General features: G+C 65.2%; 56 protein-coding genes and 1 tRNA gene (1 of these 57 cut by a window edge). 38 read left to right on the forward strand and 19 right to left on the reverse strand.

Annotated features, from left to right (window positions below; genetic code table 11):
- Positions 1-45: 45 nt before the first annotated feature.
- On the reverse strand, positions 46-405 hold the full coding sequence (locus tag A5733_RS28155) for a helix-turn-helix domain-containing protein (protein WP_369830891.1): 360 nt from the start codon (positions 403-405) through the stop codon (positions 46-48).
- Here A5733_RS28155 and A5733_RS00835 point away from each other — a divergent pair.
- Positions 406-490: transfer RNA gene (locus A5733_RS00835), tRNA-Leu, on the forward strand.
- Positions 491-540: 50 nt separating this feature from the next.
- On the opposite strand, the gene A5733_RS00840 is transcribed toward A5733_RS00835, so the two are convergent.
- Both A5733_RS00840 and A5733_RS00845 read right to left on the reverse strand, forming a co-directional pair.
- A complete protein-coding gene (locus A5733_RS00840; RefSeq protein WP_076238827.1) occupies positions 541-1,296 on the reverse strand; it encodes a potassium channel family protein in 756 nt (251 codons plus the stop codon).
- A gap of 51 nt (positions 1,297-1,347) precedes the next feature.
- Positions 1,348-4,761, reverse strand: a complete 3,414-nt coding sequence (locus A5733_RS00845; protein WP_076238716.1) for a DEAD/DEAH box helicase family protein — start codon at positions 4,759-4,761, stop codon at positions 1,348-1,350.
- Positions 4,762-5,086: 325 nt separating this feature from the next.
- On the opposite strand from A5733_RS00845, the gene A5733_RS00850 reads away from it, so the two are divergent.
- Positions 5,087-5,455 carry an STAS/SEC14 domain-containing protein gene (locus A5733_RS00850; RefSeq protein ID WP_076238717.1) on the forward strand — a complete coding sequence of 123 codons (369 nt, stop codon included), beginning with the start codon at positions 5,087-5,089 and terminating at the stop codon, positions 5,453-5,455.
- Positions 5,456-5,468: 13 nt separating this feature from the next.
- Here the strand turns inward: A5733_RS00850 and A5733_RS00855 are convergent, their stop codons facing one another.
- Positions 5,469-5,816 carry a type II toxin-antitoxin system PemK/MazF family toxin gene (locus tag A5733_RS00855; RefSeq protein WP_076238718.1) on the reverse strand — a complete coding sequence of 116 codons (348 nt, stop codon included), beginning with the start codon at positions 5,814-5,816 and terminating at the stop codon, positions 5,469-5,471.
- Entirely contained in the window at positions 5,800-6,030 is a 231-nt protein-coding gene (locus tag A5733_RS00860) for a ribbon-helix-helix domain-containing protein (protein WP_067770724.1), read from the reverse strand. Before A5733_RS00860 ends, A5733_RS00855 begins: the two co-directional genes overlap by 17 nt.
- A gap of 42 nt (positions 6,031-6,072) precedes the next feature.
- Here A5733_RS00860 and A5733_RS00865 point away from each other — a divergent pair, with 42 nt between their 5' ends.
- From A5733_RS00865 to A5733_RS26895, 4 genes are all read left to right on the forward strand, one after another.
- Entirely contained in the window at positions 6,073-7,659 is a 1,587-nt protein-coding gene (locus tag A5733_RS00865; protein WP_076238719.1) for a hypothetical protein, read from the forward strand.
- Complete coding sequence (locus A5733_RS00870) at positions 7,656-8,558, forward strand: hypothetical protein (RefSeq protein WP_076238720.1); 903 nt, start codon at positions 7,656-7,658, stop codon at positions 8,556-8,558. Before A5733_RS00865 ends, A5733_RS00870 begins: the two co-directional genes overlap by 4 nt.
- The gene (locus tag A5733_RS00875) at positions 8,555-9,067 is read left to right on the forward strand and encodes a hypothetical protein (RefSeq protein WP_076238721.1); all 513 of its coding nucleotides are present in this window, start codon (positions 8,555-8,557) and stop codon (positions 9,065-9,067) included. Before A5733_RS00870 ends, A5733_RS00875 begins: the two co-directional genes overlap by 4 nt.
- A 198-nt stretch (positions 9,068-9,265) precedes the next feature.
- Positions 9,266-10,255, forward strand: a complete 990-nt coding sequence (locus tag A5733_RS26895; RefSeq protein WP_142253739.1) for a hypothetical protein — start codon at positions 9,266-9,268, stop codon at positions 10,253-10,255.
- Positions 10,256-10,460: 205 nt separating this feature from the next.
- Here the strand turns inward: A5733_RS26895 and A5733_RS00885 are convergent, their stop codons facing one another.
- Both A5733_RS00885 and A5733_RS00890 read right to left on the reverse strand, forming a co-directional pair.
- Positions 10,461-11,555: a restriction endonuclease subunit S gene (locus tag A5733_RS00885; protein ID WP_158070578.1), complete on the reverse strand. Its 1,095-nt coding sequence runs from the start codon at positions 11,553-11,555 to the stop codon at positions 10,461-10,463.
- 101 nt (positions 11,556-11,656) lie between these two features.
- A complete protein-coding gene (locus tag A5733_RS00890) occupies positions 11,657-13,114 on the reverse strand; it encodes a class I SAM-dependent DNA methyltransferase (protein WP_076238724.1) in 1,458 nt (485 codons plus the stop codon).
- 432 nt (positions 13,115-13,546) lie between these two features.
- On the opposite strand from A5733_RS00890, the gene A5733_RS27390 reads away from it, so the two are divergent.
- Complete coding sequence (locus tag A5733_RS27390; RefSeq protein ID WP_158070579.1) at positions 13,547-13,720, forward strand: hypothetical protein; 174 nt, start codon at positions 13,547-13,549, stop codon at positions 13,718-13,720.
- Between the two features lie 42 nt (positions 13,721-13,762).
- Here the strand turns inward: A5733_RS27390 and A5733_RS00895 are convergent, their stop codons facing one another.
- From A5733_RS00895 to A5733_RS00910, 4 genes are all read right to left on the reverse strand, one after another.
- The gene (locus A5733_RS00895; protein WP_076238725.1) at positions 13,763-14,143 is read right to left on the reverse strand and encodes a hypothetical protein; all 381 of its coding nucleotides are present in this window, start codon (positions 14,141-14,143) and stop codon (positions 13,763-13,765) included.
- Positions 14,144-14,339: 196 nt separating this feature from the next.
- On the reverse strand, positions 14,340-16,163 hold the full coding sequence (locus tag A5733_RS00900; protein WP_076238726.1) for a fatty acyl-AMP ligase: 1,824 nt from the start codon (positions 16,161-16,163) through the stop codon (positions 14,340-14,342).
- Positions 16,164-16,266: 103 nt separating this feature from the next.
- Positions 16,267-16,785, reverse strand: coding sequence for a DUF4333 domain-containing protein (locus A5733_RS27795; RefSeq protein ID WP_233152586.1), 519 nt, complete (start codon positions 16,783-16,785; stop codon positions 16,267-16,269).
- A 26-nt stretch (positions 16,786-16,811) separates the two neighbouring features.
- The gene (locus A5733_RS00910) at positions 16,812-18,245 is read right to left on the reverse strand and encodes a peptidase (RefSeq protein ID WP_076238728.1); all 1,434 of its coding nucleotides are present in this window, start codon (positions 18,243-18,245) and stop codon (positions 16,812-16,814) included.
- Positions 18,246-18,356: 111 nt separating this feature from the next.
- On the opposite strand from A5733_RS00910, the gene A5733_RS00915 reads away from it, so the two are divergent.
- From A5733_RS00915 to A5733_RS00940, 6 genes are all read left to right on the forward strand, one after another.
- On the forward strand, positions 18,357-18,992 hold the full coding sequence (locus A5733_RS00915) for a nucleoside/nucleotide kinase family protein (RefSeq protein WP_076238729.1): 636 nt from the start codon (positions 18,357-18,359) through the stop codon (positions 18,990-18,992).
- Between the two features lie 85 nt (positions 18,993-19,077).
- Entirely contained in the window at positions 19,078-20,412 is a 1,335-nt protein-coding gene (locus A5733_RS00920; protein WP_076238730.1) for an MFS transporter, read from the forward strand.
- Positions 20,409-21,422 carry a LacI family DNA-binding transcriptional regulator gene (locus tag A5733_RS00925; RefSeq protein ID WP_076238731.1) on the forward strand — a complete coding sequence of 338 codons (1,014 nt, stop codon included), beginning with the start codon at positions 20,409-20,411 and terminating at the stop codon, positions 21,420-21,422. The genes A5733_RS00920 and A5733_RS00925 overlap by 4 nt, the downstream gene beginning before the upstream one ends.
- A gap of 114 nt (positions 21,423-21,536) precedes the next feature.
- A complete protein-coding gene (locus A5733_RS00930; RefSeq protein ID WP_067765025.1) occupies positions 21,537-22,739 on the forward strand; it encodes a cytochrome P450 in 1,203 nt (400 codons plus the stop codon).
- Positions 22,736-23,812: a phosphotransferase gene (locus tag A5733_RS00935; protein ID WP_076238732.1), complete on the forward strand. Its 1,077-nt coding sequence runs from the start codon at positions 22,736-22,738 to the stop codon at positions 23,810-23,812. The genes A5733_RS00930 and A5733_RS00935 overlap by 4 nt, the downstream gene beginning before the upstream one ends.
- 53 nt (positions 23,813-23,865) lie before the next feature.
- Positions 23,866-24,603, forward strand: a complete 738-nt coding sequence (locus A5733_RS00940; protein ID WP_076238733.1) for an SDR family NAD(P)-dependent oxidoreductase — start codon at positions 23,866-23,868, stop codon at positions 24,601-24,603.
- Between the two features lie 215 nt (positions 24,604-24,818).
- Here A5733_RS00940 and A5733_RS00945 read toward each other — a convergent pair whose 3' ends face one another.
- From A5733_RS00945 to A5733_RS00955, 3 genes are read right to left on the reverse strand one after another with little or no spacing between them, the layout of a single operon-like run.
- Positions 24,819-25,121: a hypothetical protein gene (locus A5733_RS00945; RefSeq protein WP_076238734.1), complete on the reverse strand. Its 303-nt coding sequence runs from the start codon at positions 25,119-25,121 to the stop codon at positions 24,819-24,821.
- On the reverse strand, positions 25,118-26,614 hold the full coding sequence (locus A5733_RS00950; protein WP_076238735.1) for a class I adenylate-forming enzyme family protein: 1,497 nt from the start codon (positions 26,612-26,614) through the stop codon (positions 25,118-25,120). The genes A5733_RS00945 and A5733_RS00950 overlap by 4 nt, the downstream gene beginning before the upstream one ends.
- Positions 26,611-27,459, reverse strand: coding sequence for an NAD(P)-dependent oxidoreductase (locus A5733_RS00955; RefSeq protein ID WP_076238736.1), 849 nt, complete (start codon positions 27,457-27,459; stop codon positions 26,611-26,613). Before A5733_RS00955 ends, A5733_RS00950 begins: the two co-directional genes overlap by 4 nt.
- Before the next feature lie 269 nt (positions 27,460-27,728).
- Here A5733_RS00955 and A5733_RS00960 point away from each other — a divergent pair, with 269 nt between their 5' ends.
- The 4 genes from A5733_RS00960 to A5733_RS00975 all read left to right on the forward strand — a co-directional run bounded on the left by A5733_RS00960 (position 27,729) and on the right by A5733_RS00975 (position 31,834).
- Positions 27,729-29,318, forward strand: a complete 1,590-nt coding sequence (locus A5733_RS00960; protein ID WP_067765005.1) for a methylmalonyl-CoA mutase family protein — start codon at positions 27,729-27,731, stop codon at positions 29,316-29,318.
- Positions 29,319-29,741, forward strand: coding sequence for a cobalamin B12-binding domain-containing protein (locus A5733_RS00965; protein WP_067765002.1), 423 nt, complete (start codon positions 29,319-29,321; stop codon positions 29,739-29,741).
- Between the two features lies 1 nt (position 29,742).
- Positions 29,743-30,699, forward strand: coding sequence for an LLM class F420-dependent oxidoreductase (locus A5733_RS00970; protein WP_067764999.1), 957 nt, complete (start codon positions 29,743-29,745; stop codon positions 30,697-30,699).
- A gap of 73 nt (positions 30,700-30,772) precedes the next feature.
- On the forward strand, positions 30,773-31,834 hold the full coding sequence (locus A5733_RS00975) for a CaiB/BaiF CoA-transferase family protein (protein ID WP_076238737.1): 1,062 nt from the start codon (positions 30,773-30,775) through the stop codon (positions 31,832-31,834).
- A gap of 55 nt (positions 31,835-31,889) precedes the next feature.
- Here the strand turns inward: A5733_RS00975 and A5733_RS00980 are convergent, their stop codons facing one another.
- Positions 31,890-32,201 (reverse strand): 2Fe-2S iron-sulfur cluster-binding protein, encoded by a 312-nt coding sequence (locus tag A5733_RS00980; RefSeq protein ID WP_076238738.1) that lies wholly within the window; start codon positions 32,199-32,201, stop codon positions 31,890-31,892.
- 152 nt (positions 32,202-32,353) lie between these two features.
- Between A5733_RS00980 and A5733_RS00985 the strand changes: the two genes are divergently transcribed.
- Genes A5733_RS00985 through A5733_RS01000 form a run of 4 tightly spaced genes read left to right on the forward strand, consistent with a single transcriptional unit; the run spans position 32,354 to position 36,388 of the window.
- On the forward strand, positions 32,354-33,733 hold the full coding sequence (locus A5733_RS00985; RefSeq protein ID WP_083665928.1) for a class I adenylate-forming enzyme family protein: 1,380 nt from the start codon (positions 32,354-32,356) through the stop codon (positions 33,731-33,733).
- Positions 33,711-34,541, forward strand: a complete 831-nt coding sequence (locus A5733_RS00990; RefSeq protein ID WP_076238740.1) for an acyl-CoA dehydrogenase family protein — start codon at positions 33,711-33,713, stop codon at positions 34,539-34,541. Before A5733_RS00985 ends, A5733_RS00990 begins: the two co-directional genes overlap by 23 nt.
- Entirely contained in the window at positions 34,528-35,619 is a 1,092-nt protein-coding gene (locus A5733_RS00995; protein ID WP_076238828.1) for an acyl-CoA dehydrogenase family protein, read from the forward strand. The genes A5733_RS00990 and A5733_RS00995 overlap by 14 nt, the downstream gene beginning before the upstream one ends.
- 4 nt (positions 35,620-35,623) lie before the next feature.
- Positions 35,624-36,388 (forward strand): enoyl-CoA hydratase/isomerase family protein, encoded by a 765-nt coding sequence (locus tag A5733_RS01000; protein ID WP_076238741.1) that lies wholly within the window; start codon positions 35,624-35,626, stop codon positions 36,386-36,388.
- Positions 36,389-36,463: 75 nt separating this feature from the next.
- Here the strand turns inward: A5733_RS01000 and A5733_RS01005 are convergent, their stop codons facing one another.
- The gene (locus tag A5733_RS01005) at positions 36,464-37,249 is read right to left on the reverse strand and encodes an SDR family NAD(P)-dependent oxidoreductase (RefSeq protein WP_076238742.1); all 786 of its coding nucleotides are present in this window, start codon (positions 37,247-37,249) and stop codon (positions 36,464-36,466) included.
- A 91-nt stretch (positions 37,250-37,340) separates the two neighbouring features.
- Entirely contained in the window at positions 37,341-38,105 is a 765-nt protein-coding gene (locus A5733_RS01010) for an SDR family NAD(P)-dependent oxidoreductase (protein WP_067764978.1), read from the reverse strand.
- A gap of 79 nt (positions 38,106-38,184) precedes the next feature.
- On the opposite strand from A5733_RS01010, the gene A5733_RS01015 reads away from it, so the two are divergent.
- On the forward strand, positions 38,185-39,345 hold the full coding sequence (locus A5733_RS01015; RefSeq protein WP_076238743.1) for a thiolase family protein: 1,161 nt from the start codon (positions 38,185-38,187) through the stop codon (positions 39,343-39,345).
- An 11-nt stretch (positions 39,346-39,356) separates the two neighbouring features.
- Entirely contained in the window at positions 39,357-40,226 is an 870-nt protein-coding gene (gene meaB, locus A5733_RS01020) for a methylmalonyl Co-A mutase-associated GTPase MeaB (protein ID WP_076238744.1), read from the forward strand.
- An 8-nt stretch (positions 40,227-40,234) separates the two neighbouring features.
- On the opposite strand, the gene A5733_RS01025 is transcribed toward meaB, so the two are convergent.
- Positions 40,235-41,848, reverse strand: coding sequence for an FAD-dependent oxidoreductase (locus A5733_RS01025; RefSeq protein WP_076238745.1), 1,614 nt, complete (start codon positions 41,846-41,848; stop codon positions 40,235-40,237).
- Positions 41,849-41,862: 14 nt separating this feature from the next.
- Positions 41,863-42,588, reverse strand: coding sequence for an IclR family transcriptional regulator (locus A5733_RS01030; RefSeq protein ID WP_067764966.1), 726 nt, complete (start codon positions 42,586-42,588; stop codon positions 41,863-41,865).
- Between the two features lie 130 nt (positions 42,589-42,718).
- On the opposite strand from A5733_RS01030, the gene A5733_RS01035 reads away from it, so the two are divergent.
- The 15 genes from A5733_RS01035 to A5733_RS01105 form a co-directional block, all read left to right on the forward strand.
- On the forward strand, positions 42,719-43,630 hold the full coding sequence (locus A5733_RS01035) for an alpha/beta fold hydrolase (RefSeq protein ID WP_076238746.1): 912 nt from the start codon (positions 42,719-42,721) through the stop codon (positions 43,628-43,630).
- Positions 43,627-45,300, forward strand: coding sequence for a bifunctional 3-(3-hydroxy-phenyl)propionate/3-hydroxycinnamic acid hydroxylase (locus A5733_RS01040; RefSeq protein ID WP_076238747.1), 1,674 nt, complete (start codon positions 43,627-43,629; stop codon positions 45,298-45,300). The genes A5733_RS01035 and A5733_RS01040 overlap by 4 nt, the downstream gene beginning before the upstream one ends.
- The gene (locus A5733_RS01045; RefSeq protein WP_233152587.1) at positions 45,257-46,180 is read left to right on the forward strand and encodes a 3-carboxyethylcatechol 2,3-dioxygenase; all 924 of its coding nucleotides are present in this window, start codon (positions 45,257-45,259) and stop codon (positions 46,178-46,180) included. Before A5733_RS01040 ends, A5733_RS01045 begins: the two co-directional genes overlap by 44 nt.
- Before the next feature lie 11 nt (positions 46,181-46,191).
- Positions 46,192-47,940, forward strand: a complete 1,749-nt coding sequence (locus tag A5733_RS01050) for an FAD-binding protein (RefSeq protein WP_076238829.1) — start codon at positions 46,192-46,194, stop codon at positions 47,938-47,940.
- Positions 47,937-49,244, forward strand: a complete 1,308-nt coding sequence (locus tag A5733_RS01055; protein ID WP_067764954.1) for an LLM class flavin-dependent oxidoreductase — start codon at positions 47,937-47,939, stop codon at positions 49,242-49,244. Before A5733_RS01050 ends, A5733_RS01055 begins: the two co-directional genes overlap by 4 nt.
- Positions 49,245-49,246: 2 nt before the next feature.
- Positions 49,247-50,074, forward strand: a complete 828-nt coding sequence (locus A5733_RS01060; protein ID WP_067764952.1) for a coniferyl-alcohol dehydrogenase — start codon at positions 49,247-49,249, stop codon at positions 50,072-50,074.
- Positions 50,075-50,088: 14 nt separating this feature from the next.
- Positions 50,089-51,075: a cyclase family protein gene (locus tag A5733_RS01065; protein ID WP_142253741.1), complete on the forward strand. Its 987-nt coding sequence runs from the start codon at positions 50,089-50,091 to the stop codon at positions 51,073-51,075.
- A gap of 6 nt (positions 51,076-51,081) precedes the next feature.
- Positions 51,082-51,663 (forward strand): NADPH-dependent FMN reductase, encoded by a 582-nt coding sequence (locus A5733_RS01070; RefSeq protein ID WP_067764946.1) that lies wholly within the window; start codon positions 51,082-51,084, stop codon positions 51,661-51,663.
- An 84-nt stretch (positions 51,664-51,747) separates the two neighbouring features.
- The gene (locus tag A5733_RS01075) at positions 51,748-53,217 is read left to right on the forward strand and encodes a DUF4185 domain-containing protein (RefSeq protein ID WP_076238748.1); all 1,470 of its coding nucleotides are present in this window, start codon (positions 51,748-51,750) and stop codon (positions 53,215-53,217) included.
- A 52-nt stretch (positions 53,218-53,269) separates the two neighbouring features.
- Positions 53,270-53,758, forward strand: a complete 489-nt coding sequence (locus A5733_RS01080; protein WP_142253742.1) for a hypothetical protein — start codon at positions 53,270-53,272, stop codon at positions 53,756-53,758.
- A 680-nt stretch (positions 53,759-54,438) separates the two neighbouring features.
- A complete protein-coding gene (locus A5733_RS01085; RefSeq protein ID WP_082957541.1) occupies positions 54,439-55,263 on the forward strand; it encodes an alpha/beta fold hydrolase in 825 nt (274 codons plus the stop codon).
- Positions 55,260-56,066 (forward strand): SDR family NAD(P)-dependent oxidoreductase, encoded by an 807-nt coding sequence (locus A5733_RS01090; RefSeq protein ID WP_067764934.1) that lies wholly within the window; start codon positions 55,260-55,262, stop codon positions 56,064-56,066. The genes A5733_RS01085 and A5733_RS01090 overlap by 4 nt, the downstream gene beginning before the upstream one ends.
- Before the next feature lie 170 nt (positions 56,067-56,236).
- The gene (locus A5733_RS01095; RefSeq protein ID WP_231965543.1) at positions 56,237-56,902 is read left to right on the forward strand and encodes a TetR family transcriptional regulator; all 666 of its coding nucleotides are present in this window, start codon (positions 56,237-56,239) and stop codon (positions 56,900-56,902) included.
- Positions 56,899-57,093, forward strand: coding sequence for a ferredoxin (locus A5733_RS01100; RefSeq protein WP_067764928.1), 195 nt, complete (start codon positions 56,899-56,901; stop codon positions 57,091-57,093). Before A5733_RS01095 ends, A5733_RS01100 begins: the two co-directional genes overlap by 4 nt.
- Before the next feature lie 9 nt (positions 57,094-57,102).
- Positions 57,103-57,274 carry the start of a cytochrome P450 gene (locus tag A5733_RS01105; protein WP_067764925.1) on the forward strand. The gene runs 1,061 nt beyond the window's last position, so 172 of the gene's 1,233 nt are visible here — the first part of the coding sequence; its start codon is at positions 57,103-57,105; its stop codon lies beyond the right edge, outside the window.

A 57,274-nucleotide genomic window follows, 5' to 3' on the forward strand; every position in this document is an offset into this window, starting at 1 on the left:
CAGTGATCACTCTCCAATCGAAGGGTGCTCACTTTTCAACCGGAACTACCTGCTCACTTTTCGACCGGAGCCGACACCGTCACCTAGATAGAGGCCGAGTAGGTACGAGTATTCGCGTGGCGGCAGCTCTGAAAAGTTGTGATCCGCGCCGCATGGCGAGTCCGCGCAGCGCAGTCTGTGCCGCTTCGGTGACCGCGCTCGCCACTCTCGTACCGTGGGACGTGGGATGCCTGTTTCCCGCGCAATCTCGCAGTCGTTCATCCCGGCCGCAATCAGTTTCTGGACACTGTTGAACTCGTCTGCCGACCGCACATTGCGCCCCTCTCGACCTCCGATGAGTCCAAGGTATTCTCGGCCTCCGACAGATCCGATCAAGGTGCTGGCTGTACGATCGGAACGCGCCATGCGGGCGTGGCGGAATTTGGCAGACGCCCGGGCTTTAGGTGCCCGTGTTCGAAAGAACGTGTGGGTTCGAGTCCCACCGCCCGCACTCAAGTCACACACGATCTCCAAAGCTGATATCGCATGCGATATCAGGTTTCATGGTCGGTGGTCGGTTCCAGAGCCGTCGACACCGTCCGTGACCGGCACCCGCCGCAATTCCCCCCGTAGCGACGCAATCTCCGCGCGCAGATCGTTGATATGCGCCGCGGTCACGGCCGCGGTGGCAGCGTCGTCGACGGCCACGCTCTGCACGATCCACGAGGCAATCGTCGCGGTGATCGAACCGACCAGGCTGATCCCGCCGATCATCAACAGTGCGGCGATCACCCGGCCGGTTGTGGTGACGGGATACATGTCGCCGTAGCCGACGGTGGTGATGGTGGTGATCGCCCACCAGATGGCATCGCCGAAGTCGGTGATGTGGGCGTCGGGTTGGCCACGCTCGGCCTGCAGCACGGCCAGTGAGGCGACGTACACCAGCAGGACCGCGCCCGAGATCGTGTACAGCACGACCTTGCCGCGGATGGCATGCCCGACGGCTTTCTGGATGACGCCGATCAATACGATCAGACGCAGCAGACGCAAGGGTCGCAGCAGCGGCAAGACCACGATCGCCAGATCCACGAGGTGGGTGCGGAACCAGTGCATGCGGTTGTCGGCCAGATAGAGCCTGGCCACATAATCCGCGGTGAAAACAGCCCAGGTGAGCAGGGTCGCGAGCTCGACGACTCGGGCCGCCAGGCCGTGCGGCTGGACCAGTACCTCTATCGAGTAGGCGGCCAGGAACACCGCTGCCACCGAGGCCAGCGGCCACTCGGCGCGGGCTTCCCATCTGTCGAGACGCTGCTGCATGGTCACCGCAAAAGTGTGCGGCACCACTGCGCGATATGTCAGGCCACCCCGTCAGGCCACTCCGTCAACGGGGACGGCATTGCCCTTCACGGTGTTGAGGATCTGGACGATGTTGTCCACGTCTGTCTCAGGGAACACATCGTCGGGGCCGGTTGGTGCATGGTCGATGTAGGGAGACTCGTACAGGCGGGCCGGTTCGACCACGCCGGTGGCGGTGAGCTCCGTGATGATCAGGTTGATGAACCGGAGTTGGTCGGCGCTGAACTTCGCGCCGTCCAGGTATGCCGAGAACGCGTCGACAGCGGCCTCACGGTCGAGGCCCACCAAACCGCGAATGAACAAACCCAGCCCGTGCGCCTGTTCCTTGGCCAGCGCGATGTCTGCGGCACTGCCGGTGCCGCTGTCGACGAGCATCTGCTCCAGGGCGGCAAGGTCGGCGGTGGTGAGTGCCTTGTTGCGGCGCAGGCGTTGCAGAGCGACGTGGTCTTGATGCTGTCTGAGGTAGGCCTTCGCCTTGAGTTCGAAACGCTCCCAATTGGTTCCGGGGGTGATGCCCGGCAGGTCGACGAGTGTGGACTCACCGAGCTCGTCGGCGAAGTCGGTGTAGACGACGACCTTCTTCGCCTTCTCCAGAAATCGAAGCAGCCCGCGCAGTTTGCGTCGAGCATGCTCGAGCATCGGCAACGTGACATCGACCCACCACTGGTCGCCCGCAACCTCATCGAGTAGCTCCTGCTGAGCGGCAACCGTCGGAATGGCGGTTTGGTTCAGCAGTCCGGACGCAATGTCCTGGATCTTTTCGCGCAGCCGCTCGGCGGCCAAGGCGTCACCTTCGAGTTGGGCGAGTTGGCGACGCAGGATCAGCATGTCGAACCGTTTGGCGTCTTCGTCCTCGTCTTTGTGCGTCGACGGTAGGCCGGCCAGGGACTCGGCGACGTCGGCTGCGGTCTCGGTGCTCAGCGTGCCCGCCCACGGTTCCCACCGCGCGTACTGCTCCACCAGTCGGCGATGTGGACGCACCAGGAAGTTGTCCAGCGTCATGCCGGCCACGATGCGGTGCAGCGACCATGCCACGTCGACACGTAGGCCACGGTCGCTCTCGGTGCCCTGCCCCTCGTCCGGATCGGGGTCTTTCGGCGGTTGAAGCTTGTCGAGCGCGGTGATCAACCCCAGACGGGTTTCGAACAGCCTCTGGTTCAACGATTTCTGCAGCGAACCCGGTGAGCCGGGCAGATCTTGACTGAAGTATTCGAGGTTGCCGCAGTAGTCGAAGACGTAGAAGTTCTGCTTGTGCTGTCCCGGACCGAACAAATCTGGGCACAGTCGGGTGCCGCGGCCGATCATCTGCCAGAACTTGGTTTTCGAGCGGACCAGCTTGAAGAACACCAGGTTGACGACCTCGGGCACGTCTATTCCGGTGTCGAGCATGTCGACCGAGATCGCGATGTGGGGTGCTTTGTCGGCGATGGAGAAGTCGTCGATCAACGATTGCGCGTGCGACGTGCCGTGGGTGATGACGCGGGCGAAATGACCGGCCAAATGCGGATATTGGATGTCGAAGCGGTGTGCAATGAACTCTGCATGGTCACGGTTCTTGGCAAAGATGATGGTCTTGCCCAGCCGATCGCCGGTCGCGACGCGATGTCCCTTGGCCATGAGATCGGCCAGCACCATGTCGACGGTGCTCTCGTTGAACAGGACCTTGTTCACCTCTTCGGAGGTCACCTCGTCGGGGGTGTCATCGCCCCAATCCAGGGATTCCCATTCGTCCTTCTCCTCCTCGGACAGGTCGGCATAGCGGATACCCCGGTCGAGAAACTTTGTGCCGCCCGAGATTCCGACGGCCGGCACCAGAAACCCTTCCTTGACCGCATCGTCGAGACCGTAGGCATCGGTCGGGACGCCGTCCTCAAGGTGGAACAGTCGATAGGTGTTGTGGTCGACCTCGTCCTTCGGCGTGGCGGTCAACCCGACCAGCAAGGAATCGAACCACTCGAAGATGGCCCGGTACTTCTGGTAGACCGAACGGTGGGCCTCGTCGATAACCACCAGGTCGAAATATCCGGGTCCGAATTTTCTTGTCCCCGAGCTGGTGTCGTTGATGAGATTCATCATCGTCGGGTAGGTGCTGACGTAGACGCGCCCATCGGTGGTCTTCTCGGTCAACAGGTTCACCGTGGTGGCGTCGGGCAGATGCGTCTTGAAGGCGTTCGCGGCCTGGGTGACCAGTGCCGTGCGGTCGGCCAGGAACAGCACCCGTTTGGCCCAATTGGCTTCCATCAGCTGCTTCACCAGGGCGATGACGGTCCGGGTCTTGCCCGAGCCGGTGGCCATCACCAACAGAGCTTCGCGGCGCTTACCGGTAAATGCCTCGTCGATGGCACGGATGGCGCGGTGCTGGTAGTGCCGTTCGACGATCGCCGAGTCGATGGCCGCGTCGGTGAGCGATTGGCGGGTCTGGCGACGCTGGATCATCAGTTCCAGCTCGTCGTGGGTGTAGAAGCCCTGAATCGGACGCGGCGGGTAGCCGCCGGCGTCGTCCCAGATCCAGTGTTCATACCCGTTGGTGTAGAAGATGACCGGGCGCTGACCGGTCATCGTCTCCAGGCAATCGGCATAGAGCTTGGCCTGCTGCTGGCCGATGTGTGGGCTCTCCCGAGTGCGCTTGGCTTCCACCACCGCGAGCGGCAGCCCGTTGGCACCCCACAACACGTAGTCGACGAAACCGCGTCCATCGCCGGTCGGCATACCGGTGACCTCGTACTCGCGGTCTTTGACTTCCGTGAGCGGCCAGCCGGCTTCGTTGAGCAGTAGGTCGATGAAGGTGTCGCGAGTCTGTGCCTCGTTGTAGTCGCGATCGTCCGGTTGTTTGTTGGCGGCCTGGGCCTGTTTGATTTCCTCACGCAGGCGGGCGATCTCGGCCTCATGCGCGGCGGCCACCTCGTCTTTCTCGGCCAGCGCCTTGGCGTACGCCTCGTCCTGAGCTTTGAATTTCGCCGCGAGCTGGGCGGCTTCCTGGCGGGTGAGGGGCGCGGCCTTGGCTGCCAGTTTGGGGTCGAACGGCAGCTTGAGCGGCGCGGCCTTCGGGTAGGCCGAGTAGTGGAACACCGCCCACACCATGACGTGGTGCAGTTCGCGCAGGACGGCCAAGGCGATGTTCGGGGCGATCGCCTTTTGTTCGTGCGCGGCGGCGTTCCCGGCTTTGCGGATCAGGTTGAGCTTCTGCACGATTGCCTGCGGAACCTTCGCGCGAAAGGGCGGTTCGTTGATCCGGGCGGACAGGTCGTTTTTGTACGGCAGCGGAAGGTCGAGGATGTCGTAGATCAGGCCGACGAGTTGCTCGATCGCGCGTCGGCTGTAGATGCAGGCCGAGCGCGGATCAGTGCCAAGGTAGCTTTCGGCGCGGGCGCAGTCCTCGTGGATCTGGGGCCAGTCGGCGGCGCCGACGAAAGCGAAGTTGGTCACGACGTGCCTCCTGCGGTCAGTACGTCCAGCACTCGCGGTGCGAAGAAACGGCGCTTGTAGGCGTCCGCGTCCACGACGGCGAGAACCCGAGATCCATGAGCTGCCCGATGAGTTTATTGGCTCGGCCGTAATTCAACGGATGTCCACCATCCTTTGGTGGGACCTCAGCTGCAGGTCTCCTTGCTCGAATTGAACCGGCTTGTATACCGCGCGAGCCCGACATGTCCGTGCGCATCCTGCGAAGTGGCTGGTATCGCGTTCGAACCGCCTCCCCGCCCGGCCGTCTGAGGCAGGCTTGGGTGAGGAGTCGACGGGAGGAGAACCGATGATCGATGTCTTACCAGACATGCCCGAGGGTGTGTTCGGAATCCAGGTATCGGGGCGGGTGCGCGGTGATGACCTGAAAGAGTTCCGCCCGAGAATGGATGAACTCCTGGACTCCGGCGAGATTCGCATAGTCGAGGTCGTCTCACCGGACTACGAGGGATTCGGGCCCGGCGGGCTCGTCGAGGATTTGAAGCTCGGCTTCGGCGCGCTGTTTCGCCATCACTCCGCGTTCAAGCGGATCGCGGTCGTATCCGATATGGATTGGGTCGCCCACGCCATGCACGCATTCGCCTGGATGATTCCGGGTGAGCTCAAGGTCTTTGGGCTCGGTGAGCTCGATGCGGCGAAGGAGTGGGCCGCGGGCTGAGGTGACCTGAACGTCAGAGTGCGAGATGCAGCCTCAAAGCCTCATCGAGATCATGGAGCTCGCGCACCGAGAGCTGCCCGAGCCGGTACCGGAGCCGCTCTGCAGCAACAGATCTGACTTGCTCGGCCTGCGCTTTGGAATCGGCGCCGAGGCCGCTGTGGGCAGCGAGGAACACCTGGAACGGATAGATCCTGTCGACGTTGCTGGTCACCGGTACGACCGTCACGACTCCGCGTCCTAGTCGCTCGGCTGTCGCATTTGCTCGATCGTTGCTGACGATGACCGCCGGGCGTGACGTGTTTGCCTCGCTGCCGCGGGCAGGGTCTAGGTCTACCTGCCAGATCTCACCGCGCCGCATCACCGATACCGTCAGCCGTGGTGTTGCGCCAGGGGTCGGCGTCGCTGCTGGACGCCCATTCGGCCCAGGCCTGGTCGTAGTCGTCCTCAAGGTTGGGATACCGCAGCATCTGGACTGCGCGTTGGATGGCGGCCGACCGCGAGGGGAGGCCGGATTGCTCAACGTACGCATCGAGTACCGCGACGTCGTCTTCAGACAAACTCACGCTCAGCTTCATGCGTTGATGCTACTCGGGTAGCAATGGGGTAGCAACGCGCACGTGAGCTCGCCGGACTCCCCCGCCGACGAGTTCATGCTCACCGATGCCGGCATCGGTGTCAGCCCAGAACAGGTCGAGCAGTTCCTGGCGACGGTCGGCGCAAGCTCCAAAGGCGACGAGCTGCAGCGGAGCCGTCGCACATACATCGGTCAGTTCGGCATCGGCCTGCTGAGCTGCTTTCTCATCGCTGACGAGATCACCGTCGTTTCCCGCAGCGCCACCGGCGGCGAGCCGATCGAATGGATAGGCAGGAGCGACGGTACCTACACCATCCGAACCGTCACCGAAGCTGTCGAGGTCGGCACGACGGTGCGGCTGCGCCCCCGCCCCGACATGATCGGATGGGCCCGCGCCGAGCAGGTGCGCCCCCTGGTGCAGAAGTACGCCGAATTCCTTCCGGTGGAGATCAACCTGCTGACAAGCCAAGGCCCGAAGGGTCTTTCGCGGGATTACCCATGGGCCCACGATTTCGGCGCCCACCGGTCCACCGTGTTGCAAGGTGTTTCACCGGTCTATGGCGGTATGGGTGTGGGCCCCCAGTTCGACGCCGTCGAGATCGCCGACGATGGCCTGGGCCTGCATGGGGTGGTGTACATCGGTGCCGCGTCGGCGAGGTCGAAAACCGCACGCAACCGCGTCTACGTCAACGACATGCTCGTCGACGACGACGCCACTGCACTGATGCCCGCGTGGGCCTTCTTCGCCTCGGCGGTAGTCAACTCGACCACGCTGGAACCGACCGCCAGCCGCGAGGCCGTGATGGACAACTCGACGCTGACTGCGACACGGCGCAAGCTCGGGCAGGCCGCGCTGAGATGGCTGCGGGCCCTTGCCGACACGGACCCGGAGCGGTTTGGCGAGTTCGTCGCCGACAACGCACTGGCACTGCGATCCGCAGCGACGCAAGGTGCCGATGCCGAGAATCTGGAGTTGGCCGAAGTCGTGCTCCCGATGCTCACCATGCAGACGACCGAGGGGCACATGCGGCTGGCCGACGTGGTCACCCGAAACCCCAATGTTCTTTTTGCGTCGTCGGTCAAGGAGTTTCGCACCATCGCGAGTTTCAATCCGGGTGGGCGGATAGTGGTGAACGCCGGCCACGCCCTCGACCAAGAGGTCCTGCTCATGCTGCCGCAGGTGATGGCCGGTGTGACCGTCACGCGTGCGTACGCGGCCTCCGAAATCGCTGGGTTGGCGGCACCGTCGGTCGACAGCGAAACTGACGTCCTGGCGTTGGAACAGCGTGGGAGTCAGGTGCTTTCGAAGTTGGATTGCCGGGTTGTGGTGCGCCAGTTCCCGTCGACCGACCTGCCGGGCGTGTACATCGGTCGCGGGCAGATCGACGTGGCATCACCGGGGTGCGGGGACATACAGCACCTCGTGCTGAACTGGGACAACCGGGCGATACGCGCACTGACCCGCACGACCGACGATCTTGTGTTCAGTCGGCTCATGCAGTTGCTGTTCGTCCAGGCCCGGATAGCCGGCCAGTGTGACGGGCCGGAGGATCGGGCGCTGCTGTCGGAAGCACTCGACGACATCATCCTGCTCGCCGCGGGAGTCGACGGTACCGAGGTCGCCCGATGAGCGAGCAACGGCAGGCTTCAGCAGAAGAGCTCGAACAGCTTGGCGACGCGGCGCTGTCCGCGGAGCAGCTGGAGCAGGCACTGGGGCACTACCAGAATGCACGCAAAATCCTTTGCGAAGCACTCGATCTCGTCGCGGAAGCTGAAGCCGACTTCGAAGTGGTGTCGATGATCGCGGACGATCTGATGCGCGTCACCGAAAAGGCCTTCGACGCCCGCAGCCGACTTCATCCGCCACCGGAGTCTCAGCTACCGCCGCCGAAGTCTGGTCGTGAGAAGGCAGTTGAACTACGGGCCGCAGTCGACGAGTCAATGGCAGAAGGCGAGCTCGCTCATGCGTCGCATATGAGTTTCCGGCTCGGCGAGACGCTTGAGGATCTCGGTGATCGCGAGGACGCCGAGTCCGCCTACCGACAAGCCGTGGTGCTCGCGCGGGAAGTCGACGCGGACGATCCCGAGTTGGTCTTGGCTGCGTTCGTGTCCTTGATCCACTTCCTCTCTCCCTCAGAAGAATCGGTGACTCTCGCTCAGGAAATGGCCGGCTACCTGATCGATCGCCGTGACATGTACCACCCGATGCGAGCGGCCGACGCCGCCTACCACTGCGCGATAGCGGAGTTGAACTTTGCCGAGGTGGCACCGCACCGGATGGACCACGCAATCGACGAGATCGCGGGCACCGCGATCAAGATGCTCGACGAGGTCTGCTTTCACGGCAGAAGTCAGGCACTGCAGCGACTCGTGGCCGATGTCCTACGTAGTGCCGGCCGCGACAGCGAGGCCGAGTCGTGGCAAGCCGACGCGGACAAGTACGAGGACTGGGGATCGTTCATGGAGCAGCAGATCCCCGGCCACGTGCATCTCTGGGACATCCGGTTCGATTTACCTGAGGACAAATGATCGAGCTCATCCCACGGCCCACTCCTCGCCGCATCGAGCACACGGAGGCCAAAGACCTTGAGGTCGACGCCGTACGGCGAGATCGAGATGATGCGCGGGGCGGGAGCACCGCCGAGGGCGTCACGAGCGACGATGGCATCCATCGCGTTCTGAATCAGTTCCCGCACATAGACGCCGGGACTCGAATACAGGTTCTTGCTGAGCAACGCGATCACGCCGCCGAGGTTCACTCGGAAGTTCTGCTGCTGAAGCCCGGTCATCTCCGGCTCCTCCTCTGTCGGTTCATTCGAGAGCCGCACAGCGTCGCATGGGGGACCGACAAGTTTGGAAAACCACGAGGGACTCACCTACGCGCTCAACGCCTGCGATTTCGCAAGCGAACGCACGCGCTGTGGCTCACCTCGGCGACCGGTTGGCTGGATGGCCGCCGGCCGGTCGACCTACTCGTAGGGGCGGCCGACCATGTCGTCGCGGCCGCTGGCCAAATCTTCGACGCGGTCGGACTGTAGTGCCGGTGCGCGTGCCGGATGCCGCGGCGCTTACCGATGCCGCGGGGCCATCTGCCCAGCAGGTCCTCAGTAGTACTGAAGTACTGCAGCGGGCGGTTCCGCGGATGGAGTCACAGTGTTGAACTTTCGCCGTGGCAGGGGTCTCTCGCGCTAAGTTGGCGTTTCAGGACTGACGTCACCTGGAAAGAGGTCTCAGACGTGGAGCGTCTGCCGTTCGCACAGCTTGGTGCGGAGCGATCAGCGATGATGGAGCGACTCCGTCAGCTGCCGATCGCTGACGAAGTTGTCCGTCAACGAGCGGTGGCTGACCTTGGACGCGCAGTCGAGAATTGGTGGGGCGGCGCGTTACCCCCGATAACGCGTTTCGCAGATACGCCTGTCCAGGGCCGTCCGGTCGTCCTTGCGGCCCACCCGGCCGAGCTCTGGATTGTGCGCGCGATCTCTCCAGCGCGGCCAGCGATGTTCCGTGTCGAGGCAAACGGGGCGGTCTGCACCGTCGATGCCACCGGTCGATTTCACATCTTCGTTACCGGGTTGTCGCGCCTACTCGATGAAGCTGCGGATATCTGCCGACACGTTAATGGTGGAGGCAAGTTTCTGCTCGTCGAGCGGGGTCGTCGTTTCTTCATCGGACTCGACGCGGATGACACCCCGGCACTGGTGCATGTGGACGTAAGCAACGGGCATCCACGCCAGGAGGATCGATCTTCGGCGACGCCCAAGAGCTTCTGGCAACAGTTGGTCTCGTTTCTACCCTGGGTGCACGACAAGCCCGAGAAAGTCATGTCCCCTCCCAGTTCTGAACGTACGGACGATCCCGCGGTGGACGATGACATCAACGCCAGACCGGTTCATCAACTCGTTGTCGACTTCGACACGGGCGCATGGCCGGCCTCAGGCGTTCTGAAGGAACTGGGTTACAAGGTGGGAAAGAACGGACTCGGCCCGCTTGTGAGGCGGCAGATCCTCCACAATGCGTTGACGGTCGAACTGATTGCAACCTCGGCCGATGCTGAGTCGTACCTACGACAATGGGGTGCGCCGAGCACTCGACAACGTGCAGCGAAGATCGAGCGCTGCTTGGCCGGATTCGCCGAAAACGCCCGGCGTCGAGACGCTGATATGGCAGAGGCGATCGCCGACTGGGAAAGCGACCTGGCGTGGTTCGCGCGGGAACGCAGTCACTGACGCCAAACCGGGTCCATCCAAAACGTCACCGCCCGGAGGGCCGGAATGTGGGTGTTCTCGACATCGCAGCGAGGATTGAGCAGAGTGGTCTACTCGTGCTCGATTCGGCCGCCATCGTCGGTGAGCGCGACGCGAACCCCGAAAACCCGGTCGGTGCTTTCTGGAGCCAAACCGGTTGTCTCAAAGACAATCGTGGCGAACGGCATCACAGTTCTCCTCGAAAGGCGCGGGATTGAAGTGATGTGAACAGGGATTCATCGAGAGTTGACCGCAACTTCTGGTTGCCGTCGAAACGACTTACTTCTGCGAGTCTCTGGGTGAACTCTCTCTGTAGTTTGATGGGAGGCAACAAAATTGCGAATCTTTCGGCGACTCTTTGGTAAATGGTCTTGTGGATGGAGCCATCACTGCTGCCAAGGAGATGAAGCCGGCTTGCTCTAAGCGCTGCCATGAGGTAGTCCGAGTCGAGGTCGGCGCCAGGTATCCAGTTATGGAAATCTTGAGAGGTTGCCATCGGTTGGCCGAGTTTCGTAACGAAGCCCACGGAGGCGGTTCGCGAAAAGCAGACAGTACCTGCGGGCAAGAGAACGGCGGATGAATTTGCTAAGCCGGCGGAGGTGATCCGCAGCTCGGTCGACCAGGCAGTCTTCCCGTCCAACTGCCGTATCTCGGGAAGTGAGATCCACGGTATGTCGCCATTCCAATAATCTTCACGCTTTCGATCGGGCGTATGGCCTGTCGCCATCTCAGCAACCTCGTCCAATCGGACCCATTGCCAACCGCTGGAATGCTTTAGACGCGGCTGCGGAGTCACAGCGCGTCTAGCCTCCACCCCAAACATTTCGATGAATATGGATTGGGCCAGGCGGTCAACGGCTCCGAGTATTTGTCGTCGCTTAGCGCAGATTTTGTCGGCGTGGTCGAGGATCGCGGCGATGCGGCGCTGCTCGTCGAGTGATGGTAGTTGGATCTCCATCGCCAACAGGGATTCGCGGCTAACGGTTGCTTGATTAACCCATTGCCTGCACATCGCTGAAAAGGTGCCGCGTAGGAATTTCCATTGAAGCCATCGCCAAAGAAAGTTTGGGTCGAGATCGTTTTGATCAGAACGCAGCCGAAGAAAGTGGTTGCTGAAGACTGCTGGTTCATCGAGGTCGGGCACCAGAACTGACTTTCCGACGTTGTCTGGGCTGTTCGTCGCATTGAATAAGACGTCACCCTGTTGCACGAGAAATTTGTCAAGATTTTTCTGCGCTGACCGAGGCACCCGGCGGCGGTTGCCTAAATCGATGCTGCTCATTTTGGATATGTTGTGCATCCGGAACTGGAAGATGCCGCTCTCGTCCTGCCTTCCACACGCGAATCCGGGCTGTGCGTCTACCAAGACATCGCCAAGTCTCGTCACGACAGCATCGCCTTCAATGCGGCGAGCCCAGAAGCAATTTCACTCTCGAGCTTCTCGATTTCAGCGATGATCTCCAACGGAGGCCGATGTTCGACCTCGTCGTGCACGATCTCCTTGTACCTGTTCAGCGACAGGTCATAGCCCTGGGCGACGATGTCGTCTTTTAGCACACAGAACGACTGCTCGGTGCGGGCGCGTTCAAGCTCCGAGGACCCGCGTAAGGCCCACCGCGCCAACGCATCCGGAAGATCATTCGCCTCAACGGGGTTTCGCTTGTCATCCAAGGAAAATCCGTCGGCAGTGACGTCGTAGAACCACACGTTCTCGGTGCCGCCGGAGTTGGTCTTGGTGAAGAGCAAGATCGCCGTCGACACCCCGGCGTAAGGCTTGAAGACGCCCGACGGGAGTTTTACGATGCCATCGAGCTTCTGATCCTCGACCAGGACACGACGAAGTTCCTTGTGCGCCTTGGACGATCCGAACAACACACCATCCGGCACGATCACCGCCGCACGCCCACCAGGCTTGAGCAGCTTCAAGAACAGCGCAACAAACAGCAGCTCGGTCTTTTTGGTCTTCACCACCCGCTGCAGGTCCTTGGAGGTGGCCTCGTAGTCGAGTGACCCGGCGAACGGGGGATTGGCGAGGATCAGGGTGTATTTCTCGGTGTCCTCGCTGGCGCCCTCGGACAGGGAGTCTCGGTAACGGATGTCGGGGGACTCGATGCCGTGCATCAGCATGTTCATCGAACCGATGCGCAGCATGGTCGAGTCGAAGTCGTAACCGTGAAACATGCTGTTGTGGAAGTGTTTCCGCTGCGCGGCATCCGTCAGCACTGATTCGTGCGTATCGCGCACGTACTCCGATGCGGCCACCAGGAAGCCGGCCGTTCCGCACGCCGGATCGCAGATCTCGTCGGTCGGCTGCGGCGCGGTCATCTTCACCATCAGTTCGATGATGTGGCGCGGGGTGCGGAACTGTCCGTTCACCCCGGCGCTGGCGATCTTGGACAGCAGGTACTCGTAGAGGTCGCCGTTGGTGTCGCGATCGGCCATCGGGATGTCATCGAGCATGTCGACGACCTTCGATAGCAGCGCAGGCGTCGGGATGGTGAACCGAGCGTCGCGCATGTGCTCGGAGTACGTCGACCCGTCGCCACCGAGCTCCCGCAGGAACGGGAACACCTTGTCACCGACCGTCGTGAACATCACCGCCGGCTCGGAGTTCTTGAACTGCGACCACCGCAAGCCTTGCTGGTCCGGGCCGAACCGCAGCCCCTCGGGCTTGCCGGTCACCCGGGCCTTCTTCTCGGCGAGGATCTCCAGGTCATCGAGGCGGCGGATGAACAGCAGGTAGGTGATCTGCTCGATCACCTCCAAGGGATTGGAGATGCCGCCGGACCAGAACGCATCCCAGACCCGATCCACCTTGCTCTTCAACTCACCCGTGATCACTGCACTGTCCCTCGCTGCCGTCAAGAACTGAACAGGACTGTATATACGACCCGGGCGACAAATGGTGGGAAGGGGCAAGGTGCGCGTCGTGCCTGCCAACGTTTCTGCGGTCATCCGTCGGCGATGTCATGGTGTGTCAACGATGATGGGTGAGCAGGCGACCGATTCCGAGGAGTTCCGATTACATCCCAAACGATCGGCGCGCGCCTCCGGCAGGCTCGGTGGTGGTTCAGCGCCTTCGCGATCCTCGTCATCGGCGCCACCTTCGCGCTGTACATCGCCGCGCAACAGATTGCGGCATGGGTACGTGAGGTTGAGGCTGACTGCTATGGCCGGTGGCCAGCCGCACCGATCCTGTCCGTGACCGGGTGGACGGCGGTGGGATTAGCGGGGCTGGCCGTGTTGTGTGTCATTGTCGGTGTAGGCCGAGTGATGACTGGACCATCCCGGGGTGGTGTCAAAGTCGCCGTGGCGGTGGTCGGCCTTGCCGGCGGCGTGGCGGCACTGTGCATCATGCTGGTTGGCTTCACCGATGCCACCGTCAAAGCCGATCGCTATACCGTCTCGGGCAGCGACGGCGGACCACTGTGTCCGATGCGCGGCTGAAGCGAGCGCGAGGGTCTATTGCGCTGCTGCCGCTAATTCGGTCTACCTTGTGCAGGCGCCGTCGAGTGCCATCAGATTGTCGTGGAATTCATGTGCAATACGCGAGTATTCGCGGGCTGACGGTGGCGGCGCCGTGGCCGCCTGCGGCATGGACGATAGATCCGCGCGTGCCCGAGGTACGAGCTCGGCTGTTTGGTCGGCGAGTTCGGCCATCTTGGTGGCGCGTTCACCGAGGGCCGGGTCATCCTGAATCTGGTCGGCGAACTCTTGAAGCTGCGCCGCCCACTGTCGGTAGTCAGAGTCGGTAGTCTCGATTCCCGCCTCAGTGTTCGTCTTAACATTGTGGTCGAACTGCTTGTTGTACTCGATCATCGACTGCACGACGGCACACTTCGACGCCGCGCGGTTCGACAGTTCGAACACAGCCGCAGCTAACCCGGCTGTCACCACGACGCTTATTGCGCCGAGAATCCACCATCTACGCCGAGTCATCAACGAAGTGTCCCATCGAGATCGACGCTATGGCTGTCAGACCTCGCGCAGAACAACCATGGCGTCACGCTCGGCGCAAAAGCCGTGCGAAACCGGGCCAAAACCGACCCCACCCGCGAACCAACCCCTACTTGTCGAACTTCCCACTCAAATATTCAGCACGGCACGCATTCCGCGCCAGTTTGCCGCTCGTCGTGCGGGGGATGACGCCGGCGGCGACCATGCGCACGTCGGCGACGCGCACCTGATGGTGGCGTGACACCGCCGAGCGGATGGCGTCGACGATCGGCCCGGGCTCGGCGCGGCCGGCGCCGGCCGCCCGTTCGGCCACGACCACCAGTTCCTCACCGCGGTCACCGGGCACCGAGAACGCGGCAACGTAGCCGGAGCGCACCGCGCGGGACGACAGGCTGACGGTCGCCTCGATGTCGGTGGGGTAGTGGTTGCGGCCGTCGATGATGATCATGTCTTTGATCCGGCCGGTCACATACAGATGGCCGTTGACGTAGACGCCGAGATCGCCGGTGGCCAACCACAATCCGTCGTCTCCCACCCCGTCGGCGTGGCTGCCCGATTCGAGGCGGGTCTGCAGTTTGTTGCCGAAGACCCGTTGGGATTCGTCAGGACGGCCGAAGTAGCCACGGCCGACGTTGTTGCCGTGCAGCCAGATTTCCCCGACCATGCTGTCGGCTAACTCGTCGCCGTCGGCGCCGGCGATCACGACCCATTGATTCGGGATCGCGCGGCCGCAGGACACGTGCGCCACCGCACCGTCGGCGTTCGTTTCGACGATCACGGCCTGGCCGGCATTGAGCTTCTCGCGATCCAGATAGATGACGCTGGCGGTCTCGTTCGGCGCGATGCTGGCCACCGACAGCGTTGCCTCGGCCATGCCATAGGACGGTTTGACGGTTGTGGCAGGCAATCCATAGGGGGCGAACGCCGTGGTGAATTCCTCGATCGAGGACATGGTCACCGGTTCGGATCCGTTGAGCAGCGTGACGACGTTGCTCAAGTCGATCGATTCGCCCTTCGGCGGCAGACCGCGTTGCGCGCACAACTCGAAGGCGAAGTTGGGTGCGGCCGCCAGCGTCGGCCCGGTCGCGGACTCCTCGGCGAGGCGCTTGATCCAGCGGTAGGGCCGGCGCACGAACGCCATCGGGTCCATCAGGGTGATGTGGTTGCCGCACAGAGCCGGGAACATGATCATGATCAGGCCCATGTCGTGATACAGCGGCAGCCAACTCACGCCCCGGATCCCCATTTCGAGATCGCCGGCCAAAATCATCTGCATCACGTTGGTGCACACGTTGCGATGGGTGATTTCCACCCCGGCCGGGATGCGTGTCGATCCCGACGTGTACTGCAGGTAGGCAATGTCGTCGGTGCCGCGTGGCACCTCCGTGAACATCGGAGCGAGAGAATCGGGAACGGCGTCGACGGCGATCATGCGTGGGCGATCGGCGGCGGGCAACGTCCGCAGGAAACTGCGCACCGACTCCGATGCCGCGGTGGTCGTCAGCACCACCGTGGGCTTGGCGTCACCCAGCACGGCGGCCAGCCGTTCGGCGTGGCCGGCAAGGCTCGGCGCGAACAACGGCACCGCGATGTTGCCCGCGTGGACGGCGGCGAAGAATGCCGAGACGTAGTCGACGCCCTGTGGGGCGAGGATCGCCACCCGGTCGCCGGGGGAGGTCACCTGCTGTAGTCGGGCGCCTACCGAGCACACCTGTGACCACAGGCCGTTCCAGCTGAGTTCGATCATGCGCCCGTCGGGATCCGACGAGTAGTCCACGAAGCGGTAGGACGGTGCATCGCCAAACCGCGCCCGGTTGCGATCGAGGAATGACGTCAGTGTGACACCGTCAGGCACCACGATGGTGCCGTCGGCGTTGACGTAGTCCTCAATGCTGGACTCAACGACAGTGTTACGCAAGGCATCCCGACCCATAGCACAGACTCTAATAGTGGTGCTAAGTAACCATGGAACCGGAGTGGCATGACAGTTCTCACTGCCGTGGGTCAATGTGATCTTGATCGCACCGGGCGGACTGCTATCGCGGACCGTCCACGGCGTACGTGCCTTTGTCGTCGGTGAACTCGACGATCACCCTACGCAGCGTGTCGTTGATCTCCACCGCGCACTCGAACGTCGCACCCGTCCGCACCACCGGATTGTCGCCGTTGTTGCACGCGACGGCCGCGACGTGGTTCGCGCCGTAGCCGTTGATCGGATCGGACAGGATCTCGGCCACGCCGGCCTCGGCCTGGCGGACATCGAGCCGGGTGCCGTTGCCTTCGGAGCCATTCCATGCCCACAGCCCGACCCCGATCACCGCGATGGCCACCACAGCGACCGCGCCGGCGAGCACACGCCGGTCGACCGTGCGCGGTTGCGGTGGCGCCGGCGGACGGGCAGGTGGCTGCGGGACGCGGCGAGGCGGTGGTACCTGGGTGCGCCGGACCGGCTGCGGCGGAGACCCCGGCGGCGTCCATGCCGGACGGGCCGGACCTGCGCCCGGCGGCGGCGCGCCACCCGGGCGCACCCACCACGGCTGCTCAGGACCGCTCATCGGCTCTCCTCAACTGGGCTCATGGCTCACGGAAACCGTTGGTAGCACTGCGCGTCATCGCCCTGAAGGCCAGAGCGGTAGGCCAGGATCCGGGTGAATCCGGCGGGCAACACCCTGCCGTTGACGTCGCTGGCCGCCAGCCCGTTGGTCAGCAGGCCACTGATCGCCTCGTCGGTGTCCCCGGCCGACAGGGTGATCGGCTGGTTGGGTTCGGCCATTCTGGCCTGGCCGACGCCGGTCAGGCAGCCGGTGCGCATGGCTGCCACCGGGGTGTCGAGGGTCAGGCCTTTCTCGTGTTGCACCGCCAGCGCATACCGCGACGTCAGCACGGAGATCGCAGAGTTGTCACCTTGTAGAAGCTCGCGCTCGTCGTTCTCGGTCCTGCTCTCGCCCAAGGCCTTCATTCCGTCCAGATCCACGACGATCGTGTTGGTCGCCGGGCAGTACGACGCCGGCGGGGATGGTCCGGCATCGGGGCACGCGGCGGGTTCGGTGCTCAGGCTCGGCGGATCGGCCGGGGCGTAGATGCGCCGCAGGGATTGCATCGTCGTCTCCAGCAGGTCGGCGGTGATGGTGCTGTCGCCACTGTGTGTACCGCTGAAGAGGTCGAGGAACTTGGGCAGGTCGCCGCGGCGCTTCGTGATCTCGTCGGAGTCCATGGCTGCGCACTGGTCGACATTGCCGCTGAAGCCGATCTGGAATGCGCTGACCCGGTCGAGCGCCGAACCGTGCTCATTGCCGGTCAGGGTCGCATCCAGTCGCGTCATCAGGGGATCGCGGATGTAGATGAGCCCGGCCAGAACGTGGTTGAGCCCGTCGGATGTGCTCAACTCGAACCGCGGTGATTTACCCGCGGCCACCCAGCGTAGGTACACCCCGGCCAGGCAGTCGGCCTGTTGCTCGGCCACCAGAACCGGTGTGCCGTCGGTGACCAGGCGGGCTTGTTGTTGGACGGCGTGGCCGTATTCGTGGGCCATCACCCCGACCACGCCCATCTGGCCGAAATATTGTGCGGCAACCGGGATCGCCACGCCGCGATCCCAGGCCAAGACGTCGCTCTTGAAGCAGTAGAAGGCGTTGGTCAACCCGACCGTGCTCTCTCCGCAGAGCTCAAGGCCGGGAGACACGTCCGAGTTGAACGACACCACCCGGGAGACGGGCGTGAACTCGCCGGGTAGGGAACCGCCGCGGTAGTTCTGTGACCAGAAATCTTCGATGTCATCGATCGCGAGCAGCGCCAGATCGTCGATCTGGCCGCCATCGGTGTTCTCGGCCTGTCGCCGCGGTGCGGGCGCATCGGGACGGGTGCCGCTGTGGCCGTCGGTCACCGGTAGGCCGCCCACCCGGTCGGGTAGGAACAACATCGAGGTGGCCCGGCCACCGATCACCGTGGCATCCGCGCACCCGGCCAGCAGTACCGCACAACAGGCCAGGCCGATCCACCAGCGAATTCTCGCCAATTGCTCCGCCTTCCGTGCGATACACCTCTGCCAGTTCTACCTCGTCCCCCCGACGTTGGGCACCGGCCGCCGGAGAACTGGCCCGCCGAACTGAGCGACAATGGCACCGCTATGCCCACCTTCGACGAACTCCTGACCCGGGTGTTGGCCCGCGCGGCCGAGCCGGGAACTGCCGTCGTCGGGATCACCGGAGCGCCTGGCGCCGGTAAGTCCACTCTGGCCGAGGCGCTGACTGTCGCCGCCCGCGCCCGGCTCGGCGACGTCGCGGTGGCCCACGTTCCGATGGACGGATTCCACCTGGCCGACGACGAGCTGCGCCGGTTGGGGCGGCTGGACCGCAAGGGGGCGCCCGACACTTTCGACGTTGCCGGCTACGCGGCGCTGCTGCGTCGAATCCGGGCTCGGACGGAGGTGGTCTACGCGCCGGGATTCGAGCGCGACATCGAGCAACCGATCGCCGGCGCGATCCCGGTGTCCCCGGAAGCCGCAGTTGTGCTCACCGAGGGCAATTACTTACTGCTCGATGACCCGGCGTGGTCGACGGTTGCCGCCGAGATCGACGAGACCTGGTTCTGCGCAATCGAAGACGACGAGCGGATCGCCCGACTGGTGGCCCGTCACGTCGCCTACGGAAAGTCGGAGGTGGCGGCCCGACGATGGGTGACCGAGGTCGACGAAGCCAACGCGCGGTTGGTGGCGCCGACGGCGGCGCGGGCCGATCTGGTGGTCACGCCGACGTCGCGGTGACCGGCCGGCCTCCAGAAAGAGGCTTACGCGCATAACCGAGGAGATAAACTCGCCTCTCGCGATCCGAGAGGCGAGTTTTCAGTTGATGTCACCGAAGAGCAACGCGCGCATCGATCCCACCGTGCGCAAGGCCATCACCGGCGCGTCCATCGGCAACGCGGTGGAGTGGTTCGACTTCGCCATCTACGGCTTCCTGGCCACCTACATCGCCACCAACTTCTTCCCGGCCGGTAACGAAACAGCTGCGCTGCTCAACACTTTCGCCATCTTCGCCGCCGCATTCTTCATGCGTCCGCTCGGCGGATTCGTGTTCGGTCCGCTGGGGGACCGGCTCGGGCGTCAGCGCGTTCTCGCCGTGGTGATCCTGCTGATGTCGGCCGCCACACTCGGTATCGGGATACTGCCCACCTACGCCACCATCGGTGTGGCCGCCCCGTTGCTGCTGCTCGTGCTGCGCTGCCTGCAGGGGTTCTCCGCCGGCGGCGAATATGGTGGCGGCGCAGTCTATCTCGCGGAGTACGCGACCGACCGCCGGCGCGGGTTGACGGTCACTTTCATCGCGTGGTCGGGAGTGCTGGGATTCTTGCTCGGCTCGGTGACCGTCACGCTGCTGCAGGCATTACTGCCGCCCGACGCGATGGAGAGCTACGGCTGGCGGATCCCGTTTCTGATCGCCGCGCCGCTGGGCCTGGTCGGGCTCTACATCAGGCTGCGACTCGACGACACCCCGGAATTCGCCAAACTCGACGACGCCGATCGGGTGGCCACCTCACCGCTGCGGGAAGCGGTGGGCACCGCACGCCGCGCGATCTTGCAGGTGATCGGCCTGTTCATCGTCTTCAATGTCGGCTACTACGTCGTCTTCACCTTCCTGCCGACGTACTTCATCAAGACGTTGCACTTCAGCAAGACCGAGGCGTTCGTCTCGATCACGCTGGCCAGCCTGGTGGCGTTGATCCTGATCCTGCCGCTGGCCGCACTGTCCGACCGGATCGGGCGCAAACCGCTGCTGCTGGCCGGGTCGGCCGGATTCGTGGCGTTGGCGTATCCACTGTTCCTGCTGATGAATACGGGATCGGTGGTCGCTGCCATTACCGGACACTGCCTGTTGGCCGCCATCGAGTCTGTGTACGTGGCCACGGCGGTCACCGCCGGTGTCGAGTTGTTCGCCACCCGCGTGCGTTACAGCGGATTTTCGATCGGCTACAACATCGCGGTGGCCGTGTTCGGCGGGACCACACCGTATGTCGTCACCTGGCTCACCGCGGCGACCGGCAACGCCCTGGCCCCGGCGTTGTATCTGGTCGCCGCCGGCATCGTCTCGGTGCTCACCGTCTTGACCTTGCGCGAGAGTGCGGGCCGGTCGTTGTCGAGCGTGGATGGCCCAACCGGGCAGCAACGTGTCACGATGACACCGTGAGTGCGACGAAAGGCCGCGCGCCCAGGGGTAGTGTCGGGCTCCGCCCGACGAAAGCCGACGTGGCCAGGCTGGCCAACGTCTCCACGGCGACCGTCAGTTATGTGCTCAACAATGTCGAGGGACAACGGATCTCGGAGCAGACCCAGGCAGCGGTGCGCAAGGCCGCGGCCGATCTCGGCTATCGCCCCAACCTCGCGGCACGCAATCTCGCGGTCGGCGGCAGCGGTGTGGTGCTCTACATCGTGCCGCGGACGGACCTCGGCGAGTTGCCACTCGAGGTCGGCAGTCGCCTGACCACGGCGCTCGGCCGGCACGGCATCGTGCTGTCGATGCAGCTCGAGACGGACGACGGGCAGAACATCGTCGACGCGGTGGCCAACCTCAACCCCGTCGCTGTGGCCGGCGTGTTTCCGTTGACCGGCGCCGCAGCGGCGGCGGTCGAGGCCGCGAAGATCCCGCAGATCTACCTGGGCAGCGAAAAGCTGCGTGCGCTCGGGTCGTTGCATCTGACCGTCGGAGCGATGCGGGTGGAGCACCTCATGTCGCGCGGCCACACCCGGTTGGCCTTCGCCTACTCCGGCGCCGAGGTCCTGCGACCACTCGGTGACTACTGGTTGTCCGGTCTGCGGGTGGCCGCAGGCGAGCACGGTTTGCCCGAGATCGAGGTCGGAAGCGTGGCCACCGATGGATCCGATGCGGCCGGGGTGGTGTCGACGTGGGTGTCGGCGGGTGTGACGGCCGTGTGCGCGCAGAGCGACGAGACCGCGTTCGTGGTGCTACATGGGATGCGCGAGGCCGGCTTCCGGTGTCCGGACGACCTCGCAGTCATGGGGGTGGACGCGATACCGCTGGGCGCGGTGAGCTCTCCGCCACTGACGTCGGTTGTGTTCGACGCCAAGACGATCGTCGATGCCGCGGTGCCGGCCATGATGGCCGAACTCGGGTATCCCACGGTCGCTGACGCCGAGGGCAGCGACCCGGCCGCCCTCATCGTGCGCGACAGCACCTGAGCATTACACCTGAACGAAAGGCCGTAACCGTATTGGGCCTTGTCCCGTGGTCGACTCGACGTGTAACTTACGCGGGTAAGTAACTCTCCGCAGCCCTCAGAGAGGTGGACCGCCGTGAGTGTGAGCACCACCAGTGACGTGTACTTCGACCCCTACGACGTCGAGATCAACGCCAACCCGTATCCGACGTTCGCTCGGCTCCGCGAGGAGTCCCCGCTCTACTACAACGAGCAACATGACTTCTACGCATTGAGCCGGTTCGCCGATGTCAACAAGGGGCTGGTCGACCATGAGACCTTCAGCTCGGCTCGCGGAGCGATCATCGAACTGATCAAGGCCAACATCGACATCCCTTCAGGCGCTTTGATTTTCGAGGATCCGCCGATCCACACCGTGCACCGCAAACTGCTGTCGCGGATGTTCACCCCACGCAAGATCAATGCGCTGGAACCCAAGATCCGGGAATTCTGCGCGCAGTCGCTGGACCCGCTGGTCGGTACCGGAAAGATCGACTTCATCAAGGATTTCGGAGCGATCATGCCAATGCGGGTCATCAGTGCCCTGCTGGGCATTCCCGAAGACGACCAGGAAATGATCCGCGACCACGGCAACGAACAACTGCGCACCGAGGCCGGCAAGCCGATGAAAGCCGCGCAGGAGGGTCTGGTCGACGGCTCGATCTTCGAGACCTACATCGACTGGCGCAAGGACAATCCGTCCGACGACATCATGACGGATCTGCTCAACGTCGACTTCACCGATGAGCACGGCGTCACCCGTAAGCTCACCCGCGAGGAACTGCTCATCTACATCAACGTGGTGGCCGGAGCGGGTAACGAGACCACCACCCGGCTGATCGGTTGGGCGGCAAAGGTACTCGCCGAACACCCGGATCAGCGTCGGCAGTTGGTGGAGAATCCGGCGCTGATCCCGCAGGCGATCGAGGAGCTCCTGCGGTTCGAACCGCCGGCGCCGCATGTGGCACGCTACGTCACCCGCGACGTCGAGTTCCACGGCCAGACCGTTCCCGAAGGCAGCGTGATGATGATGCTGATCGGTGCGGCCGTCCGCGACAGCCGCCAGTTTCCGCCCGACGGTGAGGTTTTCGACATCCACCGCGAACAGCGCCAGCACCTGGCGTTCAGCGTGGGCACCCATTACTGCCTGGGATCGGCGTTGGCGCGGCTGGAGGGGCGGATCGCCCTGGAGGAGATGCTCAAGCGGTTCCCGGAGTGGGACGTCGATCTCGACAACGCCGTGCTGTCGCCGACTTCGACTGTCCGAGGCTGGGATTCGATGCCGGCATTCATCCCGTGACCGCCGCGCTGACCGTCCCCAAGGACTGGGCCGACGTCACACCGGAGTGGTTGACGGCCGCGTTGGCCGACCATCACCCGGATACGGTGGTGGACAGCGTGTCCGTCGACATGCGCGACGACGGCACCAACCGTCGTGCGCGTCTGTCGGTCACGTACAAGCCCGGGCCTGCTGGTCCGGCCACGGTGTTCGCCAAGGCCGTCGACCCCGGTCACAAGGAGATGATCAAGTACACCAGCGGGCTGTTGCACGAACCGCGGTTGTTCAACTCGAAGGTCGAGCTGCCACTAGAACATCCGGTCGTGTATGCCGCACCGATCGACGAGGCCGACGAGGACTTCGTGCTGGTCATGGAGGACCTCACCGCTCGCGCCGCCGATCCGCGTGATGCCACCAGGCCGTTGACGGTGGAACAGGCCGCCCAGGGCGTGCGCGGCCTGGCTCGGCTGCACGGTGCGTTCTGGGGTGAGCGGGTGCGCCGGCCGGGTTTGGGCTGGCTCGAGCCGTTCGAGCCATGGGACGGCATGCAGTGGGCTCCGTTGCCCGCAGCGCTGGAGCGTCTCGGTGACGACGCCCCCGCCTCGGTGCACGCGTTGAGCATCGACCAACTGGTGGAGCGCATTTGGAAGCCCTTCATCCGCACCCTCACCGCTCCAGGCGCTTCGCAGACCCTCCTGCACGGTGACCCGCATATCGGGAACACCTATGTGGTGCCCGACGGGGATGTCGGCTTCTTGGACTGGCAGGTGGCCCGTCACGGCAACTTCTCGCTGGATCTCGGTTACTTCCTGCAAGGCGCCCTGACCACCGAGGACCGGCGGGTGGCCGAGCGTCAGCTTCTGGAGGAGTACCGGGACGCTCTCGGCCTGCCGGCCGAGGAGCTGCCGTCGCCCGACGAGATCTGGTTGCGGTACCGCGCCTCGGTGGCGCACGGCCTGATGACGTGGCTGGCCACCGCCAGCGCGGGCGAGCTGTGGCAGCGCCCGGACATCGCCCTGGCGCTGGCGCAACGCTATTCGGCCGCCTACGAGGATTTGCAGACGGCGCAGGCGCTGGCCGATCTCATCGATTAGCCGCTATAACCAAAATCGCCCGCCGCGCGGTGCGTGCACCTAACCTGTCCGGCATGACAGGTGTGGTGGTGACAGGGGCAGCGTCAGGGATTGGCCGGGCCAGTGCGGAGGCACTGATCGCGGACGGACGACGGGTTTCGTTGTGGGACATCGCTCCCGAGGTTCGCGATGTGGCCGGCGATCTCGGTATGCCCTCGGCGGTGATCGATGTGTGTGACACCGACGCACTGGCAGCCGCGGTCGAGGAGACAGCCCGGGCGCTCGACGGGATCGACGGCCTGGTGCACGCGGCGGGCCGGGTGCTGGCCGAACCGGTCGGCGCCTACACCGAGGAATCCTGGGATGCGGTACTCGACGTGAACCTTCGGGCCCAGGCGTTGTTGGTTCAGCTGCTGCTTCCGCATCTGGAGAAGTCCGCCCGCGACGGTGGGTCACCCGCGGTGGTCGGCATCTCGAGCATCGAAGGCTTGGCCGCCAACCCGTTCATCCCGGCCTACTGCGCGTCCAAGGCGGGGCTGCTCGGCATGACCCGGTCGATGGCTGCTCAGTTGGGGCCGTTGGGTATTCGCGTCAACGCCGTGTGCCCCGGCTTCATCCACACCCCGATGCTGCAGATCGCGCTGGACGTCGAGGAGATCCGGACGGGCTTCGAACAGGCCGCGCCGTTGGGGCGGCTCGGCCGGCCCGACGAGGTCGCGGCGGCCGTGGCATTCCTGATGTCGCCGAAGGCGTCGTTCGTCACCGGCACGCAGTTGGTCGTCGACGGGGGAGTGACCAGCCGTCACGCGTGAGACGGACGGGTTGTCCGGCGCGGTAGTCCTTACGGGACGCTGTGGCGAATGTGTAGCTTCCTGTTGTGACAACGCGGTATTTCTCGAGAAGGTACACACTCGTCACAGCGTGCTGAAAGGGATAGTTGCCTGGGCGTCCAGATGCGACGGCCTCCGACGTCCAGGCGCGTCGCGCCGCACCTATGCGGGATTCATCCGGAAGACCCGCGGCCGACCTAGTCGCTGGCGGGCAGCGGCTTGGCCTCCTTGAGGCTGAGCGCGGTGTCACCGATCGACAGGGTGCCGGCGCCGGCCTTGGTGACCAGCACCTCGGCACCGCCCTCGTCGACGTAGCGCTTGCCCATCAGGTTGCCGTCGGAAAACGCCGGGTCGAGCGTTGCGCCGGAGTCCTTTTCGGCATCGAGGGGGATCATGGCCACACCGCCGGCACGCAGATCGTCGAGACTGTCGGCGCTGCGCACCACGATCACCTGGGTGTCACACACCTGGCTCTGGAGGCGGGTACCGTTTTTGATCATGCTGGCTCCTTAGAGACGAGTTCGTCGACGAGTTGGCGGCGCAGGACCTTGCCGGTCGGGTTGGTGGGCAATTCGTCGCGGAACACCACCCGGTCCGGGGTGCGCGATCCGCGTAGTTGCTTGCGGACATGATCCCGCAACGCGTCGGGGTCGGGTGAGGTGCCCTCGACCGGAACCACGACCGCCACGATGATCTGTCCCCACTGGGGATCCTCGGGGCCGACGACGGCTACGTCGCGGACCTCGGGATGCTCGACGAGCACGTCCTCGATCTCGGCCGGGGCGATGTTCTCCCCGCCGCGGATGATGGTGTCGTCGGAACGCCCGCCGATGAACAGGTAGCCGGCCTCGTCGAGCATGGCGACGTCTTTGGTGGGGAACCAGCCCTCGGCGTCGAGCACCGATCCGATGTCGGTGTAACGACCCGACACCTGCTCGCCGCGGACGAACAGTTCACCCGTCTCCCCGGCGCCCAGCACAGTGCCGTCCTCGGCACGGATCTGCACCTCGATACCGGGCACCACCTGGCCGACGGAGCCGAGCCGGCGGGCCGCAGCCGCATCTTCGGCCGCCAGCGCCTCGCGGTGATCGTCGGGGCCGAGAACGGCGATGGTGGAGCTGGTTTCGGTGAGGCCGTAGGCGTTGACGAAGCCGACGTTCGGCAGCAGTTGCAGTGCCTTGCGGACCAGGGGCAGCGCCACCTTCGAGCCGCCGTAGGCCAGGTTGCGCAAGGTGGGCAGCTCGACGCCGGCAGCCTCGAGGGCGGTGACGATGCGATCCAGCATCGTCGGCACCACGGTGGCGGACGTGACGCCCTCGGTGCGGACCAGCTGCACCCACCTGTCGGCGTCGAAGTGGCGCAGGTAGACCATCTTGCGGCCGGCGTACAGGTTCGACATGGCCGCGCTGACGCCGGCGATGTGATACGGCGGAACACAGATCAGCGCCGCGTCTTCCTCTGCCGCAGAGGCGAATTCGACGGTTCCAGTGATGTAGCTGGTCAGATTGTTGTGGGTGAGCTCGACGGCCTTGGGACGTGAGGTGGTACCCGAGGTGAACAGCACGACCGCGACGGCGTCGGGGTCGGCGAATTCGGCGGCAGGTTCGTTTTCGCGTGCCGCGGCGAGGAATTCGTCAGAGGTGATGACCTGCTTGCCCGCTCCGGCGACCACGTCGGCGTACTCGGCGTCGGCGACCACCAGGGGATCGGGCAGGCGTTCGATCAGCTCGTGCAGACCGTCCCGGCTCAGCCGGTAGTTGAGCGGGGTGAACGGGACGGCGGCGCGCGCGGAGGCGAACAGCAGCAGTGGCAGCAGCGCGCCGCCGGTGCCCACATACGCCACGTGCGCGGCCCCGGAGGCGGCGATGACGCCGGCACCGCCGTCGGCCAGGTCGCTGACCTCCTGGGTGGTCAGACGGAGGTCGTCGGACACGACGGCGGTGCGGTCGGGCCCGCCCGATACCGCCATCTCCAGCAGCAGTGAGATGCTCACAGGCCCTGCCCCGGCGCGTCGATGAAGATGTCGATGATCGGATTGTCCCCGCCGCCGTAGCGCGAGAGGTCGGTGACGCCGGACTCGGTGAGCACCTCGGAGTCGATGAATGTCTTGCCGTTCACCTCGGCGGCCGGGCGCGACAGGATCTCCACGGCCGCGTCGGCCATGATCTCGGGCTTGCGGGAGGACTGCGCCAGGTTCTGCCCGTCGGCAAGGTTTGTGACCGCGGAGGTGACGATGTAGGTCTCGGGCCACAGGCAGCTGAAACCGATGCCCGCATCGGCATATTCGGATGCCCAGCCAAGAGATAGCAGCGTCATGCCGTACTTGGACAAGGTGTAGGACGGGTGGGCGCCCAGCCAGTAGGGGTTCATATTCATCGGCGGGGCCAGCGTCAGGACCTGCCCGTTGGTGGACTTGCGCAGGTACGGCAGCGCGGCCTTGGTGAGCAGGAACGTGCCGCGGACGTTGATGTCCATCATCAGGTCGAACTTCTTGGCCGACAGGGCCTCGGTGGGTTCGGTGGCGATGGCGCTGGCGTTGTTGATCACGATGTCGACGCCGCCGAAGTGCTCGACGGCAGTCTCGATGGCGCGGGCCACATCCTCTTCTTTACGTACGTCGCCCACCACCGCGACGCCCTTGCCGCCGGCGGCCTCGACCTCGGCGACCGCGGTGTGAACGGTGCCGGGGAGCTTCGGATGGGGCTCGGCGGTCTTGGCCAGCAGCACGACGTTGGCCCCGCGGCGGGCGGCGCCGAGCGCGATGGCCAGGCCGATTCCGCGGCTACCGCCGGACACGACCAGCGTGCGGTCGGTGAATGACTCTTGCTGGCTGGACATGGTCCTCCTCGTCGAGCGCAGCAACCCGCTGTTGCGCCGTCGTCAACGGTACTGTCAACCGTACCCAAATGGTATTGGCATTCTCATTTTTAGCAAGTCTCGTAATCGGGTCGAGCGGCGCCCTTGGAATCGTCGCTTCACCACATCGGTTCGGCACCGGCGGCACGGGTCCTCGGGGCGCAGGTCGCAGCGTTCCCGGCCAGTACACGCCCCACATTTCCCCTGTGCGGTATTGGCATTCTCATTTTTAGCAAGTACGTTATCCACTGATGAGCGAGCAACCTGTCCCTCCGGTAGAGACTCCGTCTGGTATTCCGCTGGAACCGGTCTACGGACCGAGTGACCGTGCGGTCGAGCCGCCGGCGCCGGGGACCTATCCCTTCACCCGCGGCAACTTCGCCTCCGGCTACCGCGGCAAGACCTGGACGTTTCGCCAGTATTCGGGCTTCGGCACCGCCGAGGAATCCAACCGCCGATACCGCTACCTGCTCGATCAGGGCGGTACGGGCCTGTCGGTGGCGTTGGACCTGCCGACCCAATGTGGCTACGACTCCGACGACGAGGAGTACGGCGAAGAGGTCGGCCGCGTCGGCGTCGCCGTCGACACCCTGGCCGACGCCGAGATCCTGTTCGATGGCATCCCACTGGACAAGATCAGCACCAGCTTCACCATCAACGGCACCGCGGCCATCCTGCTGGCGTTCTACGTCGCGGCGGCGGAGAAGAAAGGTGTGCCGCGCGAGAAACTCACCGGCACCATCCAGAACGACATCCTCAAGGAGTACGCCTCCCGCGGTACCTGGATCTGGCCGCCGGAGCCGTCGTTGCGGCTGATCGCCGACACCATCGAGTTCTGTGCCGCCGAGGTGCCGCGGTTCAACGCGATCTCGGTGGCCGGCGCGCACTTCCGCGACGCCGGGGCCAACGCCATCCAGGAGATGTCGTTCACCCTGGCCGATGGCGTCACCTACTGCGACACCGTCGTCGAGCGCGGCCGGATGACGATCGACAAGTTCGCCCCGCAGATCTCGTTCTTCTTCTACACCCACGGTGACTTCTTCGAGGAGATCGCCAAGTACCGGGCCGGCCGTCGTCGCTGGGCCACGATCGTGCGGGAACGCTACGGCGCCACCACGGACAAGGCCTCGATGTTCCGCTTCGGCTGTGTGGCCGGCGGTGCGTCGCTGTATGCGCCTCAGGCGCAGAACAACCTGGTGCGCGTCGCGTACGAGGCCATGGCCGCCGTGCTCGGCGGTGTGCAGTCGATGTTCACCGCGGCCTGGGATGAGCCGTTTGCGCTGCCGTCGGAGGAGTCGGCCACGTTGGCGCTGCGCACCCAACAAATCCTGGCCTACGAGACCGGGGTGACGAAGGTGGCCGATCCGCTCGGCGGGTCGTACTTCGTCGAGGCACTCACCGATGCCACCGAGGCCAAGATCATCGAGATCATGGACGACCTGGAGAAGCACGGCGGGATGGTCCGGTGCATCGAGGACGGTTACCTGCAGGGCCTGATCGCCGACGAGGCGTTCAAGATCCACCAGGAGACCGAGTCCGGGGCCCGGCCTGTGGTCGGGGTCAACAAGTTCGTCGTCGACGAGCCCGCACCCGACATCGCGACGTACGAACTCGACGCCGAGGGGCGCGATCTGCAGCTCAAGCGACTGTCGAAGGTCAAGGCCGAACGTGACGACGTCGCGGTCAAAGAAACATTGGCCGCGTTGGCCAGAGGTGCCGAAGGAGACGACAACCTGATGCACCGGTTGATCGACTGCGCCAACGCGTATTGCACAGTGGGAGAGATGGTGTCGACGTTGAAATCGGTGTGGGGCGAGTTCCAGCAGCCGGTGGTGTTCTAGATGGCTGAATCCGCTCCCACCCAAGCCCGCCCGGCCCGAGTGCTTGTCGCAAAGCCGGGGCTCGACGGTCATGACCGCGGCGCCAAGATCGTCGCACGTACCCTGCGTGACGCCGGATTCGAGGTCATCTACACCGGCATCCGTCAGCGCATCGAGGACATCGTGTCGATCGCGCTGCAGGAAGACGTTGCCCTGGTGGGCCTTTCGATCCTCTCTGGGGCACACGTCGCGCTGACCACGCGCACTGTCGAGGCGCTGCGGGCGGCCGACGCCGGGGACATCGCCGTCGTCGTCGGTGGCACCATCCCTCAGTCCGACGTCCAGAAGCTTCTGGATGCCGGTGCGGCTGCGGTCTTCCCGACCGGTACCTCGCTGGAGACTCTGGTGACCGATGTTCGTGCCCTGACCGAGAAAGCGAACTGACATGCGCCTTGGTGTGATGATCGGGGCCGAGCGCGGCGATATGGCCCGCAAGGTCTCCAAGCTGGTCTCCGATATCGAGTGGGCCGACTCTGCGGGTCTGGCCACGGCCTGGATGCCGCAGGTGCCCGACGACTTCGACCTGCTGAGCATGGTGGCGTTGATGGCCTCGCACAGCACCCGGATCGAGCTCGGCACCGCGGTGGTACCGCTGCAGGCGCAGCATCCCATTGCCCTTGCCCGGCAGGCGCTTTCGGTGCACGCCATTTCCAACGGCCGGTTGGCTCTGGGGGTGGGGCCGTCGCACCACTGGATCATCCGGGACATGCTCGGCCTGCCGTACGACAAGCCGGCCGCCTACACGCGTGACTATCTGCAGGTGTTGAATGCCGCGATTGCCGGGCCCGGTCCGGTCGACGTCGAGAACGATCACTTCACCGTGCACAACCCCACCGCGCTCGGCGCAGAAACCCCGATGCCGGTGTTGGTGGCCGCGCTCGGCCCGGTGATGTTGCAGATCGCCGGTGAACACGCCGACGGTACCTCGCTGTGGATGGCCGACGAGAAGGCGATCGGCGAGCACATCGCACCGAAGATCAACAAGGCCGCCGCGGAGGCCGGAAAGCCCGCGCCGCGTATCGTCGCCGGCATCCCCGTCACGCTGTGCGCCAACTCCGAGATCGAGGCGGCCAAGGAGCGGGCCAACCGCATCCTGGCCGAGGCCGAGACCTCGCCGAACTATCAGCGGTTGCTGGATCGGGGTGAGGCCCGCAATGTCGGGGACCTGTGCGCCGCGGGGGATGAGGAATCCATCCTCAAACGGTTCAAGCAGTTCGCCGATGCGGGTGTGACGGATCTGTCGGTGCGGTTGCTGCCGATCGGGGAGACCCGTGACGAGCTGATCGCATCGAAGTACCGGACGCGTGAGGTGATCGCCGAACTCGCCAAGGCCGTGCGATGACCCGCCATCGCCGAAACGACGCTTTGTGGCGACTTCTCGGCCCCATCACGCCAAAAACCGTAGTCTCGGCGAAATGACGGGCCCTCTTGCGGGTATCCGCATCATCGAGGTCGGCGTCATGCTGGCCGGGCCCTACGCCACCATGATGCTGGCCGATCTCGGCGCTGAGGTGATCAAGGTCGAGCCGCCGGGTGGAGAGATCTCCCGACAGGTGAGCGACAGCTACTTCGCGAGCCTCAACCGCGGCAAGCGCAGCATCTGCCTGGACCTGGCCTCGGAAGCTGGTCAGGCGAAACTGCATGAGCTGGTGGCGGATTCGCATGCGTTGTTGGTCAACATGAAGCCGTCGGTGATCCGCCGCCTCGGTCTCACCTACGAAACTCTGCGCCGCGTCAACCCCAAGCTGGTCTGCGTCGCGATGACCGGCTTCGGGCTGGACGGGGGAGATGACCCGGCCTTCGACTACGTCATCCAGGCCGCCACGGGCGTGGCGGCGATGACCGGAGACCCGGACGGTCCGCCCACGCTGCCGGGCTACTCGTCGGCGGACAACTCCACGGGGCTGACCGCCGCGCTGGGATTGCTGGCGATGATCGTCTCGGGCGAGGGCGGCCAGGTGGATGTCTCGTTGCGCGACGTGATGCTCTCGCAACTGAACTACCGGGCGGCGGCCTACCTCAACGACGGTGTCGAGCCGCGCCGCCACCCGTACGGTGCGCATTCGTATTATGTTCCGGCACAGCTGTTCCCGACCGCCGACGGCTACCTCGCGTTGTTCGTCACCCACGACGGATTCTGGAAGTCCTTCGCCGGAGAAGCCGGAATCGACGGTTTCGAGACCATGGCCGAACGGGCCGCGCGTCGTGACGAGGTCCTCGACGTGGTGACGGCGGCGTTGGCCACCGATACCGCCGCCGGCTGGGAGTCGCGGCTCAAGCCGTTGGGAATCCCGGCGGCCGCGGTGCGTACGCTGCCGCAGGCCCTGGAGGCGACACCCGAGATGCTGGTGACGGCGGGGGACTTTCGGCTGGTGGGGACCCCGGTGCACGTCTCCGGTTACACGCCGGACTACCGGCCTGCACCGGCGTTCGACGAGTATGGACAGCCGTCGCCGGTTTCTGCACCAGGGTCATGATCGTTTGGATTCTGCGACCCTGCGGTGGAAACCGGCGCAGTCACCGGCCACGCGCTCAGTCTTCGTCGTAGGAAACCGTCACCGCGTCACAGTCCGGGACGGCCTGGCAGGTCAGTACGTACCCTTCCGTCACCTCGTCGTCGTCGAGGGCGTCGTTGACGCGCATGGTGGCGGTGCCCTCAAGGAGCTTTGCCATGCAGGTGCCGCAGTTGCCGGCCTCGCACGAGAACGGCGGGGTCATACCGGCGCGACGCGCGCTCTCCAGGAGGGTTTCGCCGGGTCTGCGCGGCACGGACAACTGCTCACGGTCGAACACGATGGTGACCTTGCCGTCCGCGTCGCTGCCGGCCATCGGTTCTGCGGTCATGTGACTCCCCTGTGCACTATCATTCTGACTTAGAGAGAATACCATTCTCCATAAATGATAGTATCCTCTCGACCCGGCTGAGGTGTTCGCCGGGACTCACTTGGCAGTCTTCACGGAAAGGTCGGTGCGATGTGCCAGCGGGGTCGAATTCGGTGACTGTCACCGATACCCGCGCCGTGCTCGCCTTCGACGACATCGAGTACACGTTGGCCGATCTCGACGCGCTGACCAGCGGGATGGCCACCACGCTGGAACATCGAGGGGTGCGCGCCGGCGATCGGGTGGCCATGATGTCGTCCAACCGTCCGGAGTTCGTCGTCGCGTTGCGGGCGATCTGGGGCCTGGGGGCGACGGCCGTGCTGATCAGCCCGGCTTGGAAATCGACCGAGGTGGCCCACGTCCTGGCGCTGACCGCGCCCGGCCATGCCGTGGGTGACCACGACGTGCTGGCAGCGCAGATGTCGATGCTGCACCTGGACGAGCCGATCACACCCGGCCTCCGGCAGTTCGACGCCCCTGACCCGGACTCCGACGCGCTGTTCGTCTTCAGCTCGGGAACCACCGGCCTGCCCAAGGCGGTGCGGCACACCCATCGCGGATTCGCCGCGGCCATCGAGCACTGGCGCGACGCGCTGGGGTTCACCAGTGCCGACCGGATGCAGATCATGACGCCGCCGTCGCACATTCTCGGATTGCTCAACATCGCGATGGTGCTCGACACCGGCGCGTGGATGCGGCTGCACCGCCGCTTCGACGTCGACACCATGTTGCGGCACATCGAATCCGACCGGATCACGATCGAAATGGCTGTGGCACCAATAGCGTTGGCTCTGGCCGGCCACCCGCAGCTGGAACGCTACGATCTGTCCTCGCTGCGCTACGTGATGTGGTGTGCCACCCCGGTGACCCGCAGTGTCGCCGAGACCGTCACCGAGCGGGCCGGGGTGCGATGGCTGACCGCATACGGCACCACCGAACTCCCGGTGATTGCCTGTAATCCGCTGCACGCCACACGGATCGACACCGTCGGCACCGCGGTACGCGGCGTCGACGTCCGCATCGGCGACGACGGCGAGATCCAGGTGCGGTCGGAGTCGGTGATGGCCGGCTACCTTCCCGCCGAAGCCACGGCCGACGCGTTCTGCGACCGGTGGTACCGCACCGGTGACCTCGGATACCTCGATGACGACGGTTACCTGCACATCACCGACCGCTCCAAGGAGATGGTCAAGGTCCGCGGATTTCAGGTCGCGCCGGCCGAAGTCGAGGCGGTGCTGCACGGGCATCCTTCGGTCGACGACTGTGCCGTGTTCGGCGTGGCCGATGCGGCTGACGGCGAGGCCGTGGTGGCCGCCGTGAGGACAAGCTCAGCGGTGTCGGCCGAGGAGCTCATCGACCTGGTAGGCGAGCGGCTGGCCTCGTACAAGCGGCCCAGCCGCGTGGAGTTCGTAACCGAGATACCGCGGTTACCTTCCGGAAAGGTATTGCGACGAGTGCTGAAGGAGCGGCATGGACGTTCGTCTGACGTCTGAACAGCAGCAGCTGCGAGAGGCCGCAGCGAAACTGGCCGATGACCTCGGACCGGATGCGGTCGGAGAATTGGCGGATGAGGGCCGGATTTCCCGGCTGGAAAGCACGGTCGCCGCGACAGAATGGCGCACCCTGCGGTCCGACGGGGCCTCCGGCGTGGAAGTGGCGATCATCGCCGAGGAGTTCGCCCGCGGCCTGGTCGACGTGCCGTTCCTCGGGCCGGTGCTCGCCGATGATCTGAGTCGTCGCCTGGACCGGGCGGTTCCGGTCGGAGTCGACGAGGCCGCCACCGCCGGTGTGGATCTGACCCACAGCACGGTGGGCGTGGTGGAATCGCCGGCCGAACTCGGGGAGTTGTCGGCCGAAGATGCGCTGCGCTGGAAGGCTTTGGCGTTGGCGGCCACCAGCGCCGATCTGGTCGGTGCCGCCCGCGGCGCACATGCGCTGGCCGTCGACTACGCCAAAGTTCGTGAGCAGTACGGCTCCACGATCGGCTCGTATCAGGCCATCGCGCATCTGCTGGCCGAGGGGTTGGCCTTGATCGAGGGGTCGATCAGCGTGCTGCGTCATGCGGCGTGGGCCGTTGACGAACTGCCGGCCGAGGAAGCGGTGCGGGCCGGCAAGATCGCGAAGGTCTACTGCGCTCGAGCCGCACGCACGGTGTGCGAGACCGCGATCCAGGTGCACGGCGGTATCGGCAATACCTGGGAATGCCTGGCGCACGTATTCCTGCGCCGGGTGCTCGTGGCCACCGAGTTGTGGCCCGTCAAGTTAGAGGACTTGGAGGTCAGTGATCTTGGACTTTCGTGATTCAACCGAGGAAGCAGCCTTCCGCGACCGGCTGCGGTCCTGGCTGGCTGACAACGCCGCCTCCTTCAAGGCGTCCGGTGACGATTACTGGGCCCGGATGGGGGAGTGGCACCAGGCCCTCTACGCCGCAGGCTTTTTCGGCACCTCGTGGCCCAAGGAATTCGGTGGCCAGGATCTGCCGCCGGTCTATGACGTCATCGTCGACGAGGAGCTGGCCCGCGCCGGCGCCCCGCCCCGCCCGAGCCTGGGCTACCTGGTCGTCGGCTTGGGGCACCACGGCAGCAAGGAGCTGCAGCAGCGGTTTCTGCCGGGGATGATCAACGGGACCGAGCGCTGGTGCCAGGGCTTTTCGGAGCCGGGCGCGGGCTCGGATCTGGCGTCGTTGACCACCACCGCGGTCCGTGATGGCGACAACTACATCATCACCGGGCACAAGATCTGGACCAGCTACTCCGACGTGGCCGACTGGTGTCTGGTGCTGGCCCGCACCGACAAGGATGTGGCCAAACACAAAGGCATTTCGGCGTTCATCGTGTCGATGCACCAGGACAGCATCGAGCAGCGGCCGCTGCAGATGATCAACGGTGTGACGACCGAGTTCGGGCAGGTGGCCTTCGACGGCGCCGTCGTGCCGGCCGCGAACATGGTCGGTGAACCCGGCGACGGCTGGCGCCTGGCCATGACCGTCGTCAGCCATGAGCGGGAACCGTCGACCCTGGGGTACTCGGCCCGGTACGGAAAGCTGGTGCGCGAGATGGCTTCCCGTGTCGGCGACGGCAAGGTGCCGGAGGATCTGGCGTGGGCCGGGGTGCAGGCCGAGATGCTGCGGCTGCATGTGCGCCGGCGACTGTCCGAACAACTCGACGGGCTCAAGCACGGCCCGGACGGCTCGCTGGACAAGCTGCTGATGACCTGGGTCGAGCAGTCCGTCGGGCACGCCGCACTTTCGGTGACGGGGACGACGGACGCCGAACTGCTCAGCGCATACCTCTACAGCCGAGCGCAGAGCGTCATGGGCGGCACGTCACAGATCCAGAAGAACATCATCGCTTCTCGAATCCTCGGACTGGGGGTCTGACCACATGTACGGAATGCCAGACGAAATCGATGTGCAGGCCGACGGAGCCCTGCGCATCATCACGCTGAACCGCCCGGACGCGCTCAACGCCGTCAACGACAACCTGCATGTCGGGCTGGCGAGGATCTGGGAGGAGCTCAACGAGGACGCGGACGCGCGGGCCGCGGTGATCACCGGTGCCGGGGGGGCATTCTCGGCCGGTGGTGACTTCAACTACCTCGACGAGCTTCGGCGCGACGAAGCGTTGCGGCAGAAGACGATCAAGCACGGCCGTGACCTCGTCATCGGCATGGTGCGCTGCCGCATCCCGGTGATCGCGGCCGTGAACGGTCCGGCGGTCGGGCTGGGCTGCAGCCTGGCCGCGCTGTCGGATGTCGTCTACATGGCCGAGACCGCGCACTTCGCCGATCCGCACGTGCAGATCGGTCTGGTGGCCGCCGATGGCGGTCCGCTGGTGTGGGGCTCGCAGATCAGCCTGTTGCAGGCCAAGGAGTTCGCGCTGACCGGTGTGCGGATCAAAGCGCAGCGGGCCCTGGAGCTGGGCCTGGCCAATCATGTTGTGGCCGACCCGCTCTCGGAGGCGATCGCCTGTGCCAAGAAGCTGATCGACCTGCCCAAGCAGGCCGTCGAGGCGACCAAGCGGCTGATGAACATCCAACTGGAACAGCAGGTGATGGCGTCGCTGGATTACGCCAACCTCGCCGAGTACGTGTCGTTCGGCACGGCGGACTTCAACCGGATCGTCGACGGCCTGATCGCCAAGAACTGAGTTCCGTTTCCCCGCGAGCAGACGCAAAACCGCACATTTCCCAGCGGAAATGTGCGGTTTTGCGTCTGCTCGGCGTCAGAAGGTGAGCGCCTCGGAACGCTGGACGGTACCGGTGACACCGCCGGCATCTTGACCCGCCAACCGCACGGCGGCGCGGCCCATCGCCTCGGGCGGCTCGACCATTTCGGGCGGGATCTTCAACCCGCTGCCGCCGGCGTGCCAGCCTTCGGTCAGCACCACGCGTGACGGGCTCAGGCAATTGACGGCGATGTTGTCGCCGCGCAGATCGGCGGCCAGGCCGAGGTAGAGACGTTCGGCAGCGGACTTGGACACCCAATAGGCATTCGAGCCGTGCTCGATCATGTCGACTCCGGTGGTGGTGATCGCGATGAGCGAGCCACCGCCGCGTTTGCGTACCTCGGGGATGACGGCCTTCGTCACCAGGAACACCCCGGTGAGATTGACGTCCAGACACAGTTGCCAGCGCTTGAGGGGCGTGGTCTCGACCGGCCCCAGCCACAGCACGCCGGCATTGGCCACCAGGATGTCGATCCCACCGAACTCTGAAACCGCCGTGGCCACAGCCTTGTTCACCGATTGCTCGTCGGTGACGTCGCAGGCGACCGGCAGCGCCCGACCGCCCGAAGCGTTGATGGCCTCAGCCACCGATCCGATGGTGCCGGGTAGCTTACCGGGTTGTTCGGAGCGGGCGGCCACGGCCACGGCGGCGCCTTCGGCGGCCAACGCCGCCGCGATCGTGGCGCCGATCCCGCGGCTGGCTCCCGCCACGAAGGCGACTTTCCCGTCGAGACTTTCGGATGTCGCGTCGCCGTGAGTCGACGTTTCGGCCACGTTCGTCATAGGTCGAGTGTGCCCGAAATGCTGCTCAGCACCGGCGTTTCCACCGGCAGACACGCACGCTCGGCCAGTGACGGGGGCAACACCGCCACCATCACTTGGGCGGGAAGCGCAACGCCCCGTCGAGGCGGATGATCTCGCCGTTGAGGTAGTCGTTTTCGATGATGCTCTGTGCCAGCTGGGCGTATTCGGTCGAGCGGCCCATGCGTTTGGGGAACGGCACCTGCGGACCCCAGTACTGTTCCAGTTGATCGGCGGCCTTGCCGTAGGCCGGTGTGTTGATCGTGCCCGGCGCGATGGTGCACACCCGAATTCCCAACGGCGACAGATCGCGCGCGGCCACCAGTGTCATGCCGAGTACGCCGCCCTTGGCGGCGGAATAGGGCAGCTGGCCGATCTGGCCTTCGTAACCGGCGATCGAGGCCGTGTTGACGATGACGCCGCGGCCACCCTCCTCCAACGGCTCGGTCTTGGCGATCGCGGCGGCCGACAACCGCATCACGTTGAACACGGCGGTCAGGTAGAACTCGATCGTCTTCTTGAAGCCGTCGAGGTCCAGCGGGGAGCCGTCCTTACCCACCAGCCGGCCGCCGCTGGCGGGCCCGCCGTGGGTGTCCACCGAGATGCGCAGCGGGCCGAGGGCTTCGGCCTCGGCGATGGCCGCGAGCACTGATTCCTCGGAGGTGGCGTCGGTGCTCACATACCGCACGCCGAGTTCCTTCTCCAGGGCCGCGCCCTTCTCGTCGGCCAGATCCGCGACGACGACCTTCGCGCCCGCGGCCTGGAGACGACGGACAGTTGCTTCCCCCAGGCCACCCGCACCGCCGACGACGATCGCGGAGCTACCGGCGATTTGCATATGGTTCCCCTTCTTGCAACTAGGACTCTCTGGCTGCGAGAATAACATTCTCATATCGTGTTAACCAGGGAGCCGATCAATGCCCGAAGCCGTCATCGTGTCCGCGTTACGCACACCCATCGGTACGGCCAAGAAGGGCACGCTGCGCGATACGGACGCATATACCCTGGCTGATCACATGGTGCGGGCGGCGTTGGACACCATCCCGGCCGAATTCACCGACCAGATCGACGACCTGATTCTGGGTGAGGGCCTCTACGGCGGCGGCGTCGTCGCGCGCCATGCCGCCATCACCGCCGGGCTGACCACAGTGCCCGGCCTGGCCAACAACCGGCACTGCGCCGCCGGGCAGGCCTCCGTGCAGACTGCGGCCGCCGGCATCCGGGCCGGAATGGACCGGCTGGTCCTGGCCGGTGGGGTGAACTCGGCGTCCACCTCACCGCGCTTCATGCGAGCCGCGAGCAGCGCCAAGGATGCCGAGTGGGTCAACTGGTTCCCGCCCACGCACCCGGACCGGCCCGACGCGCCGAACATGGACATGTCGATCACGGTCGGCTGGAACGCAGCGGTCAAGGCCGGCGTGAGCCGTGAGGAGATGGACCAGTGGGCGCTGGATTCGCACCGCAAGGCCATCGCGGCGATCGATGAGGGTCGGTTCAAGGAGGAGATCGTCGCGATCGATACGCCACACGGCCTGTTCGACACCGATGAGCATCCCCGCCGTGACACCACCTTGGAGAAACTGGCCGCGCTCAAGCCGTTGCATCCCGAGATCGAGGGATTCTCGATCACCGCCGGCAATGCATGCGGTGCCAACGACGCCGCGGCACTGCTGACCATCGCCAGCGACGAGCTCGGCCTACCGGCCCTGGCCACCATCAAATCGTGGGCCTCTGTCGGTGTCGACCCGGCTTCCACCGGACTGGCACCTGTCGACGCGATCACCAAAGCGCTTGGCCGCGCCGGGCTTTCGCTGACAGACGTCGATCTGTTCGAGATCAACGAGGCCTTCGCCGCGATGTGTGTGGCCACCGTCAAACTGCTCGACATCAATCCCGAGATCGTCAACGTCAGCGGTAGCGGCTGCTCGCTCGGCCATCCGGTGGCGGCCACCGGGGCGCGGATGCTGGCCACCATGGTTCACGAGCTGCGCCGGCGCGGTGGCGGTATCGGTGTGGCCGCGATGTGCGCCGGGGGCGGCATGGGCTCGGCGACGGTCATCGAGGTGCCTTCGCCGTAGTGTCGACCGTAATGACGAATCACAACATCGACGAGCTCATCACCGCCGCCCGCGGCGGATCCCAACGCGCCGTCGGGCGGTTGCTGAGCCTGGTCGAAAGCGACCGCCGCGACGAGGTTCTCGCGGTTCTGGGACCGGCCTCCCCGCGCGTCATCGGCATCACCGGACCACCCGGTGCCGGCAAGTCGACGACGGTCGGGGCGCTCGTCGGGGCCTATCGCGAGCGCGGTCTGCGGGTCGCTGTGCTCGCGGTGGATCCGTCCTCGCCGTACAGCGGCGGCGCCCTGCTGGGCGATCGGATCCGGATGGCCGCCCATATCAACGATCCCGACGTACTCATCCGGTCGGTGGCCACTCGCGGGCATCTCGGTGGCCTGGCCGCCGCCGTGCCCGCGGCGATCCGGCTGTTGGCCGCACTGGCCTATGACCTGATCGTGCTGGAGAGCGTCGGGGTGGGGCAGTCGGAGATCGAGATCGCGGCGATCGCCGACCCGACGGTGGTGATCCTCAACCCCGGTGCCGGAGATGCCGTGCAGGCAGCCAAGGCGGGTCTGCTGGAGGTTGCCGACCTGGTGGTGGTCAACAAGGCCGACCGGGACGGCGCCGATCAGACGGTTCGGGACCTGCGGACCGAAGCGAGCGTCCCGGTGCTCAAACTCGTTGCGGCACAAGGAGAGGGTCTGGCCGAACTGGTCGAGGCCATCGACGCGCATCATCGCACCGACACCGGGCAACGGCGCACCGCCCGGGCCCGCACCCAGATCTTGTCCCTGGCACAGACCTTGTTGCGCAACCACGCTGAGCTGGACCGGTTGGCCGCGGCCGTGGCCGACGGCACCACCGATCCGTACACCGCTGCCGAGCAGTTGTTCGCCGACTGACCGGCGGCTCAGCTGACCGACTTGCCCGTCGCCGCCGTATATCCGCTGCGGTAACCGAACACCATCGCCGGGCCCAGGGTGCCACCGGCGCCGCCGTAGGCCTTGCCGGTCACCCCGCCCATGGCGTTGCCCGCGGCGAACAGGCCCGGTATCGAGTCGCCGTTGACGTGCAGGACGCGGCCATCCCGGTCGGTCCGTGGTCCGCCCTTGGTGCCCATGGCACCGATCTTGACCGGCACCGCGTAGTACGGCGCGGTGTCCAGCGGTCCGAGTGTCTGGCCGGCCGGGGTGGCGGCCGAATTGTCGCCCCAGTAGCCGTCGTACGCACTGGATCCACGACCGAAGTCGGGGTCCACTTCGCGCGAGACGTTGTCGTTCCAACGGCGCAGCGTCTCGGCCAGGCCCTCGGAGTCGATGCCGGTCTTGGTGCCGAGTTCGGCGAGTGAGGCCGATTCGCAGAACCAGTCCGGCACGGTGCCACCCGGTTCCACGCCGAGGAAGCCGTAGCGCTGCAGGTGCAGCGAGTCGAACACGATCCAGGCCGGGTCGTTAGCGTAGCCCAGCTTGGGGTCGAGGTACTGGAAGGCCCCGGCCATGGAGTTGTACTCGCCCGCCTCGTTGAGGAACCTCTTCCCGGCCCGGTTGACGATGACGCTGCGGGGCCGGGTGCGTTCCAGCCGCACGCTGCGGCTGCGCGGATGCCCGTCGATGGTGTCGCCGGGGATCTGCACGATCGGCACCCACCACGCCTCGCCCATGTTCGCCAGGTCGGCCCCGTGGGCCATGGCCATCCGCAGTCCGTCACCGGTGTTGTTCGGCGGGGACACCGCGCCACGCATCGGGCCGCGCAGGTAGGTCTCGACCAGTGTGGCGTCCCACTCGAAGCCGCCGGTGGCCAGCACGACGCCGCTACGGGCGCGGACCCGCACGTCGGCTCCGTCGACACGCAGGCGCACCCCGGCGATTCCCGCGGCGTCACCGATCAGCTCGACCGCGCGGGTTTCGGTGACCGGTTGCACACCGCGCTCGAGCAGGCCGCGTAGCAGGCCGGCGATCAGTGCGGTGCCGGCCACGCAGAGGTCGGCGTCGGGATCGTCGTAGACGGCGTGGATGCGGGCCCGGGTCTCCGCGTCGATGCCGACGTTGCTGAAATCGGCTGGGAAGGAGGTGATCCGGTCTTTCCAGTCGCCGAGTTTGGCCCTGTCCACCGGGCCCGCACTCAGCGAGCGGCCACCCCCGGGGCGCCCACCGGGCAGTTCGGGTTTGTAGTCGGGAAAGCCCTCGGCGACCGCGAAGCGCAGCTCACTGTGTTCCTCGACGAAGTCGAGCATTGGCGCACCGGTTCGCACGAAGGTGTCCACCAGGTCGGCATCCAGGTAGCCGAGTGATTGGGCCTGCAGATACTCGATTGCGTCGGAGACCGGCAGCGGCCCGTCGGCGCTGCGGTCGTGGGCCGGAATCCACACGATGCCGCCGGAGACCGCGGTGGTGCCGCCGACCGTGGGTGCCTTCTCGTAGATCGCCACAGAGGCGCCGTTGACCGAGGCGGTCAACGCCGCGGTGAGACCGGCCCCGCCGCTGCCCAGCACCACGACGTCGACCTCGTCGTCCCAATCGCTCATTGGTTCAAGCCCTTTCAGTACAGGATCCCCGATAGTTCTTTTGCTGCCCGCACCACCGCGTCCTTGCCGCTGCGTACGACGTCTTCGCGGTGGGAGATGAGGTTGATGCACGTGGGTGGCGACGGCGGACGCCGCCGCACCGGCACCGCCAGGCCGTACGTGTTCGGCTCGATCTCGCCGTGGGTGATCACCCAGCCTTGCTCACGGGTCTGATGGACCAGTTCGCGTTCGCCTGGACGTGGCGGCATGCTCGCCAGCAACGCCACGCCGGCCGCACCGCGATCGAGCGGGTGGCGGCTGCCCTCGTGGAAGGACAGTTGGTAGAACACCTGGGTCGGGACGATGACCGCGACGGCCACCTGTTGATCACCCTCGGCCACCAGGAGTGACACCGTGCTGCCCAGTTCGTCGGCGAGGGCGCGCAGAGTCGGCACACTGAGGGCGCGCATGTTGTTGTCGAAGGACGAACCGAGCGCCGCCAACCCGGCGCCCGGGCGGTAGCGCCCGTCCTCACCCTTTGTCACGTAACGGAATTGGCTCAGTGTGGCCAACAACCGGTACGCGATCGTGCGATGGGCCCCGACGTGGTCGGCGACCTGTTGAACGGTCAGCCCGGTCGGCGCCGCGGCGATGGCCGCGAGCGCGCTCAGACCCCGCGCCAGCGTCTGTGAACCCGGTGCCCCGGTCGGGGTGCCGTCGGTCTTCGACGGGTCCTGCGGCTGGCTTGCCTTGGCCGGCATCGCGCCCCTCCTTGACAGATAGAACCGCGAGAGTGATGCTCTGATAATAATGCACGTTGATGTGCGCTATATGAGCAAAGTGCTTACAAATTCGGAGAACTTCATTCTCCCTACCTCCGGAGAGGGCATCATGACGAGCACTGCCGCCGGGCCGGCATCCGGTTCCGTTTCGGCCACCGAGCACGAGAGCGTCTGGAGCGATCTGCAGGGCGTGGCGTTCTCGCAGGGTTACCTCGATGTGGGCGGGGTTCGCACTCGTTATCTGCACGCTGGTGACCCGAAATCGCCTGTGCTGGTTCTGCTGCACGGGTCGGGCGGTCATGCCGAGGCCTACGTGCGCAACCTGGAGTCCCACGCCGAGCACTTCTCGACATGGTCGATCGACATGCTCGGGCACGGTTACACCGACAAGCCCGGCCACCCGCTGGAGGTAGCGCACTACGTCGATCACCTGATCGGATTTCTCGACACGATCGGTGCGGAGCGCGCCCACATCTCGGGTGAGTCCCTGGGTGGCTGGGTGGCCGCGCGGGCTGCTGCCGATCACCCCGATCGCGTCGAGAGGTTGGTGCTCAACACCGCCGGCGGCTCACAGGCCGACCCCGAGGTGATGAAGCGGATCATCACGCTATCGATGGCGGCTGCGGAGAACCCGACGTGGGAAACCGTGCAGGCCCGCATCAAGTGGTTGATGGCCGACAAGACAAAGGATTACGACGACATCGTGGCCAGCCGGCAGGCCGTGTACCGTCAGCCCGGCTTCGTCGCCGCGATGAGCGACATCATGGCCCTGCAGGACCCGGAGATCCGGGCCCGGAACCTGCTGGGGGAGAAGGAATACGGCTCGATCACCGCGCCCACCCTGGTCTTGTGGACCAGTGACGATCCGACCGCCGACGTCAGCGAGGGCCGGCGCATCGCCTCGATGATCCCCGGCGCGCGGTTCGAGGTGATGCCCGACTGCGGACACTGGCCACAGTACGAGGATCCCGAGACGTTCAACCGGCTGCATCTGGACTTCCTGCTGGGGCGCGTCTCGTGACCGACCAACAGGTCGACGTCGTCATCGTCGGGGCCGGGCCGGTAGGTCTGACCCTGGCGAACATCCTTGGTATCAAGGGTGTTCGGACCCTGGTCGTGGAGGAACGTGACACCCTCATCGACTATCCGCGCGGCGTCGGACTGGACGACGAATCGCTGCGTACCTTCCAGTCCATCGGACTGGTGGAGGCGATCCTGCCGCACACCGTGCCCAACCAGATCTTGCGCTTCTATGACGGCAATCGTCGGCTGCTGGCCGAGATGGCGCCTCCGGACGCGCGATTCGGCTGGCCCAAACGCAACGGGTTCGTCCAACCGCTGGTCGACGCGCAACTGCTGGCCGGGCTGGACCGGTTCGAGCACGTGCAGGTGGCCTGGGGACGCCGGATGGAGTCGGCCGCCGAGTCGGCCGACGGGGTCACCGTCGCGTTCGGTCCGGATGTGCCTGCGGTACAGGCGCAGTACGTCATCGGGTGCGACGGCGGGCGCAGTGCCACGCGCCGCCTCATGGGGGTGTCGTTCGACGGCACCACGTCGGCCACCCGCTGGGTGGTCGTCGATCTGGCCAACGATCCGCTCGGACATCCCAACAGCGAGGTCGGCGCCGACCCGGACCGGCCGTATGCCTCGATCTCCATCGCGCACGGCATCCGGAGATTCGAGTTCATGATCCACGCCGACGAAACCGACGAGCAGGCCGAGGATCCCGAGTTCGTCGCCCGCCTGCTGGCACCGTTCGTGCCGCATCCGGACAAGGTGGACGTCATCCGGCGCCGGGTCTACACCCACCATTCGCGGATTGCCGGCAACTTCCGCAAGGGCCGATTCCTGCTGGCCGGGGACGCCGCGCATCTCATGCCGGTGTGGCAGGGGCAGGGATACAACAGCGGGATCCGGGATGCAGCCAATCTCGGCTGGAAGCTGGCCGCTGTGATCAACGGCCAGGCCGGGGACGCCCTGCTCGACAGTTACGACACCGAGCGGCGCAAGCACGCCCGGGCGATGATCGATCTGTCCACTCTCGTCGGTCGGGTCATCTCGCCGACCAACCGCAAGGTCGCGGTGTTGCGGGACAAGCTGATTCGCAGTGCCTCGGTGGTGCCGGCGCTCAAGCGGTATGTGCTGGAGATGCGGTTCAAGCCCATGCCGCGTTACGACCAGGGCGCGGTCTACCACCCCAAGCCGCCGACGGCGGACTCACCCGCCGGCACGTTGTTCATCCAGCCGCGGGTGGACACCCGCGAGCAGTCCAACGTGCTGCTCGACGACGTGATCGGGCTGAACTTCGCCGTGCTGTGCTGGAACAACAACCCCCGCGCGCTTCTCGGCGAGGAGGCCTTCGGGCGGTGGAAAGCGTTGGGCGCGAAGTTCATCGCCGCCCGACCGCAGACCCAGCTGTTCTGGACCGGACACGACCCCGACGACGATGACGTGGTCATCGTGGGGGACCGTGCCGGAGCACTCAAATCCTGGTTCGACGGGCACACCGAATCGGTCCTGGTGCTGCGGCCGGACCGGTGCATCGCCGGGGCCGACATCGCTCAGCGCGCCCCCGAACTCAGTACCGCCCTGTTCGAGGTTCTGCACGTGGAGGGAGGAGTGAACGGTGCCAGTAGCCCTGTGCTGTATGTCCCACAGCCCACTGCTGAATCTTCCGGGACCGTCAGCTGACCTCCTCGGTGAGATCAGAGCTGCGGTCGCCGATGCTCGTGAATTCGTGGCGGAGTACGACCCGGAGCTGGTGGTCACCTTTTCCCCCGACCACTACAACGGGTTCTTCTACCGGCTGATGCCGCCGTTCTGCATCGGCACCGCCGCGGCCGGGGTGGGCGATTACGGGACGCACGAAGGTGCGCTCGACGTCGCCGGCGACATCGCCCAGCAGTGTGCCGAGGCAGTGTGGGAGCAGGGCGTCGACATCGCGATCTCGACGAGCATGGACGTCGACCACGGCACCGTGCAGCCCTTGCAGGAACTGTTCGGTGCGGCGACCGCGCGCCCGATCGTGCCGATCTTCATCAACTCGGTCGCCACGCCGCTCGGTCCGCTGTCGCGATCCCGTGCGCTCGGCGCCGCCGTCGGTGCTTATCTGGCCACCCTCGACAAGCGGGTACTGGTGCTGGGTTCCGGTGGACTCTCGCATGATCCGCCGGTGCCGACGCTGGCCACCGCGCCGCCGGCCGCGCTGGACCGGATCGTGCACGGTGTCCCGATGACCACCGAGCAACGGATGGCCCGCCAAACCGCCGTGAGCCAGGCCGCTCATGATTTCGCCCGCGGCGACAGCGCGCTGCGGCCGCTGAACCCCGAATGGGACCACGGCCTGCTGGAGATCTTCGACGAGGGCCGACTGACCGACCTGGACGGCTGGTCCAACAGCTTCATCGCCACCGAAGGGGGCAATTCGGCACACGAAATCCGGACCTGGGTAGCCGCTTTCGCGGCGTTGGCAGCCAACGGGCCGTACCGGACCGGGAACCACTTCTACCGGGCGGCACCGGAATTGATCGCAGGATTCGCAATCAGGACGGCGGTGGGAATCGCAGTATGACCTCAGACACCATGACATTTGACAAGACAGTCGACGTGCTCGTCGTCGGCTCCGGGGGCGGCGGCATGACGGCGGCGCTGACCGCCGACGCGGCCGGCCTCGACACGCTCGTCGTCGAAAAGTCCTCTTACTTCGGAGGGTCCACCGCCCTGTCGGGAGGTGGGATCTGGGTACCCGGGGCCCCGTCACAGCGCCGAGCCGGCTACGTGCCCTCCCCGGATGGGGTGTTCGACTACCTCAAGCAGATCACCGAGGGCACTGTCAGCGACGCCCGTCTGCGCAAGTATGTCGAGGCCGCGCCGGAGATGATGGACTTTCTCGAGCGCAACAGCGACTGGTTCGAGTTCGTCTGGAAGCCCGGCTATGCCGACTACTACCCCGAACTGCCTGGCGGCTCCCCACAGGGCAGCACCATCAACGTCCCGGCCATCGACCTGCGCAAGCTCGGCGAGCACGAACAGGAACTGCTCGCGCCCCTGGCGTTGGCACCCAAGGGAATCTGGTTCGCCCCCAAGGATCTTCGGCTCTTCTACCAGATCCGGCAGAACTGGCGCGGCAAGGCGGTACTGCTCAAACTGATCTGGCGGATGGTGAGGGCCCGGGTGTTCGGCGACCGGATGGCGGCCATCGGCCAGTCCCTGGCCGCCCGGATGCGCTTGGCACTCAAACAACATGACATCCCGCTGTGGCTGGACGCCCCGATGACCTCCTTGATCACCGACTCCGACGGCGCGGTGGTGGGCGCAGTCGTCGAAAAAGACGGGCGCCCGGTCAAAATCCGGGCCACTGGCGGAGTCATCTTGGCCTCTGGTGGCTTCGACCATGACATGGCCTGGCGCAAGGAGCACCTGCCGGTGCTGGACAAGGACTGGAGTTTCGGCAACCCGGCGGCCACCGGTGACGGTATCCGGGCCGGCGAAAAGGTGGGCGGCGCCACCGATTTGCTCGACGAGGCGTGGTGGTTCCCGGCCATCTGCTGGCCCGACGGCCGGCTGCAGTTCATGCTCAACGAGCGCATGATGCCGTCGCAGTTCGTGGTCAACGGGGACGGTAAGCGGTTCATCAACGAGGCCGCGCCGTACATGGATTTCGCTCACGCCATGATCAAGGGACAGCAATCGGGCACCACCCACATCCCGTGCTGGTTGATCACCGACATCGACTCGTTCCACCGGTATGTGGTGGCCGGTCACCTGCCCATCCCCAAGATTCCGTTCGCGCCGGTTCCCACCGGCCGCAAGGTGCCTGCAGCCTGGCTGGATTCCGGCGTCGTGGTCGAGGCGCACAGCTGGGATGAGCTGGCCGGCAAGATCGGCGTGCCCGCGCAGAATCTGCGGTCCACCGCCGAGCGGTTCAACCAGTTGGCGCACACCGGGCACGACGACGACTTCAACCGCGGCGACAGCGCCTACGACAACTATTACGGCGACCCGACTTTGCCGAATCCCAACCTGCGTCCACTCGGCAAGCCGCCGTACTACGCCTTTCAGATCATTCTCGGCGACCTCGGGACATCGGGTGGCCTACGCACCGACGAGCAGGCGCGGGTGCTGCGCGCCGACGAGACCGTGATCAGCGGCTTGTACGCGGTGGGCAACGTCTCGGCGGCGGTGATGGGCCGCAGCTACGCCGGTGCGGGGGCGACGATAGGCCCGGCCATGACATTCGGGTACGTCGCCGCCAGACACATCGCCGGCCAGACCGCCGCCAACCAACACGTCCAGGACACCGTCAGCAATCCCTCAGGAGGAAACCGATGAAGATCTCGCTGTTCTACGAGTTCCCGCTGCCCCGGCCGTGGTCGGAGGACGACGAACATCAGCTGTTCCAGCACGGCCTGACCGAGGTGGAGGCTGCCGACAAGGCGGGGTTTTCCACCGTCTGGCTCACCGAGCATCACTTCCTGGAGGAGTACTGCCACTCCACGGCTCCGGAGATGTTCCTGGCCGCAGCCAGCCAGCGCACCAAGGACATTCGGCTCGGTTTCGGTGTCATGCACCTGCCGCCGCCGATCAACCACCCGGCCCGCATCGCCGAGCGGGTCGCCACCTTGGACCACCTGTCCAACGGGCGCGTGGAGTTCGGCACCGGCGAGGGCTCCTCGGTGGCCGAGTTGGGCGGCTTCGACATCGACCCGGCGGACAAGCGCACGATGTGGGAGGAAGCTCTTGAGGTTTCGATCCGCTGTATGACCGAGGCCCCGTTCACCGGTTTCAAGGGCGAGCATGTCGAGATGCCGGCCCGCAACGTGATCCCCAAGCCACTGCAGAAGCCGCACCCGCCGGTCTGGGTGGCGTGCACCCGCCCGTCGTCGGTGCAGATGGCCGCGCAGAAGGCAATCGGTGCCTTGAGCTTCGCCTACACCGGACCCGAAGCGCTCAAGGAGCGAGTCGACGGCTACTACAAGGAATTCGAAGAGCAGGGCGCCCCGGTCACCCCGGCGATCAACCCCAACATCCTGGCGATCGGCGGTGACCTGTCGATGATGGTGGCGCGCTCCGACGAGGAGGCGCTCAAGCGGCTCGGAATCGGTGGTGGGTTCTTCTCCTTCGGGATCATGCACTACTACCTGACCGGTATGCACACCCCCGGCCGCACCAAGGTGTGGGAGCGTTACGAGCAGGCCGTCAAGGAAGATCCGACGCTGGCCTATGGTCCCGGCCGCGGCGCCATCGGTTCGCCCGACACCGTGCGCGAATTCCTGCGGGCCTATGAGGCCAGCGGGGTCGACGAGATCATCCTGCTGCTCAACCCGCGCAGCCACGAGGGCACCATGGAGTCCATCGAGATCATGGGCAAGGAGATCCTGCCCGAGTTCATCGAGCGAGACGCAAAAGCTGTGGCAGACAAGGCGAAGCGGCTGGAGCCGGTGATCGAGAAGGTCGAATCGCGCCGCCGGCCGTCGGATGCCCCGCTGTTCGATGAGACCTATGCCTTCGGTGGTCTGCCGACCGGTCGCGACAAGTTCACCGCCGGTGAGATCCCCGAGGCGATGGCCGAGATCAACGAGGGCCGGGTCAAGGCAGCCCAGGCGGAGAAGGCTTCTCGAGAGTCTGCCGGCTGACCGTGCCCCTGCTGAGCGATCTGGTGCGCTATGACGGTAAGCACGTCGTGGTCACCGGCTGCGGATCGGGCATCGGTGCCGAGACCACCCGGGCATTGGGGGAACTCGGCGCCCGGGTGACGGGTCTGGACCTCCGGCCACCCGATCACCTGCCCGACGAGTTCATCGAATTGGACCTGGCCGACCCGGATTCCGTCGACCGCGCCGCCGGGGCCGTCGACGGGTCGGTGGACGCGCTGTTCAACGTGGCCGGGGTGTCCTCGGGTATCGGTGATCCGCTGCTGGTGGTGCGGATCAACTTCCTGGGAACCCGGCAGTTCACCGAGGCCATCGACATCGCCGACGGCGGGTCGATCACCTCGGTGTCCTCGTTGGCGGCATCGGGGTATCGCGACAACGTCGCTGTCACAGCAGGTCTGGTGAAGACCGCTTCCGTCGAGGAGGGATTGCGGTGGTGCGCCGAGCATCCCGAGGCACTTGCTGACGGCGGCTACCGACTGTCCAAGGAGGCGATGATCCTCTACGGGATGCGCCGGGTCGGCGAACTCGGCGCGCGCGGCATCCGGATCAACTGCACCGCGCCCGGGGTGACCGAGACGCCGATCCTCGACCAGTTGCGTTCGGCCTACGGTCAGCACTATCTCGATTCGTTCACCACCCCGCTGGGCCGCAATTCCGAAGCGGCCGAGCAGGCTTCGTTGTTGGTGTTCCTGGGCAGTGCAGCGGCCAGCTACGTCACCGGGCAGGTGATCTGGGCCGATGGCGGCATTCTGGCCCAGCGGCAGGCTGATCTGTTCGATGCTGGAGTCGACACCGAGCAGAGGAGTTGAGCGTGGCCGGGACGATGAGCGACTTTCGGAAGGTCGCCGACGACGTGCGCAACTGGGGACGTTGGGGCGATGCCGACGAGCTGGGCACGCTGAATCTGATCACCGCTGACAAGGTCGCCGAGGGTGCGTCGCTGGTCAAGCAGGGCAAGGTGTTCGCGCTCGGCGGCGACTTCTCCTCGGCCGGGCCGCAGGGGGCGTTCCAGTTCCGGCAGAACCCGACGCATGTGATGACCGTCGACGGCGGTGATGCCAACACGCTGGCGCAGTACGGACCGCAGTGGTTGCGTAATTCGGTGGCCCATCAGGTCAGCGAATTCTTCGTGGACAACCCGTTTCGGTTCAACGACGACATGATCGTGATGCCACTGCAGGCCGCCACGCAGTGGGATGCGTTGTCGCACGTCTACTACGAAGACAAGCTCTACAACGGATTCCCGGCCGATTCGGTGACCAGTTTCGGGGCCTTCCACTGCGGAATCGACAAGGTGGACGGCAAGGGCATCACCTCCCGGGGCGTGCTGCTGGATGTGGTCCGTCACCGCGGTGCCGAGCAGTTCCTGGAACCGGGCAATCCGATCACGCCGGCCGAGCTCGATGACGTGGCCAACGCGCAGGGCGTGGCGATCACTCCGGGCGACATCGTCGTCGTGCACACGGGTTGGTGGACACGGTTTCTGACCAACGGGGACGGTACCGAGCCCGGGTCTGGACTGGATTGGCGTTGCGCGTCGTGGCTGCACGACCACGAGGTGGCGGCGGTGGCCGCCGATAATTTGATGGTCGAGGATCCCGACCCGGCCAACGGGGTCGAGGGCACATTCCTGCCGATGCACATGCTCTGCCTGCGCGATATGGGTCTGATGCTCGGCGAATACTGGGATCTGGGCGCATTGGCGGCCGACTGTGCGACCGACGGGGTTTACGAATTCCAGCTCATCGCCCCGCCGCTGCGCGTCACCGGTGCTGTCGGTTCGCCGGTGAATCCCGTTGCGATCAAATGAGGAAGTATGACGTCAACTGAGAAAGTGCCCTTCGTCGTCGGGCTCGGTGGCACGCTGCGCGCCGATTCATCGACCGAGCGGGCCGTGCGGTACTGCCTGGAATCGGTGCAGCGGCAAGGTGGTCGGACCCGGATGTTCGCCGGACCGGACCTCGACCTGCCGATGTACGCCCCGCATTCGCTGGAGCGCACCCCCGCGGCGTTGGAATTCGTCTCGGCGCTTCGCGACGCCGATGCGGTGGTGGTGGGCTCACCCGGCTATCACGGCGCGATCTCCGGTCTGGTGAAGAACGCGCTGGACTACATCGAGGATCTGCGCGAGGACCCGCGGGTCTATCTGGACAACACCCCGTGGGGCTGCATCAGCTGTGCCTACGGCTGGCAGGCCGCGGTGGGCACGCTGGGGCAGTTGCGTTCGATCGGTCATGCGCTGCGCGCCTGGCCCACGCCACTGGGCGTGGCGATCAACTCCGCAGACCAGATCTGGGACGAGTCAGGCGCATTGGCCGACGGTCCGGTGCGCAGCCAACTCGACATGCTTGCTACGCAGCTGCTGACATTTGGCCGGTCGGGTGGGGCGGCGCAGTGACGTCCTCGGCAAGATGAGATCGTCTGGCACGCGATCCCGTTTGCCCCCTCGAGGCCGCTGGTTGCTGAGGCTGCGGGCGCGGCCATGAGCTCGATGTTGATGATCGCTGGACTGCACGATGTTGCCTCGGGGCAACTGAAGACTGCGGCGGCTGCGATGGACCGCTGTGAGACTGACGCCGAAGCCGTGGCGAATGATGTTCGCGACCTGTTGAATTACGCCGCTGAAGCACCCGGAGTTCAGGTGAACACGGACACCAATCAGTTGACGCCACCGGATACGACGCACCTCGATGCCGAGTCGGCACAGAAAGTCGCGGACAAGGTCGCCGACCTGGAAGCGCGCATAGCGAAGGCTCTGGCCGCTGGAGCTTCAGTCGATGGTGACCTGGCACAGGCCATTGCGACCGCTACGGGAGTCCCCGCCGGGGACACGCCGACTTCCCTGCAAGATCTTTTGTTGCCGGGCATGTCTGACAACGGACCGTTGGCGGAGGGCGAAGTCCGCAATCTTGGCCCTGTGGCGGGGACGGGTGCGTACCCCGGGATCCCTGGTATCGGGGCCGCCGATCTCGGCGAAATTATCGAATTGCCAAATGGCCAGAAGATCGCGATATTCGGCGATTCGTATACAGGCGACAAGCAGGGTGATGGCACCCATTACCCGTCGGTCGCGGTGCCGGTCACTTTCGACGCACAAGGGCGTCCACAGTTCGGCAAGCCAATCACTGGACCGGATGGCAGTCCCAACGTGTTGTTCCCTCTACCGAAGGCGGTGGCTGAGGCGGGCGCGAACAATGCGTTGCCTTCGGGAAGCATCCAGATGCGCGACGGACGCACGGTCATGATGGTGGTCGGTACCAATACCAACGAAGGTCTGGCCCCTAAGGGCGGCTCGTGGTTGGTGGAGGTCAACAAGGGCACCGACCTCTCGAACGGACGGGGACTGGTTCCCGTCGATGTTCCTGGCGGTAAGGACTCGTGGAAGCCATGGGAATCTGCTCCCGCTCCGCTGCCGAACGACCCGAACCATCGGGCGAGTGCGCCAGGGAGCGCTCCTTCCCAGATCAGCGGGTTCGAGGCCGATGACGGCAATGTCTACATCGCCGCTGATACCTTTGACCGCAACCAGGGCGTCACCATGTATCGGGTTGACGCGGATCAAGTTACGGACCGCGATGCCTGGCAGCCGTGGACGGGGCAGGATTGGGGCCAACCGGGACAGCAAGCCGTAGACGTTAGCCGTGGTCAAGCGTTCGGCGAACTTAGCTTTCGTGAAGTTGAAGGGAAACCCGTTCTATCCGGATTCAATGCAACTACCGGAGACGTCGAGGTTCGGGTTGGTGAAACACCTGCCGAAATATTTTCCGCCCCAGCTACCACCGTCGCAGAAGGCGGTCGCTGGGGCGAGGTCGGCAAGGTACCGCAGAACTATGGCGGTTACATCATGCCTGGCGCAACTCTAAATGACATGGGCGTACTGGTCAGTCAATGGAATACGGACACAGGCAGCCCATATACTGTCGGGGAGTTCAGGGTGAATCCTAAACAATGACCGCTACGGCTTTGAAGTAATCCGCCTTGATAGGAAACAAATGATTCCAAAGATGGCCGCCGTCGCTGCAGGAGTTATGAGTGTCTACCTAAGCGCGTGTACCGCACAGGCCGACTCGCCAAAGTTCCCTGACATCAGCGGCTACGTCCCGGTTAACGCTCAGGAATACGAGATAGACACCTCCACGCCTGGTATGCCCGCTGGTCAGGTCTTTTTCCTGACGCCGGATGGGATACCGTGCACGTTCCTTTCCGGGGCGGTGGGATGTACTGGAGGCAACCTCCCTGGAATTCAGGAAAAAGATAAGAACCCGTACACGTACATTGATACAGCCGTCGGCGTACAACGTGCCGGCTCGACACCGTATGAGAACGGTACGGTGCGTGACCATCCGATAAAGGAACTTCCGCCCTATCACTCCATCACGGTGGGAGGGGCGACATGTGGCGTGGATGATAAGGGTACAACCGCATGCAAAGACTCGGAGGGCCGTGGCTTTATTTTGTCATCGACTTGGTCGGGCTGGCTGCCAAAAGTGTGAGACGTCAAATAGTTTGTGACTGCGTCACAGACGGTGTCAATCGTGTGGGCGTCGCCTGCGTGGGGATCGCAGCCCTCGGAACTTTCGCCGTAGCTACGGTTGGCACTGGTGGAGCGCAGGCCGGCTTGCCGAAGTTTCCTAACATCGGCACCTACGCTCCGGCCGACGCTGGTGAATATGCGGTGGATGCCATGACGCCTGGCAGGCCCTCTACGCAGGTGTATTTCCGTACGCCCGACGGTGTTTCCTGCAACTTTCTATCGGGACAGGCGCAGTGCATCGGAAACGATCTGCCTGGTATTCCGCCTGCGTCTCCAACGTCAAACGGCGGACCTCGTGTCAATTGGATCGGCACAGCGTCGGGATTGAAATTCGTCGTTCCATCGGATGACCGCTCTGCTGCGATCAAGACACTTCCTGCTATGCATTCGATCGCCGTCGATGGGGTGATCTGCGGAGTGGACGGTTCAGGAACTACGGCGTGCAAAGACCCGCAGGGTCGCGGTTTCATCCTGTCGACCACGTGGTCGGGATGGCTGCCAAAGGTATGACAGGTGGCCCTGCCGATGAGGCTTGACGGAGCCGGCGAGTAACCGTCTGATCGTTACTAAGCGCTCTGGTCAATTCATAAGCTGGAGAATGCTGTTCTCTAAATCGGAAAACGACAGTATCGTGTGGCCGTGGACTTCACCCGCAAGAGCATCGACGTCGACGGCCTGACCACCAGCTACCTCGAAGCCGGGCAGGGTGACCCGGTTGTCCTGCTGCACGGCGGTGAGTTCGGCGCCGGCGCCGAACTCGGCTGGGAGCACGTCATCGGTGCGCTGGCCGAGCATTACCGGGTGCTCGCGCCGGATATGTTGGGCTTCGGTGAGAGCGCCAAGGTCGTCGACTTCACCGACGGCCGCGGCATGCGAATCCGTCACATCGGGCGGTTCTGTGCCGAACTCGGCGTCGCCTCAGCACATTTCGTCGGCAACTCGATGGGCGCGATCAACCTGCTCGTCGACATGACATCGGAGGCTCCGCGGCTCCCGGTGCGATCACTCACCGCGATCTGCGGGGGAGGGGAGATCCAGCGCAACGAGCATTCGGCCGCGCTGTACGACTACGACGCCACGTTGGAGGGGATGCGACGCATCGTCACCGCACTGTTCGCCGATCCGGCCTACCCGGCCGACGAGGCCTACGTGAAGCGGCGCTACGAGTCCAGCGTCGCGCCGGGAGCGTGGGAATCCTTGGCAGCGGCCCGCTTTCGGCGGCCGGGCCTTGAGGCGCCGGCGACACCGTCGTCGAAACGTGCCTATGACCGGATCGGTGTGCCGACCATGATCATCGAGGGGGATCGTGACAAGCTGCTGCCGTCCGGTTGGGCCGCCGACATCGCCGGGCAGATCGCCGGCGCGCGTAGTGCGGTGATCGCCGGCGCCGGACACTGTCCGCAGATCGAACAACCGGCCGCGCTCGTCGCGGTACTGCTGGAATTCCTGAAAGAGGTGCGATGAACGAACTGGCCGGAAAAGTCACCGTGGTCACCGGCGGGGCGTCGGGTCTCGGTGAGGGCCTGGTGCGGCGGTTCGCCGCCGAGGGCGCGCGGGTGGTGATCGGCGACATCGATGAGGAGCGCGGCAAAGCGCTGGCCGACGAACTCGGCGAGAGCGCGCGGTTCCTGGCTACCGATGTCGCCGACATCGAGCAGGTGGGCGCCCTGGTGTCGACCGCGGTGGACACCTTCGGCGGTCTGGACGTGATGGTGAACAACGCCGGGGTCTCGGGCCGGATGCACCGGCGGTTCCTCGATGACGACCTGGCCGATTTCGACACCGTGATGCGGGTCAACGTGCGGGCCGTCATGGCCGGGACCCGTGACGCCGCGCGGTACATGGCCGAGCACGGCGGTGGATCGATCCTCAACCTGACCTCGATCGGTGGGATCCAGGCCGGCGGCGGCGTGATGACCTATCGGGCGTCCAAGGCCGCGGTCATCCAATTCACCAAGTCCGCGGCGATCGAGTTGGCGCACTACGAGATCCGGGTCAACGCCATCGCGCCGGGCAACATCCGCACCGCGATCGTGGCCAAGTCGGCCTCGCCGGAAGAGCGGGAGCGCATCGAGGAGTTCGAGGCCGGGATTCGGGCTCAGATGCGCAACGATCGTCCCCTCAAGCGGGAGGGCACGGTCGAGGATGTGGCCGAGGCGGCACTGTATTTCGCCACCGACCGTTCGCGGTATGTCACCGGTACCGTGCTGCCGATCGACGGGGGCACCGTCGCGGGCAAGGTCATCGTCCGCAAGCCCAAGAGTTAGCCTCGCTGAGCCCCGAAGAAGCCGCCGAGCCTACGGTTTCTGCCCTGGTAACCAGGTTTTTCCGGCAGAAACCGTAGTGTCGGCACGTTGGTGTGGCTGCGTGGCGCGGCTCCGCACACAGATTAAATCAACTGCTTGACTTAATTACAGGAGAGGCGTTGACTGTAACGGTGACGACAGCCAGCCGGACTGCGCGGGCCGACCGGGCCCTCGGCACCCAGGAGGCGATCCTCAAGGCGGCCGAGCGGCTCTATGCCGAGCACGGCGTGTTCGCCGTCTCTAACCGTCAGGTGAGTGAGGCGGCCGGGCAGGGCAACAACGCCGCGGTCGGTTATCACTTCGGCACCAAGACCGATCTGGTCCGCGCGATCGAACACAAGCACCGTGGACCGATCGAGTGCCTGCGACAGCAGATGGTCGCCGACACCGCCGGGTCCTCCCAATTGCGCGACTGGGTGGCGTGCCTGGTGCAGCCGCTCACCGAACACCTTGCGGCTCTGGGCAACCCGACGTGGTATGCCCGGTTCGCCGCGCAGGTGATGACCGACCCGGCCTACCACGACATCGTGGTGCGCGACGCCCTGAGTTCGGCATCGCTGGTCCAGGTCATCGAGGGAATGAAGAACTGCCTACCCGAACTGCCCGACGAGGTTCGCGTGGAGCGCAACATCATGGCGCGCAACCTGTTGATGCACAGCTGTGCCGATCGAGAACGTGCCATGGCTCAAGGTGACACCTTGCCCAGGCCGTCCTGGCAACGTGCCGCCTCGGGCCTGATCGACGCCATCGTCGGTCTGTGGTTGGCACCGGTTACACGAGAAAGCGACCGCGTATGAAAGTCACTGTCAACCAGGACAAGTGCGTCTCGTCAGGACAGTGTGTGCTGAATGCCGGCGAGGTGTTCGACCAGCGCGACGAGGACGGCGTCGTCGTGCTGCTCGAGCCCACCCCCGGACCCGACCAAGCCGACAATGCCCGCCGCGCCGCAGCGGCCTGCCCAGCCCTGGCCATCGAGATCGAGGAATGACACCCACCCATGTCTGAAACCCTTACCGACACCACCGCCACCGACATCCCGGACTACCCGATGGAGCGCGCGGCGGCCTGCCCGTTCGCCCCGCCGCCACAGATGTTGGACATGGGCAAGGTCAAAGGCCTGTCCCGGGTACGCATTTGGAACGGTGACACCCCGTGGCTGATCACCGGTC

Source organism: Mycobacterium sp. NS-7484 (genome assembly GCF_001953975.1).
Taxonomy (GTDB): Bacteria; Actinomycetota; Actinomycetes; order Mycobacteriales; family Mycobacteriaceae; genus Mycobacterium.

Bases quoted from the DNA above. Each gene is read 5' to 3' on its own strand.
- A5733_RS28155 (WP_369830891.1), bottom strand. From the start codon at position 405: ATGGCGCGTTCCGATCGTACAGCCAGCACCTTGATCGGATCTGTCGGA.
- A5733_RS00840 (WP_076238827.1), bottom strand. From the start codon at position 1,296: ATGCAGCAGCGTCTCGACAGATGGGAAGCCCGCGCCGAGTGGCCGCTG.
- A5733_RS00850 (WP_076238717.1), top strand. From the start codon at position 5,087: ATGATCGATGTCTTACCAGACATGCCCGAGGGTGTGTTCGGAATCCAG.
- A5733_RS00860 (WP_067770724.1), bottom strand. From the start codon at position 6,030: ATGAAGCTGAGCGTGAGTTTGTCTGAAGACGACGTCGCGGTACTCGAT.
- A5733_RS00870 (WP_076238720.1), top strand. From the start codon at position 7,656: ATGAGCGAGCAACGGCAGGCTTCAGCAGAAGAGCTCGAACAGCTTGGC.
- A5733_RS00875 (WP_076238721.1), top strand. From the start codon at position 8,555: ATGATCGAGCTCATCCCACGGCCCACTCCTCGCCGCATCGAGCACACG.
- A5733_RS00885 (WP_158070578.1), bottom strand. From the start codon at position 11,555: ATGAGCAGCATCGATTTAGGCAACCGCCGCCGGGTGCCTCGGTCAGCG.
- A5733_RS27390 (WP_158070579.1), top strand. From the start codon at position 13,547: ATGACTGGACCATCCCGGGGTGGTGTCAAAGTCGCCGTGGCGGTGGTC.
- A5733_RS00900 (WP_076238726.1), bottom strand. From the start codon at position 16,163: ATGGGTCGGGATGCCTTGCGTAACACTGTCGTTGAGTCCAGCATTGAG.
- A5733_RS27795 (WP_233152586.1), bottom strand. From the start codon at position 16,785: ATGAGCGGTCCTGAGCAGCCGTGGTGGGTGCGCCCGGGTGGCGCGCCG.
- A5733_RS00915 (WP_076238729.1), top strand. From the start codon at position 18,357: ATGCCCACCTTCGACGAACTCCTGACCCGGGTGTTGGCCCGCGCGGCC.
- A5733_RS00920 (WP_076238730.1), top strand. From the start codon at position 19,078: ATGTCACCGAAGAGCAACGCGCGCATCGATCCCACCGTGCGCAAGGCC.
- A5733_RS00940 (WP_076238733.1), top strand. From the start codon at position 23,866: ATGACAGGTGTGGTGGTGACAGGGGCAGCGTCAGGGATTGGCCGGGCC.
- A5733_RS00945 (WP_076238734.1), bottom strand. From the start codon at position 25,121: ATGATCAAAAACGGTACCCGCCTCCAGAGCCAGGTGTGTGACACCCAG.
- A5733_RS00955 (WP_076238736.1), bottom strand. From the start codon at position 27,459: ATGTCCAGCCAGCAAGAGTCATTCACCGACCGCACGCTGGTCGTGTCC.
- A5733_RS00960 (WP_067765005.1), top strand. From the start codon at position 27,729: ATGAGCGAGCAACCTGTCCCTCCGGTAGAGACTCCGTCTGGTATTCCG.
- A5733_RS00965 (WP_067765002.1), top strand. From the start codon at position 29,319: ATGGCTGAATCCGCTCCCACCCAAGCCCGCCCGGCCCGAGTGCTTGTC.
- A5733_RS00970 (WP_067764999.1), top strand. From the start codon at position 29,743: ATGCGCCTTGGTGTGATGATCGGGGCCGAGCGCGGCGATATGGCCCGC.
- A5733_RS00975 (WP_076238737.1), top strand. From the start codon at position 30,773: ATGACGGGCCCTCTTGCGGGTATCCGCATCATCGAGGTCGGCGTCATG.
- A5733_RS00980 (WP_076238738.1), bottom strand. From the start codon at position 32,201: ATGACCGCAGAACCGATGGCCGGCAGCGACGCGGACGGCAAGGTCACC.
- A5733_RS00990 (WP_076238740.1), top strand. From the start codon at position 33,711: ATGGACGTTCGTCTGACGTCTGAACAGCAGCAGCTGCGAGAGGCCGCA.
- A5733_RS01000 (WP_076238741.1), top strand. From the start codon at position 35,624: ATGTACGGAATGCCAGACGAAATCGATGTGCAGGCCGACGGAGCCCTG.
- A5733_RS01005 (WP_076238742.1), bottom strand. From the start codon at position 37,249: ATGACGAACGTGGCCGAAACGTCGACTCACGGCGACGCGACATCCGAA.
- A5733_RS01010 (WP_067764978.1), bottom strand. From the start codon at position 38,105: ATGCAAATCGCCGGTAGCTCCGCGATCGTCGTCGGCGGTGCGGGTGGC.
- A5733_RS01015 (WP_076238743.1), top strand. From the start codon at position 38,185: ATGCCCGAAGCCGTCATCGTGTCCGCGTTACGCACACCCATCGGTACG.
- meaB (WP_076238744.1), top strand. From the start codon at position 39,357: ATGACGAATCACAACATCGACGAGCTCATCACCGCCGCCCGCGGCGGA.
- A5733_RS01025 (WP_076238745.1), bottom strand. From the start codon at position 41,848: ATGAGCGATTGGGACGACGAGGTCGACGTCGTGGTGCTGGGCAGCGGC.
- A5733_RS01030 (WP_067764966.1), bottom strand. From the start codon at position 42,588: ATGCCGGCCAAGGCAAGCCAGCCGCAGGACCCGTCGAAGACCGACGGC.
- A5733_RS01035 (WP_076238746.1), top strand. From the start codon at position 42,719: ATGACGAGCACTGCCGCCGGGCCGGCATCCGGTTCCGTTTCGGCCACC.
- A5733_RS01045 (WP_233152587.1), top strand. From the start codon at position 45,257: ATGTCCCACAGCCCACTGCTGAATCTTCCGGGACCGTCAGCTGACCTC.
- A5733_RS01050 (WP_076238829.1), top strand. From the start codon at position 46,192: ATGACATTTGACAAGACAGTCGACGTGCTCGTCGTCGGCTCCGGGGGC.
- A5733_RS01055 (WP_067764954.1), top strand. From the start codon at position 47,937: ATGAAGATCTCGCTGTTCTACGAGTTCCCGCTGCCCCGGCCGTGGTCG.
- A5733_RS01065 (WP_142253741.1), top strand. From the start codon at position 50,089: ATGAGCGACTTTCGGAAGGTCGCCGACGACGTGCGCAACTGGGGACGT.
- A5733_RS01070 (WP_067764946.1), top strand. From the start codon at position 51,082: ATGACGTCAACTGAGAAAGTGCCCTTCGTCGTCGGGCTCGGTGGCACG.
- A5733_RS01075 (WP_076238748.1), top strand. From the start codon at position 51,748: ATGAGCTCGATGTTGATGATCGCTGGACTGCACGATGTTGCCTCGGGG.
- A5733_RS01080 (WP_142253742.1), top strand. From the start codon at position 53,270: ATGGCCGCCGTCGCTGCAGGAGTTATGAGTGTCTACCTAAGCGCGTGT.
- A5733_RS01090 (WP_067764934.1), top strand. From the start codon at position 55,260: ATGAACGAACTGGCCGGAAAAGTCACCGTGGTCACCGGCGGGGCGTCG.
- A5733_RS01100 (WP_067764928.1), top strand. From the start codon at position 56,899: ATGAAAGTCACTGTCAACCAGGACAAGTGCGTCTCGTCAGGACAGTGT.